This window comes from Microcoleus sp. S36b_A4, from assembly GCF_036700645.1.
GTDB lineage: Bacteria > Cyanobacteriota > Cyanobacteriia > Cyanobacteriales > Microcoleaceae > Microcoleus.
Genome location: NZ_JAUBPI010000008.1, coordinates 1 through 54618, shown reverse-complemented (window position 1 = coordinate 54618; position 54618 = coordinate 1). Strand labels below are relative to the sequence as shown.

37 protein-coding genes and 1 riboswitch are annotated in these 54618 nt (G+C 44.9%); of the genes, 23 read left to right on the top strand and 14 right to left on the bottom strand.

Features of this window, described 5'->3' with window-relative positions; translation table 11 throughout:
- The first annotated feature begins 121 nt into the window (after positions 1–121).
- The 12 genes from QUA03_RS04250 to QUA03_RS04195 all read left to right on the top strand — a co-directional run bounded on the left by QUA03_RS04250 (position 122) and on the right by QUA03_RS04195 (position 21486).
- A complete protein-coding gene (locus QUA03_RS04250; RefSeq protein ID WP_333209958.1) occupies positions 122–2860 on the top strand; it encodes an RNA helicase in 2739 nt (912 codons plus the stop codon).
- Positions 2861–3317: 457 nt separating this feature from the next.
- Positions 3318–6059 carry a family 10 glycosylhydrolase gene (locus QUA03_RS04245; RefSeq protein WP_333209956.1) on the top strand — a complete coding sequence of 914 codons (2742 nt, stop codon included), beginning with the start codon at positions 3318–3320 and terminating at the stop codon, positions 6057–6059.
- 450 nt (positions 6060–6509) lie between these two features.
- Positions 6510–10454, top strand: a complete 3945-nt coding sequence (locus tag QUA03_RS04240) for a PAS domain S-box protein (protein ID WP_445304834.1) — start codon at positions 6510–6512, stop codon at positions 10452–10454.
- 7 nt (positions 10455–10461) lie between these two features.
- Positions 10462–11886, top strand: coding sequence for a response regulator (locus QUA03_RS04235; protein WP_333209951.1), 1425 nt, complete (start codon positions 10462–10464; stop codon positions 11884–11886).
- Positions 11887–12096: 210 nt separating this feature from the next.
- Positions 12097–12489 carry a response regulator gene (locus tag QUA03_RS04230; protein ID WP_333209949.1) on the top strand — a complete coding sequence of 131 codons (393 nt, stop codon included), beginning with the start codon at positions 12097–12099 and terminating at the stop codon, positions 12487–12489.
- On the top strand, positions 12486–15044 hold the full coding sequence (locus QUA03_RS04225; protein WP_445304833.1) for a response regulator: 2559 nt from the start codon (positions 12486–12488) through the stop codon (positions 15042–15044). The genes QUA03_RS04230 and QUA03_RS04225 overlap by 4 nt, the downstream gene beginning before the upstream one ends.
- Positions 15019–16677 carry an adenylate/guanylate cyclase domain-containing protein gene (locus QUA03_RS04220; RefSeq protein WP_333209945.1) on the top strand — a complete coding sequence of 553 codons (1659 nt, stop codon included), beginning with the start codon at positions 15019–15021 and terminating at the stop codon, positions 16675–16677. The genes QUA03_RS04225 and QUA03_RS04220 overlap by 26 nt, the downstream gene beginning before the upstream one ends.
- 188 nt (positions 16678–16865) lie before the next feature.
- Positions 16866–17381 (top strand): DUF1499 domain-containing protein, encoded by a 516-nt coding sequence (locus tag QUA03_RS04215; protein ID WP_333209943.1) that lies wholly within the window; start codon positions 16866–16868, stop codon positions 17379–17381.
- 390 nt (positions 17382–17771) lie between these two features.
- Positions 17772–18635, top strand: a complete 864-nt coding sequence (locus tag QUA03_RS04210; protein ID WP_333209941.1) for a DUF2382 domain-containing protein — start codon at positions 17772–17774, stop codon at positions 18633–18635.
- Between the two features lie 223 nt (positions 18636–18858).
- Entirely contained in the window at positions 18859–19752 is an 894-nt protein-coding gene (locus QUA03_RS04205) for a DUF2382 domain-containing protein (RefSeq protein ID WP_333209939.1), read from the top strand.
- Between the two features lie 289 nt (positions 19753–20041).
- The gene (locus QUA03_RS04200; protein WP_333209937.1) at positions 20042–20527 is read left to right on the top strand and encodes a glutathione peroxidase; all 486 of its coding nucleotides are present in this window, start codon (positions 20042–20044) and stop codon (positions 20525–20527) included.
- A 497-nt stretch (positions 20528–21024) separates the two neighbouring features.
- Positions 21025–21486, top strand: coding sequence for a VOC family protein (locus QUA03_RS04195; protein ID WP_333209935.1), 462 nt, complete (start codon positions 21025–21027; stop codon positions 21484–21486).
- Positions 21487–21579: 93 nt separating this feature from the next.
- Here QUA03_RS04195 and QUA03_RS04190 read toward each other — a convergent pair whose 3' ends face one another.
- Positions 21580–24165 (bottom strand): PAS domain S-box protein, encoded by a 2586-nt coding sequence (locus QUA03_RS04190; protein WP_333209933.1) that lies wholly within the window; start codon positions 24163–24165, stop codon positions 21580–21582.
- 102 nt (positions 24166–24267) lie between these two features.
- Here QUA03_RS04190 and QUA03_RS04185 point away from each other — a divergent pair, with 102 nt between their 5' ends.
- Positions 24268–24525, top strand: coding sequence for a hypothetical protein (locus QUA03_RS04185; RefSeq protein ID WP_333209931.1), 258 nt, complete (start codon positions 24268–24270; stop codon positions 24523–24525).
- Positions 24526–25115: 590 nt separating this feature from the next.
- Here QUA03_RS04185 and QUA03_RS04180 read toward each other — a convergent pair.
- Both QUA03_RS04180 and QUA03_RS04175 read right to left on the bottom strand, forming a co-directional pair.
- Positions 25116–27254 carry an ATP-binding protein gene (locus QUA03_RS04180; RefSeq protein WP_333209929.1) on the bottom strand — a complete coding sequence of 713 codons (2139 nt, stop codon included), beginning with the start codon at positions 27252–27254 and terminating at the stop codon, positions 25116–25118.
- Between the two features lie 147 nt (positions 27255–27401).
- Positions 27402–27746 carry a slr1659 superfamily regulator gene (locus QUA03_RS04175; RefSeq protein ID WP_333209928.1) on the bottom strand — a complete coding sequence of 115 codons (345 nt, stop codon included), beginning with the start codon at positions 27744–27746 and terminating at the stop codon, positions 27402–27404.
- A gap of 539 nt (positions 27747–28285) precedes the next feature.
- Here QUA03_RS04175 and cynS point away from each other — a divergent pair.
- The 3 genes from cynS to QUA03_RS04160 all read left to right on the top strand — a co-directional run bounded on the left by cynS (position 28286) and on the right by QUA03_RS04160 (position 31000).
- On the top strand, positions 28286–28729 hold the full coding sequence (gene cynS / locus QUA03_RS04170; protein ID WP_333209926.1) for a cyanase: 444 nt from the start codon (positions 28286–28288) through the stop codon (positions 28727–28729).
- A 227-nt stretch (positions 28730–28956) separates the two neighbouring features.
- Positions 28957–30339 carry an ATP-dependent protease ATP-binding subunit ClpX gene (clpX, locus tag QUA03_RS04165; protein ID WP_333209924.1) on the top strand — a complete coding sequence of 461 codons (1383 nt, stop codon included), beginning with the start codon at positions 28957–28959 and terminating at the stop codon, positions 30337–30339.
- A 55-nt stretch (positions 30340–30394) separates the two neighbouring features.
- Entirely contained in the window at positions 30395–31000 is a 606-nt protein-coding gene (locus QUA03_RS04160; RefSeq protein ID WP_333209921.1) for a type IV pilin-like G/H family protein, read from the top strand.
- On the opposite strand, the gene QUA03_RS04155 is transcribed toward QUA03_RS04160, so the two are convergent.
- Both QUA03_RS04155 and QUA03_RS04150 read right to left on the bottom strand, forming a co-directional pair.
- Complete coding sequence (locus tag QUA03_RS04155) at positions 30992–32266, bottom strand: serine/threonine-protein kinase (protein WP_333209918.1); 1275 nt, start codon at positions 32264–32266, stop codon at positions 30992–30994. The genes QUA03_RS04160 and QUA03_RS04155 overlap by 9 nt on opposite strands.
- 83 nt (positions 32267–32349) lie before the next feature.
- Entirely contained in the window at positions 32350–34311 is a 1962-nt protein-coding gene (locus QUA03_RS04150; protein ID WP_333209915.1) for a serine/threonine-protein kinase, read from the bottom strand.
- 267 nt (positions 34312–34578) lie between these two features.
- Positions 34579–34725: riboswitch (cobalamin riboswitch) on the top strand.
- 22 nt (positions 34726–34747) lie between these two features.
- Between QUA03_RS04150 and QUA03_RS04145 the strand changes: the two genes are divergently transcribed.
- The 5 genes from QUA03_RS04145 (at position 34748) to QUA03_RS04125 (ending at position 39587) form a co-directional block, all read left to right on the top strand.
- Positions 34748–35158 (top strand): DUF1636 domain-containing protein, encoded by a 411-nt coding sequence (locus tag QUA03_RS04145; protein WP_333209911.1) that lies wholly within the window; start codon positions 34748–34750, stop codon positions 35156–35158.
- A gap of 368 nt (positions 35159–35526) precedes the next feature.
- Entirely contained in the window at positions 35527–36561 is a 1035-nt protein-coding gene (gene cobW / locus QUA03_RS04140) for a cobalamin biosynthesis protein CobW (RefSeq protein ID WP_333209909.1), read from the top strand.
- A gap of 182 nt (positions 36562–36743) precedes the next feature.
- Positions 36744–37715: a GTP-binding protein gene (locus QUA03_RS04135; protein WP_333209907.1), complete on the top strand. Its 972-nt coding sequence runs from the start codon at positions 36744–36746 to the stop codon at positions 37713–37715.
- A complete protein-coding gene (locus QUA03_RS04130) occupies positions 37703–38785 on the top strand; it encodes a WD40 repeat domain-containing protein (protein WP_333209906.1) in 1083 nt (360 codons plus the stop codon). Before QUA03_RS04135 ends, QUA03_RS04130 begins: the two co-directional genes overlap by 13 nt.
- A 121-nt stretch (positions 38786–38906) precedes the next feature.
- Positions 38907–39587 (top strand): CADD family putative folate metabolism protein, encoded by a 681-nt coding sequence (locus QUA03_RS04125; RefSeq protein WP_333209904.1) that lies wholly within the window; start codon positions 38907–38909, stop codon positions 39585–39587.
- Between the two features lie 287 nt (positions 39588–39874).
- Here the strand turns inward: QUA03_RS04125 and QUA03_RS04120 are convergent, their stop codons facing one another.
- Together QUA03_RS04120 and QUA03_RS04115 are read right to left on the bottom strand one after the other, a co-directional pair.
- Positions 39875–40714, bottom strand: coding sequence for a metal ABC transporter permease (locus QUA03_RS04120; protein ID WP_333209902.1), 840 nt, complete (start codon positions 40712–40714; stop codon positions 39875–39877).
- A gap of 96 nt (positions 40715–40810) precedes the next feature.
- Complete coding sequence (locus tag QUA03_RS04115) at positions 40811–41530, bottom strand: metal ABC transporter ATP-binding protein (RefSeq protein WP_333209900.1); 720 nt, start codon at positions 41528–41530, stop codon at positions 40811–40813.
- Between the two features lie 90 nt (positions 41531–41620).
- Here QUA03_RS04115 and QUA03_RS04110 point away from each other — a divergent pair, with 90 nt between their 5' ends.
- Positions 41621–42697: a metal ABC transporter solute-binding protein, Zn/Mn family gene (locus tag QUA03_RS04110; RefSeq protein WP_333209898.1), complete on the top strand. Its 1077-nt coding sequence runs from the start codon at positions 41621–41623 to the stop codon at positions 42695–42697.
- A gap of 117 nt (positions 42698–42814) precedes the next feature.
- On the opposite strand, the gene QUA03_RS04105 is transcribed toward QUA03_RS04110, so the two are convergent.
- Positions 42815–43075, bottom strand: a complete 261-nt coding sequence (locus QUA03_RS04105) for a DUF7219 family protein (RefSeq protein WP_006631574.1) — start codon at positions 43073–43075, stop codon at positions 42815–42817.
- A 289-nt stretch (positions 43076–43364) separates the two neighbouring features.
- The gene (locus QUA03_RS04100) at positions 43365–43532 is read right to left on the bottom strand and encodes a metallothionein (protein WP_333081421.1); all 168 of its coding nucleotides are present in this window, start codon (positions 43530–43532) and stop codon (positions 43365–43367) included.
- A gap of 146 nt (positions 43533–43678) precedes the next feature.
- Here QUA03_RS04100 and QUA03_RS04095 point away from each other — a divergent pair, with 146 nt between their 5' ends.
- Positions 43679–44089 (top strand): metalloregulator ArsR/SmtB family transcription factor, encoded by a 411-nt coding sequence (locus QUA03_RS04095; RefSeq protein ID WP_333210042.1) that lies wholly within the window; start codon positions 43679–43681, stop codon positions 44087–44089.
- A 114-nt stretch (positions 44090–44203) separates the two neighbouring features.
- Here the strand turns inward: QUA03_RS04095 and QUA03_RS04090 are convergent, their stop codons facing one another.
- The 5 genes from QUA03_RS04090 to QUA03_RS04070 all read right to left on the bottom strand — a co-directional run bounded on the left by QUA03_RS04090 (position 44204) and on the right by QUA03_RS04070 (position 53763).
- Entirely contained in the window at positions 44204–44401 is a 198-nt protein-coding gene (locus QUA03_RS04090; RefSeq protein WP_333209897.1) for a heavy-metal-associated domain-containing protein, read from the bottom strand.
- Between the two features lie 173 nt (positions 44402–44574).
- Positions 44575–45474 carry a 3-deoxy-7-phosphoheptulonate synthase gene (gene aroF / locus QUA03_RS04085; RefSeq protein ID WP_333209895.1) on the bottom strand — a complete coding sequence of 300 codons (900 nt, stop codon included), beginning with the start codon at positions 45472–45474 and terminating at the stop codon, positions 44575–44577.
- Between the two features lie 103 nt (positions 45475–45577).
- Complete coding sequence (locus QUA03_RS04080) at positions 45578–45937, bottom strand: hypothetical protein (protein ID WP_333209893.1); 360 nt, start codon at positions 45935–45937, stop codon at positions 45578–45580.
- Between the two features lie 67 nt (positions 45938–46004).
- Positions 46005–48137 carry a phosphodiester glycosidase family protein gene (locus tag QUA03_RS04075; protein WP_333209891.1) on the bottom strand — a complete coding sequence of 711 codons (2133 nt, stop codon included), beginning with the start codon at positions 48135–48137 and terminating at the stop codon, positions 46005–46007.
- Between the two features lie 133 nt (positions 48138–48270).
- On the bottom strand, positions 48271–53763 hold the full coding sequence (locus tag QUA03_RS04070) for an AAA family ATPase (RefSeq protein ID WP_333209888.1): 5493 nt from the start codon (positions 53761–53763) through the stop codon (positions 48271–48273).
- Between the last annotated feature and the right edge of the window lie 855 nt (positions 53764–54618).

Sequence of the window (54618 nt, the reverse complement as noted above, 5' to 3'; positions counted from 1 at the left end):
CAACAGACTTATTCCTTAATAGCCGATTTGCGGGCGTTGGTCTAAAATCAATACAGTCCTCTGCTGACTTGCTTTCAGCAAGATTTAAGCATACTTATCCTGCAACCTTATAATAATCCTTGTGCCAGACACTGCCCAGAACCGCCCAGAGCTGGATCTGAAGACCATATTTCCATTCGAGCTAGATAACTTTCAGAGAGAGGCGATCGCCGCCCTCGATGCAGGTAAATCCGTTGTCGTGTGTGCTCCCACAGGCTCTGGGAAAACGTTAATCGGGGAATACGCCATCCATCAAGCACTCTCCAGAGGGCGGCGCGTCTTCTACACCACACCCCTCAAAGCACTCTCTAACCAAAAGCTGCGCGACTTCCGCAGTCAATTTGGAGACGACAACGTAGGTTTGCTCACGGGCGACATCTCCGTCAATCGAGATGCGCCGATTTTGGTGATGACTACCGAAATATTTCGGAATATGCTCTACGGCACGCCGATCGGAGAAGTCGGTACTTCCCTCACCGGAGTCGAAACCGTGGTACTCGACGAGTGTCACTACATGAACGATCGCCAGCGTGGTACCGTCTGGGAAGAATCGATCATCTACTGTTCGAGCGAAATTCAACTGCTCGCCCTCTCAGCAACCGTTGCCAATAGCGACCAACTCACAGACTGGATTAACAAAGTCCACGGGCCCACAGAACTCGTCTACTCAGACTTTCGGCCAGTACCGCTGCAATTCCACTTCGCCAACCAAAAAGGGATATTTCCCCTACTAGACGAGACCGGCAAAAGAGCGAATGTCCGGTTAGTCCCCAAAAAGAAGCAGCAAAAAGTAGAAAGAGGCAGCATCCCCACTCCGAGTTTGACCGATGTTTTGGCTCGGTTGGACGATCGAGATATGTTACCAGCAATTTACTTCATCTTCAGCCGTCGCGGGTGCGACCAAGCAGTCGCAGAAGTCGGCAATTTCTCCCTAGTTAACGAAGCCGAAACAGCCGAACTCAAACGCATCATTGACGATTTTTTACAGCGAAACCCAGAAGCAGAACGCTTCGGTCAAAAAGAAGCACTTTTAAAAGGCATCGCCGCCCACCACGCAGGCATTTTGCCAGCCTGGAAAGGTTTAGTAGAAGAACTCTTTGGGAGAGGTTTGATCAAAGTCGTATTTGCCACCGAAACCCTAGCCGCCGGGATTAATATGCCCGCCCGCACCACAGTCATTTCCACCCTGTCCAAGCGCACGGACAAGGGACACCGACTGCTAAACGCTTCAGAATTCCTGCAAATGGCCGGTCGGGCGGGTCGGCGGGGCATGGACAAGCTGGGGCACGTGGTTGCAGTTCAGACGCGCTTTGAAGGCGCAAAAGAAGCCTCGTATTTGGCAACAGCCAAAGCCGACCCCCTCGCCAGTCAGTTTACTCCCAGCTACGGCATGGTGCTGAATTTGCTGCAAACACACACTCTCGACGAAGCTCAAGAGTTGGTAGAGCGGAGTTTCGGTCAATACCTTTCTACCTTGTACTTGCAGCCGCAGCAAGAAGAATTAGACGGATTGCAAGCAGAATTGGCGGTGCTTGAACAGTCCCTGGCAGCGGGAGGAAATGTCTCCACCCTGGAAAAAGAGCTCGCTCATTACGAAAAATTGCAGGGAAGACTCAAAGAAGACAAACGTTTGCTGAAAACTCTATTGCAGCAAGCTGAAGAAGCCAGATTTAAGGAGATGTCCGTAGCTGTGGCTTTTGCAGTGCTCGGAACGGTTCTGAGTCTCAAAGGTAAACACGTTCCGACAGCCAAACGATCGCACACAACTCCTGTACCCGCCGTATTGGTTGCCAAAATCGCAGGTTCTGGCCAAGCACCAAATTTGGTGTGCTTGGGGAAAGATAACCGTTGGTATGTCGTCGCCATTAGCGATGTCGCTACCTTGCACGCCGAATTACCTCGCTTGAGCGTTGCAGATACCTTGAACCCGCCGTCGGAAATGCCCCTGAGACTCGGCCAGTGCCGCTTGGCAAATGAAGAAACTGCTGCAATTGCTCAATCGATCCCACAATTGCCGACACCGGAACCGAGCCCAGAGGCGATCGAGCAACAGCAGAAAATCGCAGCCGTAGAAGCTAAGCTAGAAATTCACCCGGTTCTACAATGGGGGAATCCCGGTACTTTGCTCAAACGCCAGCGCCGCCGGGAAGAATTGAAAAAAGAAATCCGCAAAAGCGAACAAGAGTTAGAAAAGCAACGAGCTCGCTACTGGGAGCAATTTCTCAACTTAATCGATATCTTGCTGAATTTCGGCTGCTTGGAAAGAGTAGTTTCGGCACATGGGAACCGAGATGACTCCTCCGACAGGTTGGTACCCACAATCTTGGGCCAAGCTTGCGCCGCCATTCGCGGCGATAACGAACTGTGGCTGGGTTTGTCCCTGATGTCTGCGGAATTTGACGAACTCGACCCCCACCACCTCGCTGCTGCTTGCGCGGCCTTAGTTACAGAAGTTTCCAGGCCAGACAGTTGGACTCACTACTCGCTGTCGCCGGAAGTTTTGGCACCTTTGGACAATCTACAAAAAGGCTTGCGTCGCCGATTGTTTCAAGTGCAGTACCGTCATGAAGCTGCAATCCCGATTTGGCTGGAACGGGATTTAGTGACTTTGGTCGAACAGTGGGCTCTGGGCGTTGAATGGCTGGAACTGATAAGCCATACGAGTTTGGATGAAGGGGATGTGGTGCGGATTTTGCGCCGGACTTTGGATTTCTTGTCTCAGATTCCTCATGTTCCTCATGTTTCCGATTCTTTGCGGAGGAATGCTTGTCGGGCGATGCAGTTAATCGATAGATTCCCGGTGAATGAAGCTGCAACTTAGAAAATTGTTGACAGTTGACTGTTGACTGTTGACAGTTGGCTGTTGGCTGTTGACAGTTGACAGTTGACAGTTCGGACATTTGGACATTTGAACAATACCGATGCAACCGCAAACGATATTAGATTAAAATCTGCGTGCATTTGGATTGAAAAACCCAAAATACAATTTAGATGCCGGACAGCTTACAGTCAACAGTCAACAGTCAACAGTCAACTGTCAACTGTCAACTGTCAACTGTCATGAGGAATAGATCCAAAATCTAAAATCCAAAATCCAAAATCTAAAATCTAAAATCTAAAATCGATCGATCGCACTTTTTCCTGATTCAGGTTGCAGGGCAGGATAGAAAATTGTATGGTGCGGATCGATCGATCTTAATTGTTATTGAAATTTTCCGAAACGGTGCGCTGGGTAATTCTCTTATTTTATGATGCAACAAATCAAAAAGCCCGATCAAATGCCTGATGCCTGCTCCCAGGCTCAAAAAATTCGCTTTTTCACTTTCTTGCAAAAAGTCTTAATTGGAACTATAGCGAGTACATTACTCAATCTCTTCATCCTATTTCCCTCTCCGAGTTTCGCAGAAGTAGTTCTGGGCGTTGTTCGCAGTTCCGAGAATTCTCCCGACTGGGTAAAGATTACCACGCGCCTCTGGGAAAGCGGCATTGCTTACAAACCAATCAATCTCGAAGAAATCAAAAGTACGGCGGATTTAACAGGCGTTAACGTGCTGTTTTTGCCCAACATTGAAACTTTGACTCCGGCACAAATTAAAGTTTTAGAAGCTTGGGCCTCCCAGGGTGGCCGCTTGATTGCTTCGGGCCCCGTCGGCCGCAGTTCCCCGGCCTTGGTGCGCCAATCTTTGCGATCGCTCCTTGGGGCGTATTGGGCTTTTCCGTTAACCCAGCCAGCGACGCCACAACCACGCAGCCGCTGTCGGGATCTCGCCTGCACCGCTTCTAGCAATTGGATACCCGCTGTCCAACAAAATACCTCAGTCCAAGGCGGTGTCTTGATTCCGGCTGATGCGAACAGTCAAACTATTGCTACTTGGAAAGATAGTTCCGGTTCCTCAGCAGCAATCGCCACGGATCGCGCTACCTATCTCGGCTGGCGCTGGGGTAGCGACGGTTCGGCAAATGTAGATAAGGCTTGGCTGCAAGCCTCGATCGCCCGCTGGGGAGGCACAATCGCTTCTGGGCCTGTAGCGCCGCCCACTGCGGCCGCGACCCCACTGCCAACTCCCCCCTCCAGAGTCACTAGAAACAGCCCTAGTTTGCCACGTACTACCCCGCTGAGCCGACTTTCTCCCTCTGGCTCGCTTTCCGATCCAGTACCTGCAACTTTTACAGACCCTTCGGATCAGTCGGCACCGGCGGGTTTGGACGTGCAGCCAAATTCTAATAAGCCGATCGTCAGCATTGAAGCGTACTTGATGCGCCAAGAACTCACTAACCTCCTCGGCCGGTTTGAAAGCGCCCTGACAGCATCTAATTCAGCGAATACCGCCATCAATCTCAATGCTGCTACCTCCCCTCAACTGGTGGCTGCAGAACAGGGCGGAGGCGGCCCCACAACCAACCGCCCCCCTGTTCTGCAAGCGATCAGGGTGCGGGCGATCGCCCAAGCGCGGCAGGTTTTGCAAACTTTCGACCAACTCCTGCAACAGCAAAACTACGCGGAGGCGAGATCGCAGTGGGTGGAAGCGCGGCAGTTGCTGTGGGAAAATTACCCGAAGGAAGGACAGCGGGTTGGGGCGGAAATTCGGGCGGTTTGGCTCGATCGCGGGACGATCGTCGCAGCGCGTTCAGAACAGGGTTTGGCCGCAGTGTTCGATCGACTCGCCGCCGCCGGGATCAATACCGTTTTCTTTGAAACTTTGAATGCCGGATATACGATCTATCCCAGTCAAGTTGCACCGCAACAAAATCCCCTGACTGTTGGCTGGGATCCCCTGGCATCTGCGGTTAAATTAGCTCACGATCGAGGCATGGAACTGCACGCTTGGGTTTGGGTTTTTGCCACAGGAAATAAGCGCCACAATACTTTAATTGGCCAGCCTAGCTCTTATCCAGGCCCGGTACTTTCCGCCCATCCACAGTGGGCAAATATTGACAATAAAGGACGCACGCAAAATCCTAACGATGGTAAATTTTATCTCGACCCTGCGAACCCGGAAGCGCGGAATTATTTGCTACAAATAGTCAACGAAATTGCCAATAACTACAAAGTAGATGGGGTGCAATTAGACTATATTCGCTATCCTTTTCAAGATGACAATGCGAATTTTACTTACGGTTATGGTATTGCTGCGAGGCAGCAATTCAGGCAGTTGACTGGTGCAGATCCCGTGAATATTTCCCCCAGGAACGGCAGTTTGTGGCGGCAGTGGGTTGAGTTTAAAACTAATCAAATTAATAGTTTTGTAGCTGAAGTTTCTCAGCTTTTGCGGCAGAATTATCCGCGCACAATTCTGTCGGTGGCAGTATTTCCGCACCCAGAAAGTCAGCGGATTTACAAAATTCAGCAAAATTGGGAAGTTTGGGCTCGTCAGGGCATTGTAGATTTGATTGTGCCGATGACTTATGCTTTGGATACGAACCGACTTCAGCGCATCACCGAACCGCTGGTAAATGAACAAATTCTGGGTTCGGCTTTGATTTCTCCGTCGGTTAAGTTGTTGACTCTCCCGGAAGTTGTGGCGATCGACCAAATCCAAGCTTTGCGCGATTTGCCGACAGGGGGCTATGCTATTTTTGCGGTGGAAAGTATCAGCAGCGGGATGCAGGGGTTTTTTAACCGCACTCAAGGCACCCCAGTGCGCTCCACTTCTGCTGCGGAGCCGATTCCTTACCGACAGCCGTTTGCGGCGGCGGCTTCGCGGTATACTGCTCTCAAGCAGGAATGGAGTTTTTTATTGGCTAACAATCAGTTGCGGGTGTCAGAATCTGAACTGAAAGTTTTGCAAAGTCGAGCGGATGAATTGGCGCAATCTTTGAGCAAGTTGGCGGCAAATCCTTCTACCGAAAGTTTAGCAACTACTAAAAGATTGTTAAGGAGTTTTCAATCTCAATTTCAATCTTCGATGCGCTTGCATTCTGCGGAAAATAGCTATCAGGTGCAAACTTGGCAAAATCGTTTGGAGAGTTTGGATATGCTTTTACGCTACGGCGAAAGGATGGAGTTGAATCGCAGATAAATACAGATTTTTTGGGTGTGTGCTTGTTAGCTACTGTTTGTTCAAACTGAGATGTTGCACCATTCTCAATAACCCTTCCCTGGGCGGGCAGGATGCCCACGCCACAAGAAAATGTACTTGTTGTGGAACAGGGATCTTGCCTGTTCCACAATAAAATTCATCTCTTGTGGAACAGGCCGAAAAGCCTGTTCCTAAATAAGTAATTGAGAATGGTGCAATAGATCAGATGATTTCGACTTAGGTCGATCGCGCCCAATGATCTGTATCAATAGTTACGAAAAAACTCTGAGTAGAAATACGCTATTTTGATATGAATTGATCGACGGTACTGTCGTCAGTAAACTACAGCATAAGGAGAAAAGGAAGGGCAAAGGGAACATAATTTACACTTAAAACTCCCAACAATTACCAATGCCCAATTCCCAATGCCCAATTCCTCTGAGGATGAATATGTTTCCTAAGCCCCTCAATCGTTTGGCTACAAAAATTATCGGCAAAGTTCCATTACAAACGGTGCTTGTGGTTCCTTTTTTAGTGCAAATTGTCGGCACGGTAGGACTTGTAGGTTGGCTATCTTTCCAAAACGGTCAGCGAGCAGTCAACGATGTTGCCGCTCAGTTGCGGGGAGAAATTAGCGATCGCATCAAAGACCGCATGGAACATTATATGTCAATTCCCCACATTGTCAATCACCTGAACGTTCAAGGCATAAAACTGGGGCAGTTGAACCTAGAAGACAAGCAAAAACTAGAACATCATTTCCTCGAACAAATTCAATATTTTGATTCTATCAGCATCATTTACACAGGCAAAGAAAATGGAGAACACTCTGGAGCAATTCGCACTAAAGATGGGATTTTGATATCGGCTGCTGACAGCTCTACTGGCAATAAATTAGCTCGATATACTGCCGACTCTCAGGGAAATCGCGTTCAATTAGTGCAAATTTCACTCAATATTTACGATCCGCGAACTCGTCCTTGGTACCTAGCTGCCGCTGCCGCAAAAAAACCTATTTGGACTCCAATTTATACAGATTTTTTGACCAGGGAACTGGCAATTACTGCTGCTTTGCCTATCTACGACGATGCTGGCAAATTGTTAGGAGTAGCTGGCAGCGATTTGCTCTTTTCCAGAATCAAAGAATTTCTGGTTAGCCTAAAAATAGGAAAATCAGGACAAACTTTTGTCATGGAGCGATCGGGGATGTTAATTGCCACTTCAACGGCGAGTCCAGAATTCGTGGTGGAAGGTAAAGAAACCAGGCGCATTAAAGCTTCAGAAAGCGAGAATCGGGTAATTAGCCAAACTGCACAATATTTAGATAAATCCTACGATAGCTTAGCTAAAATCAATAATTCTCAACAACTTACTTTTGATGTTGATGGCAAGCGAAATTTTATTCAGGTAGCTCCTTTTAAAGACGATCGAGGGTTGGATTGGCTGATTGTAGTAGTTGTGCCAGAATCGGACTTTATGGAACAAATTAACGCCAATACGCGCACGACTTTTTTGCTGTCGGTTGCAGCTTTGATTGGGGCGACAATTCTGGGGATTCTTACTGCTAAATGGGTGGTGCGGCCGATTTTAAGATTGAATGCGGCGGCGAAAGCTTTGGCACGGAATGAATGGGAGACAAAGCTCACTCTCAATCGCCAAGACGAACTCGGAGAACTTGCCGCTTCTTTTAACAGCATGGCCGAGCAATTGCAGCATTCATTTACTTCTCTTTCGGAAAGTGAAAACCGAGTCAAACAATTTTTCAATGCAGTACCGCTAGGCATTTTTATTGCAGAGCCAAACGGTCAACCTCACTACATTAATCCTATAGGAGAGCAGCTTTTAGGTCAAGGAATTGTGGCAACAAATTCCGAAAATTTGCGCCAATCCTACGGAGCTTATTTAGCTGGCACTCAGGAAATTTATCCGGCGGAACGCGACCCAATGTTAAATGCTTTGCAGGGCAAAAGTGTCACTGTTGATGACATTGAAATCTCCTCGACGGACAAAACTATCCCCCTGCAAATTTCGGGAACTCCTATTTACGACGCCCAAGGAAATATTATCTATGGAATGTGTGCTTTTCAAGATATTACGGAACGCAAACTAGCGGAGAAAGTATTAAAGGAATACAACGACAATTTAGCAGTGCAAGTGGCCGAACGTACCGCCGATCTTGCCAAGGCAAAAGAAAAGTTTTCTAAAGCTTTTCGTTTAAGTCCTAATGCGATTACCCTGACGAGAATCAGCGATGGTCGCCACATAGAAGCCAATGAGAGCTTTTGTCGGATGATGGGGTACAGTCACGAAGAAATCATTGGCAAAACAGCGGTAGAACTCAATTTTTGGGCGAGTTTGGGAGAGCGAGATCGCATGATTCAAATGTTAAAAAACAAGACGGCTCTTCACAATTATGAGCTGAGATTTCGCAATAAAAATGGTACAGAAAGAACAGCACTGCTGTCGATAGAAACCATCGATATTGACGAAGAAGCTTGTTTTTTGTCGATTTCTAGCGATATTACCGAGCGCCAAAAAGCAGAAACTGCCCTCCGGGTAGCAGAAGAAAAGTACCGTAACATTTATGAAAATGCTTTGAATGGAATTTTTCAAACTGCTATCGACGGGAAATATATCAGCGCTAACCCCGCTTTAGCTAACATCTACGGTTACGACTCGCCTGCGGAATTAATAGCAGCACAGCCGAATTTCTATAACCAGCTTTACGTGAAACCGAACCGCCGCGACGAATTTGCAGCGCTGATGAACGAGTACGGGATACTATCAAACTTTGAATCGGAAATCTACCGCAAAGATGGCAGCATAATCTGGATTTCGGAAAATTGTCGAGCTGTCTGCGATGAAGCAGGAAATCTACTTTACTACGAAGGTTTTATTAAAGACATTACTGATAACAAACAAGCGGAAATCAAACTGCAGCAGGCGAAAGAAGCTGCCGAAGCAGCAAACAAAGCGAAGAGTACGTTTCTCGCCAATATGAGCCACGAATTGCGATCGCCCCTAAACGCGGTTATCGGCTTTGCTCAAGTCATGCTTCGCAGTAAAACGTTGTCTCAAGAAAATCAAGAAGATGTTGGAATTATCCTGCGGAGTGGTGAACATTTACTGGCTTTAATTAACCAAGTTTTAGACTTGTCAAAAATCGAAGCCGGACGCACGACGATTAATGAGAAACACTTCGATTTGTACCAACTAATCGACGATTTAGAAGATATGTTTGCTCTCAAAGCTGAGCAAAAAGGTTTGCAGTTAATCTTCGATAGAGACGCCGAAGTTCCCCATTACATTTGTACTGATGAAGTTAAATTGCGGCAAGTCTTAATTAATTTGCTAAATAATGCAATTAAATTTACTTCAGAAGGGGGAGTGTCGGTGCAAGTCAAAGGGGGAAAGCGGAATATACATAAAAAAAGCACTGACCAATTACCCGGCCGCTACTGGCTGCATTTTGAAGTTCAAGATACTGGTGCAGGCATTGCTGCTGAGGAAATCCATCAGTTGTTTGAAGCATTCGTGCAGACGAAAACAGGTAAAGATTCTCAGGAAGGAACGGGTTTAGGTTTAGCTATTAGCCGCCAGTTCGTGCAATTAATGGGAGGTGAAATTACTGTTAGCAGCGAGATCGGAAAGGGTGCAGTATTTCAGTTTGATATCCAAGTTCATCTGGTTGAAGCTGCTGATATTGAAAGCAAAAAAACTCCACGTCGAGTGGTTGCCCTCGAACCGAATCAGCCGAGTTATCGCTTGCTAATTGTGGACGACAAACCTTTGAACCGCCAACTGTTAGTAAAACTTCTGAGTCCACTTGGATTTGAGTTGAGAGAAGCGAATAACGGTAAAGAAGCGGTTGATATTTTTATGGAGTGGGAACCGCATCTGATTTGGATGGACATGAGAATGCCTGTGATGGATGGCTATGAGGCAACGAAACAGATTAAAACTACAACTGGCGGGCAAGCAACGGCGATTGTAGCCTTAACTGCTAGCGTTTTGGAGGAAGAACGGGCGGTGATTCTTTCGGCGGGTTGCGATGATTTTATGCGGAAACCATTCCGAGAGGAGGACATTTTTGTGGCAATGGGAAAACATTTAGGAGTACGCTATATTTATGAAGATCCAACCGCAGTAAGTGCCACAGGTGTAGAGGAGTCAAGTCAAGAGGTGCTGACACCGGAGGCTTTCGCCTCTCTTTCTCCAGACTGGATAGCCCAATTCAAGCAAAATATTTTGAGTGTGGACATGGAGGCGATCGCAACTTCGATCGCACAAACCGGCACTGTCAATCCCTCTCTTGCGGGCAAGCTTCAAGATTGCATTAATAATTTTGAATATGACAGAATTTTGAACATAATAGAACTCAGCGAGAAACAGTAAATACCCGATGACTTCAACTTCACCTAAAACCAATCGAGCTAATATTTTAGTTGTGGATGATACGCCAGAAAACCTGCGGTTGCTGGCAGGAATTTTGAGCGAAAAAGGCTATCAAGTTCGCCCGGTTCCCAATGGCAAACTAGCATTGTCTGCATCTCAAAAAATACCCCCGGATCTAGTGCTGCTGGATATTATGATGCCGGAAATGGACGGCTATCAAGTTTGCCAGCAACTCAAAGCTTCTGAAATAACTAAAGACATTCCTGTTATTTTTATTAGTGCGATCAATGACGTGCTGGATAAAGTTAAAGCTTTTGCAGTTGGCGGAGTTGACTTTATTACTAAACCGTTTCAGGTTGAAGAAGTTTTAGCCCGGATAGAAACTCATTTAAAAATTTGTTCACTGCAACAAACTTTGCAAGAAAAAAATCAAGATTTAGCAACGGCACTGCACCAACTGCAAGCCACTCAAGAGCATTTGATTCAATCGGAAAAAATGGCAGCCCTGGGACAACTGATTGCCGGCATTGCCCACGAAATCAATACACCCCTGGGCATTATAGGTTCCTCTATTAATAATATAGCTAATTTTTCCGAAGAGTTTTTAGAAAAATTTCCTGAAATTTATCAACAACTTTCGGAGGAAAGCAAAGCTTATTTTTTAGCTTTACTGTACAGAGCAACCCATCAAGAAGTTTTATTTACAAGCAGAGAGAAACGGAAATTTAAGCAGCAGTTGACGGGGAATTTGATTGCAGAATATGTTGACAACCCGGAGGAAATTGCGGATACTTTAGTAGACATGGGAATCTACGAAAACATAGAAGATATCTTGCCACTTTTTAAATCCCCGGATTGGGAAGTAGTTTTAAATAGTGCTTACCAGTTTGCGAGCTTTAAAAAAAGTATTAGCCTGATCCAAAGAGCGACAGCGAAGTCGGGGAAAGTAGTATTTGCCTTAAAAACCTACGCTCATTTTGATAGCCAACCAGAAAAAGTCCAGGCGAACTTGCACGATGGCATTGAAACGGTGTTAACTCTTTATCAAAATCAACTGAAACACGGTATAGAAGTAGTTAAAGATTATGGAGATTTACCAGACATTATGTGCTATCCCGATGACTTAAATCAAGTTTGGACGAATCTTGTTCATAATGCCTTGCAAGCAATGGATTATAAAGGTATTTTAACTATTGAAACTCGGCAGCAAGAGGCAACTATTTTCCTCAAGTTTACTGATAACGGCAAAGGTATTCCCTCAGAAGTTATTTCCAAAATTTTTCAGCCGTTTTTTACAACTAAATCTGCAGGCGAAGGTAGCGGTTTGGGATTGGATATTGTAAGAAAAATTGTGGAAAAACACCAAGGCACAATTGCTGTAGATTCTGTACCGGGGCAGACAACTTTTACAGTATCGCTGCCAATTTATTAAACAAAACTTACTTGCAGGGGGCTAATTCGCGGTGGCAGTCATCGCTGTCTCGCTGACAAACACAAGATTTATTACAAGAAACCGGGTTTATCTTCGGAAGTCCTATTAAAATAAGATAGGAGACAGATATCCTGCATACTTGGCGGAAATCCATAATGTAAAAGCAACTCATGTGGGTAAACCTACTAAAATTTAAGCAGAGAGGAAAAGATGAATAAGCCTATAATTCTTTGCGTTGATGATGAACCGGATATTTTGAATACTCTCAAGATTCAGCTCAAAAAAGAATTTAAAAATGATTACTTTTATGAATTAGCTGAAAGTGGTGATGAAGCTTTAGGTTTACTGGAGGACTTTCAAGAAAAAGCTCAGGTGATTGTGGTTGTTTCTGATTGGCTGATGCCGGGAATTAAAGGTGACGAACTTTTAATTAAAGTTCACCAAAAATATCCTAAAATTATTAAAGTGATGTTGACTGGACAAGCCGATGCAGCGGCTGTTCAGCGGGCAGTAGAAGAAGCAGATTTATACTGTTGTTTGTACAAACCCTGGCAAAGCAAAGACTTAATAGAGACTATAAAATCTGGCCTGGCTAAGTTATGAAAAAACCTGTGATTGTTTGTATTGATGATGAACCTGATGTTTTGAACAGTTTAAAAATTGAACTGAAAAAGGCGATCGGCGATCGGTGTATAATTGAAACCGCTGAAGGAGGGGCTGATGCTTTAGAGTTGCTGGCAGATTTGCAGGCAGATGAATACGAGATTGCTTTGGTGCTTTCCGATTATATCATGCCGGATATTAAAGGGGATGAACTGCTCAGAAGAATTCACGAAAGCTCGCCGGAGACGCTGACCATTATGCTAACGGGGCAAGCTGATTTGGAATCCCTGAGTAATGCTATTAAGTATGCTAAATTGTACCGTTATATTCCTAAACCTTGGCAAAATGAAGACTTAAAATTAACGGTAGTAGAAGCAGTTCACAGTTATTTGCAAGATCAAAAGTTAACAGATGAAATTCATAAGCGCCAAGAAGTAAACGAGGAGTTAAAGCTAGTAAATGAGGCGCTGTCTGCGAGTGAAAGCCGCCTGAGTCAATTTTTAGAAGCTTTACCAGTGGGGGTATCTGTTTATCATCCCGATGGTTCGATCGCCTATTTCAACCAGACAGCGAGGGATTTGCTGGGTGCAGACACTATCCCGGAAAGCACTGCGGAACAATTAGCTGCCACTTATCAACTTTATGTTGCCAATACTGATGAGTTGTACCCGCCGGATAATCTGCCAATTTTGCGTGCACTGAAAGGAGAATCTGTCAAGGTTGACGATGTAGAAATCCGTCAAGATGGCAAAAGAATTGCGATCGAGATCAATACCACGCCGATTTTTGACGCTACCGGAAATATTGTTTATGCGATCGCAGCTTTTCAAGATATTAGCGATCGCAAACAAGCCGAAAAAATACTAGCAGATTACCACCACACCTTAGAAGCCCAAATTGACGAACGCACAGAACAACTGCAACAAGCCGCATTAGCTGCTGAAGCAGCAAACAAAGCTAAAAGCACGTTTATTGCCAATATGAGCCACGAGTTACGCACCCCTCTCAATTCTATACTCGGCTTTGCACAAATCATGGAACCCAGCCCGGATCTTACTGTAGAAAACCGAGAAAATATGAGAATTATTCGCCGTAGTGGCGAACACTTGCTTACCTTGATCAATGAAGTCTTAGACTTGTCAAAAATCGAAGCGGGGCGGATGACACTCAACCCGAAAAACTTTGACCTCTACCGCTTGCTTGACGATTTGCAAGATATGTTTCAACTGCGAGTCCATAATGAAGAATTGCAGTTGCGTTTCCAGCGCGATGCTGACGTTCCTCAGTACGTGCGAACCGATGATATTAAACTGCGGCAAGTGCTGATTAATCTTCTGAGTAATGCGATTAAGTTTACCCAAACAGGCGAAATCATCTTAAGAGTTATAAAGTTAGATAAATCTGGATTTCTGGATTTATTGGATAGTCCCACAGCTTGCTTTGATACTACAAGAAGCATTCGGGATTTTTCGAGAACTAGCAGTGATTTTGCCAAGGTTGAATGCAGCGATGAGGCTGAGGATTCAACAGTGCCTAGTTTTTTCCTTCTCTTTGAAATTGAAGATACAGGATTTGGCATTGCTCCCGAAGAATTGGGCAATATTTTTAAGGCTTTTGTACAAACAGCTTCCGGTCAAAAAACTCAGAAAGGCACGGGTTTAGGATTGAAAATCAGCCGTCAATTTGTCCGCCTGATGGGAGGAGAAATTGTCGTAGAAAGTCAACTGGAACTTGGCACCACTTTTAAATTTGAAATTCCAGTCAGTGCAGTTGATGTTGGTGAGATTCCCGATCCGGAACTTAACCGCGAAGTTAGTGGGTTGGAACCCAATCAACCGTGCTACCGGGTTTTAATTGTGGACGATCGCGAAGACAACCGCCAACTTTTAGTCAAAATGCTTTCTCCTTTGGGTTTCGCGCTGGAACAAGCCACCAACGGTCAGGAAGCAATAGAAATGTGGGAAAATTGGCATCCGCATTTAATTTTGATGGATGTGCGAATGCCAGTGATGGACGGCTACGAAGCTACTAAACAAATTAAGGCGAGAATCAAGCAGAGAGAGCAAGAGGGGGAAATGAATATTTCCCATCCCGACTCCCCGATTCCGAAGATTATTGCTTTGACAGCTAGTACAATTGAAGGAAGGCAAGCGTTTGCTTTACTGGTCGGCTGCGACGATTTTATTAGCAAACCTTTCCGCAAAACAGATATATTTGATACCCTGACCAAACATTTGGGGGTTAAGTATCTGTACTCTAACTCAACGGACTTTATCTCAATAGGCGATCGAAATAATTTATCTGGCTCCCTCCCTAATGCTGCGCTTGCTTATTTACCTACACTTCCGGCACAATGGATAGACAACATAAAGCAGGTAATCCGCAGTGCTGATTTTGACTTAATTGTCAGGACAATCGACGAAATAAGGGAGCCTCATCCTGAATTAGCGGAAATCCTCCAGGGTCATCTCGATAATTTTGATTACCAGAAAATTCTCAATTTAATTGCCGAGGCGGAGGAATCAGATAATGCAGATCAAGGCGGAACAAACTGAAAACTATCAAGCAGATATTTTAGTAGTTGACGATACGCCAGATAATCTGCGTTTGTTGATTAGAATTTTGCAAAAAAATGGCTATAAAGTTCGACCCGTTACTAATGGTTTTTCGGCGTTAGATGCAATTCAATCTAGCCCCCCCGATTTGATTCTGCTCGATATTATGATGCCTGATATTGACGGCTACGAACTATGTAAAAAATTAAAAGCACAATCGCAATTTAGGGAAATTCCCATAATTTTTCTCAGCGCGCTAGAAGAAGGAATAAATAAAGCACAAGCTTTTGAAGTGGGCGGAGCCGATTATATCACCAAACCTTTTCAGGTGAAAGAAGTCTTGGCGCGAGTGAGCAATCAACTTACTGTGCGTTCATTGCAAATGCAATTGCAAGAAAAAAATCAAAAATTGACTGCTCAAAATATCCAGTTGCACCAGGAAATAGCTGAACGCCACCAGGTAGAAATGGAAACAAGATTGCTGCTGCAGGCAACTCAAGCTATTAGCAAATCTGAGGATTTTGAGTCGGCTATAGATGTGATTTTAGGTTTAATTTGCCAAACTATTGAATGGAATCTGGGCGAAGCTTGGATTCCTTGCAGTGAGGGCTTTTTAAAATGTGCTACAGGCAGGTACGTCAGCGACTCCAGTTTTGCCGAATTCCGACAAACAAGTTGGCAGTTGATTTTTGCTCCCGGTGTGGGACTCCCAGGTAGGATTTGGCAGTCGCAGCAGTCTGAATGGATCGATGATGTTTCTACTGCACCGGAACAAGTTTTTTTACGAGCGGAAATTGCGGTGAGTGTGGGATTGAAAGCGGCTTTTGGGGTGCCAATTTTGGCGGACAATCAAGTGTTAGCTATTTTGATTTTTTATCGCGAAAAAGTTCTGAAATGTCAGCCTCGCTTGTTGGAATTAGTGAGTGCGGTTGCTACGCAGCTAGGTTCACTGATTCAGCGGAAACAAGCTGAAGCAGCGCTGAAAGTGCAGCAAGAACAAACCGAGAAATTGCTTCTCAATATTTTACCGAAACCTATTGCAGATCGCTTACAAAAAGAGCAAAAGTTGATAGCGGATCATTTTGATGATGTGAGCGTCTTGTTTGCTGATTTGGTGGGTTTTACAGAGTTTTCGGCTCACAAAAGTCCGACGCAGTTGGTAGAAATTTTGAACGGGATTTTCTCGGAGTTCGATAGGTTGTCTGAATTGCACGGGTTGGAAAAGATTAAGACGATTGGGGATGCTTACATGGTGGTTGGGGGTTTGCCGACGCCGCGGGAGGATCACTCTGAGGCGATCGCACTTTTAGCTTTGGAGATGCAGGCAGCTTTGAGGAGATTTAATGCCAAAATGGGAGAAAATTTTCAATTGAGGCTCGGAATTCACAGCGGTTCGGTGGTGGCTGGAATTATTGGGATTAGTAAATTTAGCTATGATTTGTGGGGGGATACTGTTAATGTAGCTTCGCGGATGGAGTCGAACGGATTGCCGGGTAAAATTCAAGTGACGGCTGCGACTTATGAGCGTTTGAAAGAGCAGTTTGTTTTGGAAGAACGGGGTCATATCCCGGTTAAAGGTAAAGGAAGAATGCTGACTTACTGGTTAATTGAAGAACAAAAAAAATCTTTTTAAATTTTAGAGGTCAATTTCAATTAATATGAAAAGGAGACCAAATCTGGGTTTGCCATACCCTTTATGATTCGGCGGTTGAAACCGCTACTAGACAAACGAAGTCTGCCTTAGCAGACTAAGAAATAAAGGGGGTATTTAAGCCGGATTTGGTATTATATCCAACTTGCACTTTCTGGAGGGCTAATCCTTTGCAAACAGTTGAAACAAAATCGCCGACAGCGTTGAAAAGAGTCCTAGTTATTTTAATATCACTGCTAGCAGTAGCGGTACTGTCGATCGCTACTTTTATCGCTATACCCGGAGAAAAAACAATGTTTGCTGGAACAAGACCTGCCAATATCGGGATTCAGTCAGGAAAACTCGCAGCGTGCCCGAGTTCCCCCAACTGCGTCAGCAGCTTCAGTCAAGATGCCGAACACAAAATTGAGCCTTTGGCTTACACTTCGTCCCAGAGTGAAGCGATGGTAAAGCTAAAAGGGGTAATCGACTCCTATGGAAAAACTAAAATTATCACGGCAACTGATAATTACCTCTATGCGGAGTTCACCAGTGCTTTGATGGGGTTTGTTGATGACGTTGAATTTTTGGTAGATGATGCAGCAAAAGTCATCCATGTGCGATCGGCTTCCCGTCTGGGACAGTCGGATTTGGGAGTTAACCGCAGTCGGATAGAAGCTATCAGAACTCAATTCAATCAACTTTGAACTTAAAATTTCTAGCTTTCCTGAAGCCCCTCTCGTGCAAGATGAGGGGCTTTGATCTTTTGGTAATACTATGTAATGCTGATTTTTCACCACATAGTTAACAATTATTAACAGTAGGCACAATGCAAAGGAGTATCCTGCAAGGGTAGTAGGACCCAGCAAGGCAGTATCCTTACGGTTGGCTTTGAGTTTTAATACTTGTTATAAGATTGACGATTGTAGAGTTTTACAATCTTTAAAATAGCTGAGTGCGCTAGCATAGAAGCAGAGATGCCGTAGTATTCCTATAGTATTAAACAACCTAAATTATACACTTCTGACTTTAGGGAGAGGGAAGTTAGCGAATTAATTTCTACTATTAACTTAAGTAGAGCAAAGAGGAAAAAAAATATGGCACTTCAAAGATTAGCAGAATTTTATCCTAACTATCAGGAAGAGATATTTGCTGGAGACGACATCAAGGGATTTGATGTTTATGCTGGCGATTCTGATGAAAAAGTAGGCACGGTCTATGACGCTTTGGTTGATGACACTGGTCGTTTCCGCTATCTGGTAATTGACACCGGTATTTGGATTTTTGGCAAAAAAGTATTGTTGCCAATCGGCTCGGCTCGCTTCGACTATGGAGCCCGTCGCGTCCACGCCACAGGCCTTCGCAACAAAGCTCAAGCAGAACAATTGCCGGCTTACAATGAATTAGAAGCAGTAGATTACGATCGCGAAGAACAGGTAAGAGGCGTCTACCGCAATCAAGGAACTGCCGCCGCTGCAAGCACTGCAACTCCTGCTAGCTACGATCGCAGCAGCTACAACTACGATATCGACCGCCCCCTCTACGAAACCAACGAACAGCAGCACCAAAATCTCAAGCTTTATGAAGAACGCTTGATTGCCAACAAACACCGCGCAAAAACAGGCGAAGTAGCAGTTGGCAAGCGCGTGGAAACTGAAACAGCGCGAGCTTCAGTACCAATTGAAAAAGAACGAGTCGTAATTGATCGAGTAACCCCGGTAGAAGCAGGTCGAGTAGTTTCAGTCGGTGAGGCTGACTTCCAATCAGGGGAAGTTGCACGCATGGAAGTCTACGAAGAAACGGCCGACATTCACAAGGAAGCTTTCGTCCGGGAAGAAGTCAACGTCAGAAAAGAAGTTGTTCGCAGCACGGTTGAGGGCGAAGAAACCTTGCGTCGTGAAGAATTAGACGTTCAAACTGATGGAACTGCGGTTGTAGATAATAAAAATCCAAAGATCTAAACCAACCGCAACAGCTATTGCATAGGAATTGCGCCTTAATGACATAATTCTGTCACCGCGCAGGTTTGATTGGATTGGTAGCGATCGCGCAATTCCTATGTGAGCGGCGGGGGGGGGGTACAAAACTTGTCTAGTTTTGGCAACGTTTATCCACTTTCCCCGCCTTTACCAATTTCCCCTTACCAATTGATAATAAAAATCCCTAAGCAGGAAAGTTTAAAAAATGAACGGTCAAGCATCAGCAGAAAAGATAGCAACTGCCAAATCAATAACCCGTCTCAACCAGGTTCCTGAAAAAGTCAGAACGAAGCTAAAAAGTTTTACCGTCAAAGACAACCAAGGTCACTTGGTCGGCAAAGTTAAAGATGTCTATTTTGATGCTAACGGTCAGTTAAACTTTGTGGTGACCGGGCTAGGCAGCGAAAATACCCGCACTTTTTTATTAAGTATTAAGCTGCTCAAAAAAGTAGATTATCATCAAAAAGCGCTGTTTGTAACTATTAATTCGGATCAAGTCGATTTGCTGCCGTTCGTGTCGGCTAATGGCGAGCATCCGTATTTAGAAAATGCCTCTGGAACGCATAGTGAATTTAGCAACAGTGAGTTAACCAATCCCTCAACAGATATGTCAAATCTAACAGATGCCGAACTCACAGATCCAAATTTGGAGACAGATGAGGATGAGGAAAACTTCGATATTGTCGATCAAGAAGTAATTCGCCTGCTAGAAGAACGATTGGTGATCAATCGCAGCAAGCGCAAAGTCGGCGAAGTCATAGTGCGTAAAGAAATTGAAACTCGGATGGTACAAGTACCCATCCAGTGGGAAAAGCTGATTGTCGAACAAGTCGGCGACGATCCGAAGGTGTTGGCCGAAATAGATTTAGGCGAGGGAAACATCACCGGTATAGATTTGACGGAGGTTAAGAGCGATCGCCATGAACCGACAGTTAAGGCGGAATTTACCTCTGTGCAGAAAGCTAGCAAAATCTTAAATTCGATCGCCTCTCAACCTCGTCACGGTTGCGTCAAAGTTCGCCTAGAACTCGTTCTCGAAGACAAGCAACTTGAGGATACTTACCAAAAATGGATGACGGAACACCACTCAGAGAGTTAAAATATTCGTTCTTTTTGGTGTAGATTTTAGCTATTAGCGAGAAACTTAAATCTAATGGCTGACTTTGCCGATAGATGCTGTGGGAAAGTTCACCGCCGTCTACTAAGATCATGTTCGGTAAATTAATCGTGATTTTGGTAGAGGCGGGTTCACCAATATCTATAATATAAGCCTGATATCCGTCAACCCGCCCCGACCGGGCTATTTAAATTTTTAGCGATCGACCTCTCGACAAAATTGTAACGACTTGCGGTAAAATTGTGGTGGTCAAATTTAAAAGTATTTGAAAATGCCCAGCACAATCTCCGACATTAAAGTAAAAACGATCGCAGGCGAAGACAAGCAGCTAGGAGAGTACGCTGGCCAGGTACTCTTGATAGTTAATGTAGCTTCCAAATGTGGCTATACACCTCAATACAAAGGGCTCGAAGAATTGAGCAAGAAGTACAGCGCGGCTGGACTCCGTGTTTTAGGATTTCCCTGCAACGACTTCGGAGGTCAAGAACCCGGAAGTAATCCAGAAATCGTCAATTTCTGTACTACCAAGTACGGCGTAACCTTTGAATTATTTGACAAAGTACGCGCTAAAGGCACTCAGCAACACCCGCTGTACGCTAAGCTTACGAGTGCAGTCGATCCCAAGGGTGAGGTTTCCTGGAATTTTGAGAAATTCTTAGTTAGCAAACAGGGTGAAGTGGTTGCCAGATTCCGCAGCAGTGTTGGCCCCGATTCGCCAGAACTAATCGCTGCTATCGATCGAGAATTGGCGAAATAAGAAGTTCGGCAACTAAGCAGTGTACAGGATTTAACTGATTTAACGGATGGATGTTTAGGGAAGAGGGAAGGAATTAATAGGCTTTTTTTCCAATCAGTTGAAAGCTATTTTTTTCTTCTGCTCTTCCCCCTTGTGTGCAAGCACTAAACCATGAACAAATACCGATGATTGTATTTAATTGGAGAACTGTTTAATTTAATGGAAAATACATCGGGATTAGATTTAGTTGTAGGTGTACTTGCCTTCGCCATTCTGGCAGGTGGTCTGACCATGCTATTTGTAGGCATGGCATCGTTTCCCAAAGAAAAATAATACTAATGGATAGTATGTGCGATCGCACGACCCGAATAAAAGTGTTGGTAGTGAGGACTTCAGTCCTCATAGTAGAAATCGGAGGCTTCCACTCCTGACTACCCACTGAAAATGCTTATTTTACAGCAGACCATCTGAATAAATAAAACTGCTTTCAATTTGAACATTCGCAATTGATGACAATCATGCAAACTACCGAAAACAACGTCAAAATTGTCCTCGCGCCGGGGAATTTGCGCCGCGTTCACCATATCGCTTTAAACGTGCGCGACATGAAAGCTTCCCGCCACTTCTACGGTACAATTCTCGGCCTGCACAAACTAACAGGCACAGAAATTCCCGCAACTTTAACAGAAATGGTAGCCGCTGGTAAAGTCGCTAATTTCGTTACCCCAGACGGTACTGTTATTGACTTATTTTGGCAGCCAGACTTGGAACCGCCAAACCCAGACCCGGAGAAAGCTTTTACCCGCGCCAACCACTTAGCCTTCGACATCAATCCGGCTTTGTTCGATCGCGCTCTGGAAGTGCTAAAGTCTAATCAAATTGCGATCGATAGCGGCCCCGTCACTCGCGCTACAGGACGCGGCATTTACTTTTACGATCCTGATGGATTTATCATCGAAATCCGTTGTGATGCAGTTTAAACAGTCGCTATCGGGTTCTCTGTAGTCCGGGTACACCCTACATTTACTTTTTGGATTGCGGTAATCCGTAAACATCCTACCTTTAGAGTTGTTTTATTTTCCGTCTTGGCTAATAGGTTGCTTCGGCCAAGTAAACCGAAAAGTTGATCCCTCACCTTCGGCAGATTCTAGGGAAATAGTGCCCCCTTGACCTTCGACAATTTTTTTCACCAGCGACAAACCAATCCCAGTATTTTCAACTTTATCACGAGCTTCCAAGGTCTGAAAAATTACAAAAACTTTATCGTGATATTGAGGATCAATTCCCGGCCCGTCGTCCTCTACAGAAAATTCGTAAAAATCATCTAACTCTTTAACCGAGATTTTTACGTGACCCGATTCAGCTCGGTTGTGTTTAATTGCGTTGCTAATTAAATTAGAAAAAACCTGTTGCAACAGCAATATTTCTGTCACAAAAGTTGGCATTCCCGGTTCAACTTTCACCTCAAATCCAGAGGGTGGCGCCAACGAATCAATTATTTCGGCTAATAAATTCTCAACTTTTACCATTTCTGAAGGCACTTGAATTCGTCCGACGCGGGAATATTGCAGCAGTCCCTCAATCAAACCTTCCATCCTGTGAACTCTGCCACGCAGCAGGTTCATTTGGTGCAGAGTATCCTCTGTCATCGACTCGCTGAGGTCTTCTTCTATCCAACTGCTGAGATTGGCGATCGCCCTGAGTGGCGCTTTCAAATCGTGAGAAACTACATAAGCAAACTGGTCTAATTCTTGATTCCGCTTTCTTAAAACATTTGTCGTTTGAGCCAGATTTTGAGCTGTTAACCTCAATTCTTGAGCGCGCAACCGCAGCGATTCCTGCGCTTGTTTGCGATCCCTAATATCTTCAACCACACTCATCAGAAATTGAGTGCCATTTTGTTCTCGCAGCAGCGAAACCGTCAAGTTTGCCCACACCAACTCTCCGTCTTTGCGGATGTAGCGCTTTTCCAGAGAGAAATTTTCAATTTCTCCTGCTAACAATTGGCGCACAAGTTCCAGTTCACTTGCCAAATCTCCATGCCAAGTAATATCCTGAAATTTTTTCTCCAGCAATTCTGGGCGGCTGTAGCCCAAAATATCGCAAAGTTTTTGATTGACTAACAGAAATTTACCTTCCACACTCGCTTGCACCATGCCGACTGCCGCCTGCTCAAAAGTAGCGCGAAACCGCTGGGCGCTTTGGGCTAAAGCAATTTCTGAGCGTTTGCGATCGCTAATATCGTTGCTGATTTCCAAAATAGCAACCGGTTGATCTTGATCGTCGTACTGCAACGTCCATCGGCTTGCCACCGTTATTTTTGTCCCGTCTTTCTTAGTTCGCATCAGTTCTCCTTGCCAAGAACCCTTCTCGAAAAATACTTTTTGAATTACCTCAAAAGGTTGGGCCCATTCTGTTTGTAAAAGCTTGTGAATGTTTTTTCCTACTGCTTGCGACTTCCGCCAGCCGTAGAGCCACTTCGCCCCCAAATTCCAATAAGAAATCGCCCCATTCAAGTCTAGTACCGCGATCGTATCGTTGGCCAAATCCAGCATTTGCGCTTGCTTTCGCAGAGTTTCCTCGGCTTGTTTTCGTCCTCTGGCATCGCGGCATATCGCAATAAACAAATGTTGATTTGCCAGACGCATTTCGCTGATAGCTAACTCCATCGGAAACTTAGTTCCATCGTGGCGAATTCCAACTGTTTCTTGCTGGTAAGTCTTCAGCGGAGTATCTGGATGTAACACAAAATATTCGATCGAATAATCCCCCACGGTGCTGTAAGGCTGCGGTTGAGCTATCAGTCGCCGCAAGTTAGAGCCAATTATTCGATCGGCTTTCTCGCCAAAAATCTTTTCTGCTGCCTTATTAAAAGACTCAATATTTCCCCCTGCGTCCAAAGTGATAATCCCGTCAGCCGCATTGTCTACCACAGCTTGAATGCGACTTGTACTTTCTTCCAAGCCTGCTTCCCGCTTCCTCAACTCCTTCTCTAAAGCATCAAATAAATACCAGGAAGCCCCTGCGCCCAAACAGCCGAAAAGCAAACCAGCAACTTGCACAAAATTAGTGAAATCTATCAAACCCCGTCTTTGCTCATCTAGAGCTTTCTGGTAGGCTTCGCCGGCATTAGCAAACACATTAATTTTTGCACGCAGGTTATCCCTCCTCAATTTGCCTTGAGTGAACACCTCAATTATTTCCGGCGACTGCAGGCTTGTTGCCGAACTGTCGAGCTTATTCAAAGTGTTTTGCAAGAAATTTATATGCTGTTCGGTACTTTTTTTTATATCTTCAAATCGCTGAGCTTGCAGTTTGTTTTCTTGAACCATAACCTTGAGTTTAGCCAGCAGCGGAGGCAAACTCTTCTTGGCTTCTAAGTAGGGTGAGAGAAATGCGGGGCGCTTCGTCAAGCCGTAACCTCGAATGCCCGTTTCCGCATCCACCACAAGGGTTAACAAGCGGTTAGTTTCCTGAAGTATTGCCCTATTAGTATCTCCTCGCTCTCTTATCTGTATGGTAATGTCTCGGAGGGCTGCAATTGCCAGCAGGGAAGCAAACAGAAAAATAATGGGGATAGCAACGATGATTGTTCCCCGCTGGCGAATTGGTCGGTCTGTCCATACAAAGTGGAGGCAGCGATCGAGCAAATACTTCACGGATATTGCAGGAGAAAGTTTGCTGCCAGTATATCGCTTTTTGGCAGTTTAGGCTATAGATAAGTTTGTTTTGTTTGGTTTGACGATCGCCGGGGACTAACCGTGGAAACTAGATTAGACCCCTGCGATAGCTACCTGCTGACACTAACAGCAGATTTTTTGGCACGGTGTTTAAACGGAGGCAGGGAGAAAGAAAGGACTTTTTTCGACACCGAGACAGCAGGCGAAGCAGAAAGGATCGTTCCTGCTTTACCTTCGTTTTCGCCTTCGGCTTCTGCTTTGAAACTAGAGTCTGTTGCGCCAGTGTTTGGAACACTTGTAACTACAGTAGTCCACCTGCCTGTAGCCGGATCGCGATAACAGGTAAAAGGGTTTATTTTTAGCGGTTGACTGCAAGGTTTAATCATGTAGATGCACTCCTTTGATTCTGAGAAATTGTGCATTGCTTTCAGCAGCAGTGCTATCTCGCCCGTAGAAGCAGTATGAAGGCAAAAAGCAGAATTGTGTTTCTGCGTCCAGAGACTTTTGAAACTTCCTGATTTCCTGTTAAATTTTGCCTTCTACTGCTTCGCGACCATAGCATTACTTTTACCAAATTGCCTTTCTGGAAGCAACCCCCCACCGCCTTAATTAGGTTGAGGTGGGAATTGTGAATGCAGCGAGGCCCCCGATCGTGCCTGCAGGACAATCTTGGAATAATATAGGTATTCTAGGCTGAAAAAAAATGCTACTGTGTGATCGACAACAGAGGTCGATCGCGATCGGTGTCACAATTAAAAAGGGAATGGGTAATTGGTAATTGGTAATTGGTAATGGGAAAATTAGTAAGGGGAAATTCTTCCATCTTTTGCTATCCGTTAAAGCCGTTAAATCCGATCCACAATTTCTGGAAAATTCCCCACCCGTTAAATCCCTTAAATCTGCTACATTGCTAGTTACCCAACTTGCTTCTAATTAATATCAACTTTTGTCTTTAAATGAACAGTAAAAGTAGAGCCAACCTCCAACTCACTCTCAACAGTTATATCGCCGCCCATCATCTGGCAAAACAAGCGGCTAATGGCCAATCCTAAACCGGTGCCGCCGTACTTGCGAGTAGTCGAAGCGTCCCCTTGAATAAAAGGTTGAAACAAATTCTGTTGCTGTTCAGCCGACATTCCAATCCCCGTATCAGATACCTGCAAATACACCCAATCGCTATCGCCTGCTGGTTCGCGAGTCGCACTCAACAGCACCGTTCCACCTTCGGTAAACTTCAGGGCATTGGAGAGCAAATTGAACAGAATTTGCCGGACTTTAGTCAAATCTGCATACATCACTCCCAAATTTTCAGAGCAAGAAACTTGCAATTGATTGTGATTTTTTTCGACCAAAGGGTGCAAAGTTGCAACAACTTCTTCTATTAAATTACTGAGGTCAAATTTTTCTAAATAAAGCTCCATCCGACCTGCTTCTATCTTAGAAAGGTCTAGAATATCGTTAATTAAAGTCAGCAAGTGTTTGCCGGCGTTATAAATTTTTTGGGTATCGGGAATGAGCTCTTCGAGTCCCGATTCCCGTGCTTCTTCTTGTAGCATTTCGCTGTAACCGATAATCGCGTTGAGCGGCGTCCGCAGCTCGTGGCTCATATTGGCTAAAAAAGTGCTTTTAGCTCTCGAAGCTGCTTCAGCTTTGTGTAAGGCTTCTTGCAAGGCTATTTCGGCTCTTTTGCGTTCGGCAATTTCGATGCGGAGCAGTTTATTGGCGGTGGTGAGTTGAGTGGTGCGCTGATCGACGGTCATTTCTAGCTGCGCTTTGGCTTTGGAGAGTGCTTCCTGAGCCCGCTGGCGCTCAAATCCTTCGATCGCCAGTGCTACCAAATTTGCCAAAGAATCAGCGAAGGTGCGCTCCTCCAAAGCCCACTGGCGGGGCGCGCCGATATGTTCGAGAGAGAGGATGCCCACGATCTGGCCCCCGAGCCTAATTGCTACATTTAATATGGATGAATTCGGCTTGCTGGCATTTGGCAGCACACCGGAATGTTCGGCTAGGGAAGATGAGTGGGACAAATTTGTTGGTACAGAGTTTTGAGTCTTTGTCGGAGGTTCTAAACCATTGTCCAATCGCAAATTTTCGCCCGGTGCGTCGCCTTCAACATCTAAAATTGATAAATTTAAATCGCTTGCCGATATGCACTCCCGGCTCAAATGATTCTCTTGGGTGCGATCGTACACGTCGAGACAAACTAATTTGAGGTTGGGGATTTTAAACTTAGAATGATTAACCCCCTCGTTTGGATCAGGGGTAGCGGTCTCTGTATCTAATGGCTCTGTTTGGTTGTGGGCGAGCACTCTCTCCGTAAAATTTAGCTGCTGATCACTGGGGTAGCGATTTCCAAATCTTCCATGGTTGTAAAGCCAGACGCTGACTTTTTCCACATCCAAAGTCCGGGCAGCAGCCTCGGTAATTTCGCGAATTCCCACATTCAGCGCACCGCTGTTGAGAGTCCTCTGCCTACCTAGCTGCAACAAAGCCAAACTCTGGCGGCGGAGACGCTTTTCGCTTTCTTGGAGGGTTTGTTCTGCTTCCTTGCGCTGGGTGAGGTCGTACAAGACGCACAATGCCGTCTGCTGCCCGTTAAACACCAGCGACTGAACCGAGATCATCGCCCAGAAAGCGGTGCCGTCTGATTTTTTACAGTGGAGTTCGTAGTTTTGCAGGTATCCCTCTTTAGCAAGTGCCTCAAGTAGGTTTGGGCGATCTGTGGGGTTGAAGTAAAAGTCTGGAGTGCAGCAGCCGATCAATTTTTCTAGGGGTATGTTCAGGAGAGAAGCCAATTGAGCGTTCGCATACATAATTAAGCCGTCACAGAGGCGAGAAACTAATATCGGCACGGGAGTTGCCGAGGCGATCGCCCGAAACTGCTCTTCGCTGGAACGCAGCGCCAACTGAGCTTTGCTCAGCAAGTGAGCTTCCATCGTATCTGAATGTTCGGTGGTAGTCTCCAGCAAGATTTCTAGGTCAACCTTTTCGCGCTTCAAGTTTTCAAGTTCCGCACTCAGCCGCTGAACGTCGAAAAGTAGCTGTTCTGTCGATGGTTCTTCCTGCATAGCAATTGAAAATTGGTAATTTTTAGTCGGTTCTGAAGTTTTTTAGGGTTTTGTGCTAGTTTAACTATGACTTATTGCGATTAACTTCAGCCACCCTCATCTTGGTTCTCGGACTTAGCCGGGGATTCATGTTTACCTTTTTCGTTATTATTCCAATTCTAAGTGCAAGGAAGGCATCAGCCGCTGCAAGTTCTTCAGGGATTTTATCTGCCAGGGGATCTGTTTAGAACCTTTGATGGCGATTTGAATATTTTTTTGCTGGCGCACTTTGATCACAAATTTTGAGAAAATATTAATTCCAGAACTATTTAAAAATTCTAGCTTTCGCAAGTCTAGAGTAACGGTGTTTGGGCAGGAGTCAGCCACTTCGTTGAGCAGATCGACGATCGGTTCGTATTCTTCCGCCTGGCTGAGTCGGAACGAGCCGCTACAGGTGACTGTTTGCGTAGCGCGATCGTACTGGATCGTGTAATCTTTGGTCTGAATCTCCATACTTTTGTCAGTTGCCGGTTTTGAGTGGTAAAGGGGCTTTGGCGGAGGGAGCGAGGATTGATCTTCAGGCTAGCACGAGCAAAATTCAGCCGTTTGCCGAATGCCTTGGTTTGTGTAACTTTTATTACATATACTGCCAACTGTACCATTGCCACAGGGCAGCTATAGCGGTTCTCAGATAAATGAGGTATACAGAAACCCTGTATTGTCAAGCTTTCCAGGTCAAAATTCGTACCTCACCTTTTTGAGAAAGGCTATATGAGTTATTTTAGGATTTATCAGTTGTGTCAGTTGTGATACCAGTTGGCAAAAAGAATGCAAGTGTTGACTGGCTCCAAACCCTGATAGTCATCAGTCATTGCCAACCTAACATCTCAAATCTCAAATCTCAAATTGTATGAGTTGTGGGTTGACGAGAGCGGCTTTTGCTGATGATCCGAGCTATCAATTGGATTTTTTTCTCAACTTGGTATTGACAAAATCCCCAAAACATGAGAGATATTTCACATCTGACACTGGAGTGAAGGGGAGAATATTTAATGGCAATTTCAGGAATTACAGAAAAGCTTTTGGCTGCTAAAAAAGCTCAAGGAATTAGTTTTGCAGATTTGGAAAAAGTTTTGGGGCGCGACGAAGTTTGGATTGCGGCGGTTCTTTATCGTCAAGCTACCGCATCAGCAGATGAAGCCGAGAAAATTATCTCGGCTTTGGGGCTAGATAGCGAGACCGCTGCGGTTCTCTGTGAACCTGTCTTAAAAGGTTCTTTGGAGAACTCGGTTCCGGTTGACCCCCTGATTTATCGTTTTTATGAAATTATCCAGGTTTACGGGATGCCACTCAAAGCAGTGATTCACGAAAAATTTGGTGACGGGATTATGAGCGCGATCGACTTTACTTTGGATGTCGAGAAAGAAGCAGACCCAAAAGGCGATCGAGTGAAAATAATTATGTCAGGAAAATTTTTGGAATACAAAAAATGGTAAGCCCGTGCGGCTTTATTTTCAAGTGAAAATGAAAAATTTAAATTTGCTCGAATGACTTGTGACTAATGACTAAAGCCTCAAAAGTGTTAACTTAGAAATAGAGATCGCGAAGCTTGACTGGCTTGGGTGTCCGATCGGGAAACCCTTCTAGGGCAAAGCTAAGGTCGCTCCCGCGGCAACTTCCCCAGTCGAAACAAGCAACCGCAACCGTAAATTAAGAGGCAAATATGTCAAAATATGACTCCCATCTCAGATGCTCCTTTTGCGGCAAGTCGCAAGAGTACGTCCGCAAGTTAATAGCTGGGCCCGGCGTATACATTTGCGATGAATGCGTGGAACTGTGCAATGAAATTTTAGAGGAGGAGTTCTTTGACTCCAGTAAAACAATTGGTCAACAGATTCCCCAATCAGAGGTGCGAGAGTCTCAGGGACAAGGAACCAGGCGTCCGGGTCGATCGAATAAATCGAAAATTGTTTTAGCTCAAATTCCGAAACCAACAGAGATTAAGCAGCATTTAGACAACCACGTTATCGGCCAGCATTCAGCAAAAAAAGTCCTTTCTGTAGCAGTTTATAACCACTACAAGCGCTTGAGCGTTGACCAAGCTAAAGATAGCGAGAAGTCTTCCCCTGATAGCGATGTAGAACTGCAAAAATCCAACATCCTGCTAGTAGGACCCACAGGTTGTGGCAAAACTTTGTTAGCGCAAAGTTTGGCGCAAATGCTCGAAGTTCCGTTTGCGGTAGCGGATGCGACGACACTGACAGAAGCTGGATATGTCGGCGACGATGTAGAAAATATCTTGCTGCGGCTGTTGCAAATGTCCGATTTTGATGTGGAAGCGGCGCAACGGGGCATTATTTATATTGATGAAATTGACAAGATTGCTCGCAAAAGCGAAAACACTTCGATCACGAGGGATGTATCGGGAGAAGGAGTGCAGCAAGCGCTGCTAAAAATGTTGGAAGGAACAGTGGTTAATGTTCCCCCGCAAGGCGGCCGCAAACATCCTTACCAAGATTTTATTCAAGTTGACACTAGCAAAATTCTATTTATTTGTGGCGGTGCTTTTGTCGGTTTGGAAAAAATAGTTGAACAACGTTTGGGTAAAAAATCCTTGGGCTTTATTCAGCCAACGGAAAGCGACAGCAACTCGACTTTGCCGGCGAAAGACAAGCGGGCTGCTGATATTTTGCAGCAGGTACAGCCGGACGATTTAGTCAAGTTTGGTTTAATTCCTGAGTTTGTCGGGCGGATTCCGGTGGTAACGGTGATTTCGCCGCTGGATGAAGCAGCTTTGATGCAGATATTGACCGAGCCCCGGAATGCGCTGGTGAAGCAGTATCAAAAGCTGTTGAAGATGGACAGCGTGGAATTGGAATTCCAGCCGGAAGCGCTACGGGCGATCGCCCAGGAGGCCTATCGTCGCAAAACTGGCGCCAGAGCTCTCCGCAGCATTTTAGAAGAGTTAATGCTCGATGTCATGTACGAGTTGCCTTCTCGCAAGGATGTGGCTAATTGTATGATTACTCCTGAAATGGTCGAGAAGCGATCGACTGCTGAATTGCTGTGGCATCCCGCATGGCACAAACAGCACGAAACTGCATAATTTATAATCTGTAGGGTGCTTGTGGCGCACCCTACAAGCTTGGCAAATTTACTTTATGACAGTTAAAAAAATGTCAGTCAATGTAGCTAAAGCCAGTAAAAAATCGAGATTGCCAGTATCCAGTTTGCTGCCGAGGATTGCAATTTACAGCGCGGTTGTGGCTGGCATCATGGCGTCATGGTACAATTTCCCACTCAATACGATCGTCCCGCCCCCGTCCCCGTCAAGGGGTAAGAATTTTTTTGAAGCCATACAATATATTTCAAGCATCAATAGAGCGCAGCAAGCTTACTATGCAGAATACGGTCAATTTAGCGATTCCATTGGAAAATTGAGTATTGGAATTAAAGAACAGACCAATAACTATTATTACACTCTCGTCTCATCAATGGGCCCGGTTCAAACTAGGCACAATCACCGCAAACCAGCACAATTTGAAAGCGCGATCGCGATTGCCCAACCTAATGATATGAGGAGCATGGAGAAATCCTACACTGGCGCAGTATTTGCTTTTAAAGAAAAGGGTAGCAATATTATAACAACTATTGCTGCAATTTGCGAGAGCGATCGAATTAATGCAAGTTATGCAGAAACTTGGAATCCGCCAACTTTTGACGGCAAAGAAATTCACTGCCAGCCCGGAACAACTATCTTAAGGTAAGACCTTGAAACTATTTTGCGCCACTCTTTCACCCTCTAAGTAAAATTCAAACTTCCAATTTCCCGGCTTGTCATCCTTTTGAAAAGTGTACCAACACCAAGTATTTAATCCATCCCCCGTCGTTCTTAAATAAGATTGACTTTGGGCTGCCAATAGTCCTTGAGGGTTGACAACCTTACAATAACTTCTATATTCTCCTTCTGGCAAGTTAGCAGCACTTACAGCAAAATAGACTTTTTTGTTTTTCTTCAAAGACCAAACATTCCTAAGTTTCGTTGATTCTAATTCGTCAGTTAACATTACTTGAGTCTTAGGGTTGAAATTTTCTAAGTTGATTACTCGTTGGAGATATACTGCTGTTTGAGGTTCGGGAGATTTCCTAAAAAGCGGAATAAAAATAGCCGAAATTGCTGTTAATACTCCGACTGATATCAATACCGGTTTTAAGTTGTTACGCTGCTGAACTACTTGGAGGGGAATCAAAGCATTTAAGGCCGCATCTGCGGAAGGATAACGGTGTTTAAAATTAGGTTCCACCATTTTTTGCAACCAGTCAAGAAATTCTGGAGTTAGCTGCGGCAACCGAGGTTTAAAATTAATCCGCCCCGTATCGTCCATCAAGCTGCCAATTTCAGTAGAATGGATGCCGATTAGCAAGCAAATTAGCGTTGCGCCGAGACTATATAAATCCGATGCAACAGTTAGCTGCCGATTGAACATTTGTTCTGGTGGCATAAAGCCCAAAGTGCCTTTAACAACGCTGCTGGCGGCCACTTCTCCCCCGCCGATCCTAGCAAATCCAAAATCGACAAGGCTGACATTCAGGCGATCGTCCACCAAGATATTTTCCGGTTTTAAATCTCTGTGAATAACTGGAGGAACGCGGTTTTGCAAGTATTTGAGTATTTCTAAAACAGAGATAGCAATTTGCTTGGTTCGCTGCGGTGTTAGCTGGCACAAAATAGCGAGAGAATCGGAATTTTTGTATTCCTGAACCATGCAGAAACCCGATGCAGTTTGGAAGGAATCTAAATAGCGGGGAATATTGGGATGATCCAGTTCTCGCAAAATCTTAATTTCTTGTTCGCACGCTTGATATTGAGCCCAATTAGCGCCTGTTTGGGCAAATTGAAATTGTTTAACAGCGACGGAACGTTGGGTATTAATTTCGGTAGCGAGATAGGTAACTCTCCCGCCGGCGCGATTGTGTCCGAGTTGGCGAGTTACTTGATAACCGTAGTTAGAAAAGTCAGGAAAAGCGTCCATAAATTTGTCAGGTTTGTAGTAAGGACTTCAGTATTTAAAATTTTTGAAAAATCCAAACAAAAGTTATTAGTAGGAACGGTTGATTATGGTTTAATCAAATATGGCTTGGATTTGCGGTAGGCAGCAATCATTCTGTTTCTTTTAAGAACAATCAAGTAAAGTAATGGAATAGCGGTGACGAGGAGAGGGGCAGTCGCACTTGCTGCTAAAACTAAAACTTTTAAGGGTTCGATCGATCCCATCTCATTTGCCACGCTTAAGTAGCGTTGAAATACGGCTCCTAAACTGATGTAAAATCCAGCGGTGAGAAATGCGATTGCTACAGCATCTTTCTTAAAAAAGCCTCTTTTTATCTGTTCGTAACTCCTGGCTTTAGCTAAGGTATAAACTACCTTAAAACAACCCAAATTAGTAACAAAGAGCACAAATGTCACTACTATACTCGTCGGTAAATAAAAGACACTCAAAAGTCCACAAGCTAGAAATGCCAGGATTGTCAAACTCCTACTCTTCTCAACACAACCTGAAGCACCAACTATAGCTGCAATCACCAAACAAAAAAGTAAAGCGATTTCTTGACCCGTACTATTACCAAAACTACTACCAATAACTGATAAAAAAGTAGTCGATGCCAGAAATATTGTTGTAATCCCTAAAGTGGCTCCTAAGACAGATTGAAACCCATTTGCAGTTTTATTTACTTTTGTATAGAGCGTCTTTTCTTTTTCTGTATAGAGCATCTTTTCTGCTGCTGCAAAACCCGAAAGTAGCACAGCTATTAACGTGAAAAACATCCCTCGATCCATCGGGTTGTTTAGCAGCCAACCGAGGCAGATAAACACAAACATAAAACTCCCTCTATCTTTAAACAAATATGGCATTTGCTTTGGTTCGGGAAGAGGAGCAGTTTTAACTTGAATCTCAATTTCATGGGTATTTGGATCGGAATTAACGTGGAGTATCATCTGGCGATGATAAGTTTTACTTGCTAGCAATTTGCTCGTATCTACCGTTATTTTGCACCTAACCTCATTGCCCTCAAATTTCTGCGGTTCAAAGGAGATGTAAGGGTGGTCGTAAGGAGTATGTGGCGGATCGTTCGGGTGCGGTGCAACTTCCCATCGACCGGCTAAAATTGTATCCGGAATAGGGTTGCTAACGGTAACGATTTGTGTTACTTTCTCTCCATATTCTGTGGCGATGAATTGAATGCGATCGCGCTCAATTCTCACTTTCGGCAAGCTGCTGACATCCAAAGATTCTAGCGCAGTTAAAGCATCTGCCGCCGATGGATATCTGTCTTGCAATCTCGGCGCTACCATCCTCTCCAGCCAATTCATCCAACCCTGCTGCAATGGTGGCACTAAATGCCGGAAATGAATGCCATAATTGGCATCAACTAAATTACCGACATCCGCAGATTTCGTACCACTTAACAAGCAAATTAGCGTTATCCCCAAGCCGTAAAGATCGGAGGCTTTTGTTAATTTCCTGTTAAACATTTGCTCCGGCGGCATGAATCCCATCGTACCTTTGACAACGCTGCTAGCCGCGATATTTCCACCTCCTAGCCGAGCAAAACCGAAGTCTACTAAATAAACATTGAGTTCGTCATCTATTAACAAGTTTTCTGGTTTAATGTCGCGGTGAATTATCGGCGGGTTCTGAGCTTGCAGGTCAACTAAAATCTCTAAAGTTTCGATCGCAACTTCTTTTATATCCGGCGGCGAAAAACTCCGCGCTACAGCAGATTCGGCATTTTTGTATTCCTGCACCATGCAGAAACCGCTGTCAGTTTGAAAAGAATCCAAATAGCGGGGAATGCCCGGGAAATCCAGTTTTTGCAAAACTTTAATTTCTTGTTCGTAAGCTTCGTATTCTGTCCAGCTAGCACCTAATTGGGCAAATTGAAATTGCTTAATTACAACTAATTTTTGAGTATTCGTATTTTTCGCTAAGTATGTAACTCGGCCGCCGAGACTGTTGTGTCCGAGTTCTTTTTCAATCTGATAGCCGTGAGTGGAAAAATCGGGGAAGGCGTTCATATAGTTTGTAGTAATGTTCTTGTGGGATGGGCTTCTAGCCCGTCATTAACCAGCAAGATGCCTGTTCCACAAACAGTGAATTTTTTGGGCAGGGGTTTCTATCCTGTCAGCAACAGGCAAGATGCCTGTTCCACAAAGAGTTATTTTTTTTGATGGGCTTCTATCCTGTCAGCAACAGGCAAGATGCCTGTTCCACAAAGAGTTATTTTTTTTGATGGATCGACATGACCAACATAACTTTTTTCCAAAAAGGCGGCAAGTGCGGTATGATGTGATTTCGCGATCGGTTCTAGCGGGGAGCAGCCGTTAGAGGAAACGGGGAAAGTTCGGTGCAAGTCCGGCGCTGTCCCGCAACTGTAATGAAACCCTTGTGGTTTCTCAAGTCAGAATGCCCGCCGATATCTAACTCACTTTTGAACGCATCTGCGAGGTACGGATGATGGATGGAATTAACACGGCTGTACGCACAAAGCACAATCTATTTGTTTGCACTGCTTGCGCTAGTGTTTGGAAAAACGGCAAGCGCGAAGGTAAAAGCGGCGGTCAACAATTTATGGAAAATTTGTCGCAACTCGCTAAAGATTGGGAGTTTTATGATAAGTTTGAGATTCAAGAGGTTGAGTGCATGAGTGCTTGCAGTCACTCTTGTGCGGTGTCTTTTGCTGCTGTTGGAAAGTACACTTATCTGTTTGGCGATTTACCAGCAAATGAGTCGGAAAGCGTCGAGGCGGTACTCGAATGCGCGGGTCAATACTATGCTAAACCGGACGGTTTGTTGCCTTGGTCGGAGCGTCCTCAAGCTCTGAAAAAAGGCGTTTTAGCAAAGATTCCACCGCTGGCAAATTAGAGCCTTTCTCGTTACCATGCTCTGCCCATTGGTGACTACTTAACGTCAAACCGATCGTCTCTCTTGTTTTTATCGAAATCTAGATCCCCCCTAACCCCCCTTAATAAGGGGGGGACAAGAAATATTCTCAAAGTCCCCCTTCTTAAGGGGGATTTAGGGGGATCTAGACTTCGCTTAAAAGCGACTTTTATTGTAGATTTCAGTCTTAAGTTGTCACCTACGATCTCGGTCTGGTAACACATATGCAGAGGCTCTGCCTCGTATTAAAAGCGCTCCTTTATTCCAGCGAGGCAGAGCCTCTAGATCAGTATTCCCAGGCAGAGCTTGGTCACGAGATATCCTATCACCAAATAAGCACAAAATTATCAATGCACAAAATTCCTGTTACTGTCATCACTGGTTTTCTTGGTAGCGGCAAAACTACCTTAATTCGCCACTTATTGCAAAATAATCAAGGTCGCCGCATTGCTGTTCTGGTTAACGAATTTGGCGAAATCGGAATTGACGGAGAACTGCTGCGCGATTGCCAAGTTTGCGACGAAGAAGAAAATGTTAGCAGCAATATTGTTGAACTAACAAATGGTTGTCTTTGCTGCACTGTTCAAGAGGAATTCTTGCCGACTATGCAGGAATTGTTGAAGCGCAGAGAACAAATTGATTGTATTTTAATTGAGACTTCTGGCCTCGCACTTCCTAAACCTTTAATTCAAGCTTTTCGCTGGCCGGAAATTCGCACGGGTGCTACAGTAGACGGTGTTGTTGCTGTTGTCGATTGCGAAGCTGTTGCTAGCGGTACTTTTGTCGGTGATATCGATGCTTTGATGGCACAGCGCCAAGCTGATTCTAGTTTAGATCACGAAACTCCGATCGAGGAATTGTTTGAAGACCAGTTAGCCTGTGCCGATATGGTACTTTTAACGAAGGTCGATCGCGTAGATGCGGAAACTCACAAGAAAGTCCAAAGCTGGTTGCAGCAAGAGTTGCGTCCGAGTGTGAAAATTGTGCCCTGCAAAGGTGGCGAAATTAACCCTGATGTGCTAATGGGATTTAATGCGGCGGTTGAGGATGATTTGGAGTCTCGTCCGAGTCACCACGACACTGAGGAGGAACACGAGCACGATGATGATATTAACTCGACTTACTTTATTGCCGATCGCGAATTTGAACCTGAAGCTTTGGTGAAAAAACTGCAATCCTTGATGCAGCAGGAGGAAATTTATCGGATTAAAGGGTTTGTGGCGGTTCCCAAGAAACCGATGAGGATGGTGTTACAAGGTGTGGGCTCGCGGATAGAATATTTTTACGATCGCCCTTGGCAACCTTCCGAACTCCGCCAAACCAAATTAGTGCTGATCGGTCGAGAGTTAGATCGCGATCGAATTGCAACTATGATTAACAATTAAGTTTCATCTGAGAGGGGCGGGTTTATCGATATTTTGAATTGCAGCAAATATTATTGGTAAAACTCACTCCTCCAAGCTCTCACGAACAATTTATTAACATTATTTAATATTGTGGTCACTGCCAGCAAGTCTGGTATAGAATAGTGATAATGGTTATCATTGTACAATAATCGAGGTCAAGTATGGTGAGTGCTGGGGCGATCGAATCAGTTCCTGTTACTGTTCTCACAGGCTATCTGGGTGCAGGCAAAACTACGCTACTGAACCGCATTTTAACACAGGAACATGGCAAAAAAGTTGCAGTCATCGTCAACGAATTTGGCGAAGTAGGCATCGACAACCAACTGATAATTGATGCCGACGAAGAAATTTTTGAGATGAACAACGGCTGCATTTGCTGTACAGTCCGAGGTGATTTAATTCGGATTATCGGTAACTTAATGAAGCGCCGCGACAAATTCGATCACATAGTCATCGAAACCACAGGTTTAGCCGACCCCGCACCCGTAATTCAAACATTTTTTGTAGACGAAGATATGCGGGAAAAATTGCTGCTAGACGCAGTTGTCACCGTAGTGGATGCCAAGCACATCTGGCAGCACTGGGATGCAGACGAAGCTCAAGAACAAATTGCCTTCGCTGATGTAGTTTTACTCAACAAAACAGATTTAGTGACTGATGAAGAATTGGTTGAATTAGAAAAGCGAATTCGCGCCATGAATGCAATGGCAAAAATTCACCGAACCCGCAATGCTGAATTACAAATGGATGCTTTGTTGGGCGTTAAAGCATTTGATTTGAACCGCGCATTAGAAATCGAACCCGACTTTTTGGGCGAGCACACTCACGAACACGACGAAACAGTTACCTCCGTAGCAATAGTAGAATCCGGCGCTATTGACCGCAACAAATTCAGCGATTGGATGGAGGAATTGTTGCGGACTCAAGGGCCAAATATCTTTCGGACAAAAGGAATTTTGAATGTCGCCGGAGACAACCAGCGATTTGTTTTCCAAGGAGTACACATGGTGTTCGATGGCCGGCCGGATAGGCCTTGGAAAGCCACCGAAACTCCGAAAAATGAACTCGTGTTCATCGGCCGTAACTTAAACGAAAATCAATTGCGAGAGGATTTCCGTCGGTGTCTAGTTTAAAAAGTAGCGAACAAACCCTGGAATTTCACGCCAAAGCAATGCTGTCTGACTACGTAACTGCTGTTACTTGGTCGCCGGATGGTACAAGTTTAGCAGTCTGTTCTGCTGCGGGGGAAGTGATGCTGGCGGAAGTAGGGGAAGTTAATGAATTGTCCTTGCAAACACTACAAAGTGCCACGGGTAAGTCAGCCGATTGTTTGTCTTTTTCCCGCGACAGTCAGTTCCTAGCTGCTGGCGGACAAGATGGAAAAGTGCGAATTTGGCGCGTTAATTCTGGGGAATTAATTGCTGATTTGGATAACCAGCGTGTCTGGGTTGATAAGTTAGCTTGGAGTCCCAACTGCAACCAGTTAGCTTTCAGTATGGGCCGCTACGTTCAAGTCTGGAATGCTGAGGATAATGTTGTTGAAGTAACGCTGAATTTCGAGTCATCATCTATCCTCGATTTAGCATGGCATCCGATGGTTCAATATCTGGCAGTTAGCGGCTATCAAGGCGTCAAAGTTTGGCATGGCGAAGACTGGGACGAAGACCCGGAAATTTTATCAGTACCCTCTGCAACCGGTGCAATTGCTTGGTCGCCACAAGGAGAATATTTAGCTTGTGGCAATATGGACAATACTCTCATTGTTAATGAATGGGGAAATTTTGAACCGTGGGTAATGCAGGGTTTTCCGGGGAAAGTTCGGGAGTTAGCTTGGTCGGATAAAACTAATTCTTTGGGTGCACCTTTGTTAGCTGCTTCGAGCTCTCAAGGCATTTCCGTCTGGGAAAGAGACGCTGATGAAAGTGTCGGTTGGGATTCTTGGGCGTTAGAGGTGCATGAAAATGTGGTAAATGCGATCGCCTTTCAACCTAGCACATTTTTATTAGCTTCCGCCGCCGCAGATGGTCAAGTTTGTTTGTGGGGGGAAGCAGAACAATTGCTGCAAATTCTAGAAGGTGCAGAGGGCGGTTTTTCCTGTCTCGCATGGCATCCCGAAGGTCAGTTTCTCGCCGCTGGCGGATGCGGTGGCGAATTGCTGGTTTGGTCAAAGTCTATGCGCGGCAAAGGCTTCGGGCGGCGCTAAGTTGGCATAACGGGCGCACCAGTTTGACCAAAACATAAAAATTGAAAACTTGGTCTTGACAAAATGCTAGATTACAATACCATTTTAGTGGCTGAACTATCCTCCAAGGCGATCGACAATTATGACCCAACAGCAATTTCTCGAACAACTCAACACTATTCTCGACCAAAACCACTTGCTGAAACACCCGTTCTACCAAATGTGGAACGAAGGTAAACTCGACCTCGCAATGCTGCAAGAGTACGCCAAAGAATATTATCTGCAAGTCCACAACTTCCCCACCTACGTCAGCGCTACGCACGCCGCCTGTGACGACATCAAAATTCGTCAAATGCTCCTCGAAAACCTGATAGAAGAAGAGAGAGGCGCTGCTAATCACCCTGAACTGTGGCTGCGCTTTGCCGAAGGTTTGGGTTTAGACAGAAATGCTGTTATCGATCACGAACACTTAGAAAAAACCAGCGAATCCGTTCGCATTCTCAAAGACTTAGCGCGCAGCGAATCGCCTGTCACAGGTTTAGCAGCCCTTTACGCTTACGAAGCGCAAATCCCCGAAGTTTCTACAACCAAAATCGCTGGTTTGAAGGAATTTTACGGCATCGATTCCGAATCTGCTTTGTCTTTCTTTAAAGTCCACGAAAAAGCCGACGAGTTCCACTCGGAAGCTACCCGCGAAGCGCTGTTAGAACTTTGCCAAACTGAAGAAGCAAAACAGGAAGCGCTGTTAGCAACTGAGAAAGCAACTTTTGCTATCAACTTACTGCTTGACGGCGTTTATGAAACCTATTGTCAAGCTAAGTAATCAGGCGTAAAAAACGCATAATTTGTAGCGGCGGGTGAGTGCCCTTGCTGTCAACAAGCGCGTCAAACTTAGTACCAAGTCTAACGTCGTACCAAGTCTGCTGTTTGACTACTAGGCCCAGATCCCCCCCTAGCCCCCCTTCTTAAGGGGGGAACCGGAAAGGCTCTAAGTCCCCTTCGATTCGGGAAGAACCGCAAAGGATCAAAGTCCCCCTTGTTAAAGGGGATTTAGCGGGATAGAGACTCAGCTAAAAGCGATATTTATCAAGAGTTTTACACTTAATCGAATTATCCTGCTCTCTTTCTTGTCAAAATTCCTTGACTGGGACTGAATAGCAAAGCCCCTAAAAATAACCCAAAAATAACTAATACAATTGCCGCCCCAGACGGCATATTAAAATAATAGCTGAGATACATACCAGTCACGCTAGCTATAATCCCAATAATTGCTCCTAATCCCATCATTAAATGTAGCTCTTTTACCAACAAATACGCCGTAATTCCCGGTCCGATTAATAGCGAAATTACTAACAGCGCCCCCACAGTTTGCAAACTCGCAACAATCGTCAGCGTAATCGCCGAAATCATCCCCAAATAAATCCAGTTTACAGGTAAACCGGACGCTTGCGCCCCCAGAGGGTCAAAAGTATAGAATAGCAGTTCTTTGTAAAAGATTTTAACCGTCGCCAAAATTATCAAAGTTATCACCACAGTCTGCTGCACGTCCGTCGGTGCAACTGACAAGATATTCCCGAACAGAAACCCGTCTAAGTCTAATTTTGTTGTCCGCAATAAGCTAATCAAGGTGACGCTAATGGCTAAAAATGTAGATAAAATTAATGCCATGACTGCATCAATTTTTAGGCGCGATTGCGATTGAATCCACGCCATAATTACCGCGCTGATAATTCCCGATATAAAGGCGCCGATCGAAATATTGAAACCTAAAGAAAAAGCCACTGGCAATCCTGCTAATACTGAATGGGCTATCATGTCAACCATCATTCCCATTTGCTGTACAATTAAGTAGGAGCCGACAACGGCGCAGAGAATTCCTAGCAAAACGCCGACGGCGATCGCATTTCGCATGAACTCGAATTTTAGCGGCTCAATTAGTAGGTTTAACATTGAATTACGTCAATAATAGGATTTTTTCAACCACCTTCAATTGCACAGGCGTCCCGCCCGTGCCACTATCAATTTTAAAGATAAATCTTTTTTGGCTTACGCTGAAACTAAACTTAAATCGTATCCATAGGCTTTTTGAATATTGGCTGCGGTGAGCACTTCCCGGCACGTACCACTTGCAATTAACTGCTTATTTAGCAATAATAAATTGTCGTACTGTTTTAAAGTTTCGCCTAAATCGTGGCTGATTACTAGCAATGTTTTATTTTCGGCCTTGAGCTCTGCAAAAATATTGAAAATAATTTCTTCAGTTGCTTTGTCGATCGCGTTAAAAGGTTCGTCGAAGAAGAATAAATCGGCTTGTTGGGCGATCGACCTTGCTAAGAAAATCCGCTGTTGCTGTCCGCCAGACAGTTCGCCAATTTGCCGATCGCGCAAATCCCACATTCCTACCCGCAGCAAAGCAGCTTTCACCAATTCTTGCGACTGCTTCGAGGGGCTGCGAAACCAACCAGTCTGGACAGTTCGCGCCATCATTACCGCATTCCACACCGTAATCGGATAATCCCAGTCAATTTGCGATCGCTGCGGCACATAAGCCACCCGCGACAACTGTTCCTTCAGCAGCCGTCCCTGATATTTGACCAAACCCCGACAGGCCGGGATCAATCCCAGCATCGCTTTCACCATCGTGCTTTTTCCCGCACCGTTGGGGCCGAATACACCGGTTAATTGTCCCGATTGTAAATGGAAATTCACGCTGTTGAGCGCCGAAATTCCGCGATAATTGACAGCCAAGTCTTGTACTTCTAGCATAATTCGAGATTTTGAGAACGATTCTTGTTCGTAGCTACTAGAATAGGATAACTCGAAAAAGCAATAATGATTATCGTTCCAAAGGTGAAAATGTTAAAGAACTTGGCTGGAAAAACCCGCCGATTGTGGGGTACGGCTGTTTTGGCAATTGGTTGCGGAGTGGTTGCGTGCAGTGGAGCACAGAACGCAAGTAATAAAGTGCCAGAGAGTCCCGCCGCAACTCAAACTCCAGCCAGTCAGGCCGCTAACTTGCCCAAAGTCGTGGCCACGACTGGCGTTATCTGCAACCTAACTAAAGAAATCGCTCAAAGTTCGATCGACACTACCTGTCTAATCAAGCCGGGAGACGACCCCCACGCCTATCAAACCAAACCGGAAGACCGCAAAGCGATTGAAACAGCAAATCTGATTTTATACGGCGGCTACAACCACGAACCCAGCATCATTAAGTTAATTCAATCCAGCAGTAATTCCGCGCCCAAAATCGCCGTCCACGAACTCGCCGTTCCCAAACCGCTGATGGGCAAAGACGAGCACGAACACGGCGAAGAGAAAGGGGAAAACCAATCTCATGCAGAAGGCGAAAAAGTCCCTGATCCTCACGTTTGGCATAACCCTCAAAATGGCATCCGTATGGTAGAAACAATTCGCGATGAATTGATCAAAGTTTCCCCCAACAATGCTCAAATTTATACAAAAAATGCAGCCAGCTTAACAGATGAGTTGCAAAAAATAGATACTTGGATTAAAGCTCAAATTGCGACTATTCCAGCCCAAAAACGCAAGTTAGTAACAACTCACGATGCTCTGAGTTACTATGCCGATGCTTACGGTTTAGAGATGGCTGGAGCTTTGCAGGGTGTGACGACAGAGGAACAGCCCACCGCCGCAAGAATTGCCGAATTGTCCTCAGAAATTAAGACCGCAGGAGTGCCGACAATTTTTGCCGAAACTACAACTAATCCGAAGTTGATGGAGACTGTGGCGAGGGAGGCAAATGTCAAAATTTGGGACAAAGAACTTTACAGCGACGAGTTGGGCGGCCCGGGCACCGGTGCTGATACATATCAGGGAATGCTGAAAACTAATACTTGCGCGATTATTTCTGGCCTCGGCGGTAATTGTACTTCCTTTGCCGGAGAAACTGCACCAACTCCCAAACCATAGAATTTTCTAAAGTTCGCCTACTACCAAGCACCTTACATTTAATGGGTACGCAGCAAAATGCAGCGCTCGCAATCGCAGGGGTTTTCGATTGCCAACGCTGCGTTGGCTGCGATGACTTTAAGGTGAATTTTGCTCCTCGGTACTGGGGGGTTTTTGACCAATTCCCAATTGCTTCTTAGAGGATTTTAAGTCTTTCCAAAGCATCTTAATATCTTTATAGGCTTTCTCAGCACTAATTTTCCCCCCTGTTTCCAGCGAGCAAATATAAGTTATTTTTTGAGCAAACTCCTGCAAGTTGGCATTAAACGCCAAGTTTTCTGGCGTGAAATCACCGTAGTAGCGATTGCGAGGATGTAAAAAATCTTCCCGCTCTTTCATTGCCCCCTCCTAATTAAACTTTTGGTATTCAACTTGTGGTTCGGTCTCTGCTGTTAATAGCACTATTTGTGCTCAGTATCGCGGCGCTAACTTGCTTCTATTGTATTGCGTAAGTAGCAATTGTGCTTTTTCGCTCTGTATTTAGTCTATTAATACAGTCTTAACCTTAAGTTAGCTTTATTTTAACTTTTCTTTAACCTAAAAGCAAAAAAAATGGGAAATGCGCGGTTCGCATCTCCCTAAAGATAGATTTGGCAGTTGGTAATTAACCTTTTGTGAAGCCGAATATTTATTTGTGGCACTCGCAGCCGGTGTGGCCACAGCCTTGGCCGTTGGGGTGTCCGTCAGCGCAAGCACTGGAACAGTATGTTTTGCCGTCTTTTTCAATGGCTTCGCTGGGGCTGACAACGCACGAGCATGAAGGACAGGCACATTTTGTTTGGGTGGCAGTAGTCATTTTACATTCTCCTGGTGGGGTTGTTTGTCTATACTAATATATGAACACATATTCAGATATAAGTCAAGGGAGTGTAAAAGTTTTGTTACAAAAGCTTTGCCGATCGCACTAAAATGAAAATGAGAATTAAAATTAGCCGGGAAAAGATGTCACCCAACTCTGCTGTTAATGGAGCGATAAGTCAGCCTCACCAAGAAAACGATACACTAATGTGCGATCGACCGCACCTAGTTGACAGTGTACGGGCCGGGGACATCCAAACACAAGTTCTCAACACCGCAAAAGCGCAGCGGATGGCTGAGTTTTTCAGTCTTTTGGGAGATGCGAATCGCCTGCGGCTGCTGTCGGTTTTGGCAAAACAAGAACTGTGCGTGTGTGACTTAGCTGCAGCGTTGAGTATGAGTGAGTCAGCAGTATCGCATCAGTTGCGGGCATTGCGGGCGATGCGGTTGGTAAGTTACCGCAAGGTTGGGAGACAAGTTTTTTATAGTTTACTCGATCGCCACGTTTTTGAACTTTACCAAGCCGTCGCCGACCACTTAGACGAAGCAGATTAAGCTTTTGGGCATTGGGCATTGGTAATGGATTTAAAATTCTCTAGGGGCGGCTTTTACCAATTATTTTGGTTTAAGACCACTAATCTCGTAAATCCGCCCCCACCCAACTAGATATTAATCTTGGACGGTGTGGCCTGTAGCAACAACCGCCTGTTTAATTGACTCTTCCGAAGCTTGAGCTTCTACTGTAACAGTCTTAGCTGCGACATCCACATTGACAGTAGCATCGGATTCAACAGTTTTGATGGCTTTGGTAATTGTATCACCGCAGCCAGAGCAGACGATCGAGGGAACGTTAAGTAGTATTGCCATAATTAAGCAAATTTTCGTAGATGACAGTATTATTTTTTATTTTAATCTAAATTCGTGAAACACGCGCTTTCCCCGATTTCAGCAGGGGTTTAAACCCCTGCCTCAAAGCTCAATTCGGTTAAAACCGACTGTAGAGTTTGACGTTAAAAGTTATAGATTATTTCCCACTAATATCACTTCAAACTTAATACCTGTGAATGCACATTAATTTCGGGTATGCACCGGCCAACGGCGGCGGCTACAGGGCGCAAACTCGCAACTAAATCTACCATATCTGGTAAAGAAAGAGCTTGCCGCGCATCAGAAACCGATTTTTCCGGTTGCGGGTGACACTCGATAATTAATCCGTCTGCACCGCAAGCAACCGCTGCTTTGGCTAGTGGTGCGACTAATTCTCGCTTGCCGACGGCGTGAGAAGGGTCTACAATTACTGGCAAATGAGTTAACTGTTTCAGTGCTGCGACTGCACCCAAATCTAATACATTCCGGGTGTAATTGTCGAAGCTGCGGATGCCTCTTTCGCAGAGAACTACATGAGGATTTCCGTGACTGAGAATGTATTCGGCGGCCATCACAAATTCTTCGATTGTGGCTGACAAACCGCGTTTTAGCAGGACTGGTTTTCCGGCTTGACCGATCGCCTTTAGTAACTCGAAGTTTTGCATATTCCGACTGCCTAATTGCAGCATATCAGCATAGGTGACAACTGGCTCGATTTGGGCGATCGACATTACCTCTGTCACCACGGGCAAACCGTAACGCCGGCTGACATCGGCTAAAATTTCGAGTCCCTCAATTCCCATCCCTTGGAAAGCATAAGGAGAAGTACGGGGTTTGTAGACTCCGCCTCGCAAAGCTTGCACGGATGCGGCGGATAGTTGGCGGGCGACGGTTTCCATTTGTTGGGAACTTTCTACAGTACAGGGGCCGCCGATGATTAATAATTCTGTGCCCCCGACTGAGACAGTTTCTGAGAGTTTGACAATTGTTTGGTGTTCGGGATGAGATTTGGTTACGAGTTTGGCTTCTAACATGAGGGAATTTTCCTGGAAATTTAAGTGGGTGGTTGACAAAAAAAAACCCGGAACTTTTAAGAGTTCCGGGTTGGTGCGAAAAGACAGCGCGACAATTTACCCAGAACTCTTGTTGGGCCAAAAATAAAAGCTGTAGTACCAGTTACTGAATAATGTCATTGCTGTTTTCGCTTGTACTCGATTGGTTGTTGGGAAAAGAAGTAGGAAAAACAAAACCGCAGGTGTTAATCTGCGGTTCGCCCGGATGTTCACAGTGAATTATCAATTCACTCCGGGCGAACTTGGGTGTACCAAAAATAAAAATATCTGTTGGCTGTGAACATAGCTGAAGTGCTGGGATTTGTGGATTAAACACAATACTACTTGACAAGCTAGCACAGGGAGACTGGGATGTCAAGTTATTTTTTGCAAAACATTTGTAGATGCCCCGGCGGTTGGAAACCGTGGCTACACAGACGAAACCTGCCTCAGCAGGTTGGGAAATGTAAATTTCCCAGTCCACGTAGGTGGACTTTGTTTGTGTAGTAGCGGTTTCTAACCGCCGAAAATTAATGTCGAAAATTAACTACTTATGGTTGAATGAAAATACCGATCGCATTATGAACTCTCGCAGCAGTTGACGGAGGTCGATCGAGCAAACTACCTCCCAAATACAAACTCGTCGAACTTCCCCCATCCAAATTTAAAGCCTCCACAGCACCCATTTGCTGCAATATCTGCGCCAGTTCTGCGAAATTTGGCCCCGCCCCGCCCGCGCGATTGTGCACCGCTACAATCAGCAAATTCCCCGCAGCATTTCGCCCGATCGCACTTCTAATTGCTGTCTGTCTAACATAGGCATCGCTAAACCCTTCCGCCCTAGCATCCAGCACAACTTGACTGTTTTGTACCAACACCGGCCCGCCGCCGAGAATGTAAGGAAAACGGTTGAAATCAGCAGGAAAACTGTTAGTTTCCAAACGCAATAAAGTGCCGATAGAGAGTTCAGATGCAGGGAACAAATCGGCACGCAAAGCCAAAATATAACCGTTAGCTGGAATGGGAAAAGTTGTTGTTCCCACCGCACCTCCGGGGGATTGGCTGACAACTCTATCGTCCGCAACTGTCACAACTATTTCATTGCCAGACAACGGAGTATAAGTTGTTCCCCAATCAGAATTGTAGCGACCGATTCCCGGTTGTACGTAGGCACTATTGAGATGAGAAACAGGCAAAAATTGATTTGCCGGAGTAATCAAAATTTCTTGCAAAGTTAAACGATCGATCGCAAATTCTCCCCGATCGTTCCAGGCGATCGCCCCCCGGTTCAAAATCGGCCCGGAAAGCCATTTATTGTCCCGCCGAATTGCCCCTAAAGCTAAGCGATTAATTCGATTGAAAAAACCTGCATTAATTGCCGCAGCCGCACCCGACGCTTCTGCTGTTTGCAATAAAGGTGCAGTGCCTTGATCAGCAGGCGGATTGCTGAGAATTGGTCGAATTTTTACACCAGCTTGACGGGGATTAACTTCTAACCAAACTACCGGAAAACGAGCATTCCCTAAATTTTGATACTGCTGTCGCCACTGCACACCGGGCGCCCAAACAATGTTTTTTTCTAGTAACGAATCTGGCCGAATATCGATTACTAATCGATTGGGATTTCCCAGACTGAAAACTTGCGGCCGCCAACCTAAAGGAATCGTGACTTTGACTTTGGTTTGAACGCCGTCAGGTTCGACTTTTAGTGATAGCAATTGTTTGCTGGTTGAGAAAGTCTGCTGAATTATGGCGGGTGCGGCTTTGGCATCGATCGCGATCGACCATTCTTGACCGGCGATCGGCGCTGCGGGCGTTATTGGCAGCGGGAGAGCGGGTTTGGTCGGGTCGTCTGGTGTTTCGAGGTTTGGCGCTGTGCGGAGGTTTGGCAGTGGGATAGCGGGCTTTGTGGGGTCGTCCGGGGGGTTGGGTGTGGGTGTCGGCGACGGGATTGGTTTATTGACAAAGTTGATTTGCCAGGGGGCGGGTCGATCGAGATCTACTACAATGCGATCGCCCGATTCTATTTCTGCTTGCTGAATTCCGGTAACACTTGCACTTTGAGAAGTAATTTTTAGAATATTCCCATCAGCAGATATCTCCCAGCCCGCAAGTCTAGCAAAATCGGTAACATCTAAGTAACGATACGGGCCTGTTGCCCGCGCTGCTAAGCTTTGAGCGCCGGTTAAAGATACCGAAAACCACTGCACCGGTTGTTTGGCACTGTCGGCGCTGCTAAGCAAATCCACTCCCGCACTTTGCATCAATCCAACATCAGCAATCCAAGTTCGGAAATTCCCAGAAGTGCTGTTTGCCGGCTGCTGAGTCCAAGTTAGGGCGAGAATGCGGCCGTTTAGAGACACTTGGCTGCCTTGTTTGATTATCGAAGATGGCGGTACAGATTGAGCCAAAAACTTATAGTCCGACAGGGGTTTCCACCCCTGTCTCATAGCTGAAGTTCTCTCAAGAGAACTATCGGTGAATATTTCAGTCGGTTTTAACCGACTTTCGCTATCAGCCAGGGAATTCATTCCCTGGCGGGCTCTCGAAGCATAAATCAACCCAGCCCTCTCCCCCTCTTGTGCTCTGGCGGGTTGATTCCACACTAAAGACGGGACGATCGCCAGTACGGGTAAAATCGAGACTGACAATATTAGACGCCAATAGAAAAAATTACGTTTCACAGCTTACAACTCACAATTTCACTTCTAAACGCATGGGGATGTAGAAACCCGGAAAATCCGTATGTTTCTTCTTACTAAATCCGATATTTTTAGCCGATCGCACTAATTGCCCTCAAGCCCTACTACAAAAGGCTCACCCCGGAATAGAAATCACCAGCTCCGAACCCTCCCCCAAAGAAGAATTCACCAGTAACGTACCTCCATGTTTTTCTACAACAATTTGATGGGCGATCGACAATCCTAATCCAGTTCCTTGACCCACAGCCTTGGTTGTAAATAAGTGGTTAAAGATGTTTTCCTTGACTTCGGGCGACATCCCCACTCCATTATCTTTAATGCGAATCACAACCTGATTATTGTCTTCGCTCAGAGCTGTTTGAACCGTGATTTGATTAGGTAGGGTTTTAATTTCACTAAAACTCCGCCCCTTATTGGACTCCTCCAGATCGTCAATAGCATTAGCCAGCACATTCATAAATACCTGGTTTAACTGTCCCGGAAAGCATTTCACTAGGGGCAAGTTACCATACTCTCTCACAATTTCAATGGCAGGGCGAAACTCGCTGGCTTTTAAACGGTGCTTGAGAATTAGCACAGTGCTTTCAAGTCCATCGTGAATATTGAAAGCAACTGGTCGATCGCTATCTGCCCTGGAAAACGTTCTCAGACTCGTACTGATATTGCGGATGCGATCGACTCCTTCCTGCATCGAACCAATCAATTTGGGCAAATCTTCTCGCAAATACTCCAAGTCCATATCCTCTATTTCTGCTTCAATTTCCACTCCCGGATTGGGAAATTTTTCTTGATACAAATCAATCAAATTGAATAAATCCCCCACGTATTCTTGAGCGGGTTGCAAATTGCCTGCTATAAAGCCTACGGGATTGTTAATTTCGTGGGCTACACCTGCGACTAAATTTCCCAGAGCAGACATTTTTTCACCCTGCACCAATTGCAGTTGCATCTGTTTGAGATCCTGGATAGACTGCTCCAGTTTTTGAGCATAATCCTGAGATTGTTGATAAAGCTGTTGAGATTGCTGATACAAGCGGGCGTTCTCCAGCGAGATGGCAGCTTGGGAGCAGAGGATGTTGAGGAGGGCCACGCGATCGTGAGTGAATGCCCCTGTCGTCAGATTATTTTCCAAATACAGAATTGCCATCATTTTGCCTTGATGGATAATCGGACTACAGAGGATGCTCTTAGGTTGCTGCTGCTGTATATACGGGTCAGAAGTAAATATTAATTCAGTTTTGACATCATCGAAAACTAGGGTTTTCTTGGTGCGTTTGACGTAATTAATCACAGTCTGGGGAATAGATTCGCTCTTCTCGATCCCAATAGTTTCTTGCAGAAGACAGCCTTGGCGATCGCTACAGTGGACGGCGATTGTCCAGTTGTCCTCTTCTTTCAAAATTAATACTCCTGTTTGAGCGCCTGCATTCTGAATCGCTACTTCCATAAGGGTAGTGAGCAATTGTTCCAGCTTAATTTCGCTAGACAGAGCTTGATAAGCTTTGATAACAGTTGGTAAATCTATTACTGCGGTGCTCGTACTTCCAGCAATTGTTTGGCGATGACTAGAAATCAATGAAGTCTCATGGGAGGTAGTAGCTTCCTCGAATGAACGAGCATTTTCCTGTTTGAAGATAGGAGCGAGAAGTTCGGGATAGCGTTGCTCTAGATCGTCGATTTTTGCTTTCGCTCCCCAACGAGCATAAGCATAGTAAGCATCTATTAGATATACCTGACCAACTTTTTCTTTCCCCCATGCCAGGTAGAATTTAGCAGCCAATTCATGCGCCAGAGCCTCTTCGTTGAGATAATCGTTTTCTTTAGCAAGAAAAATGGCGCGATCGTAACTCTCCATCGCCTGCACATATTCACCCAGCACTCGGAACCGTTCGGCTTCCACTAGATAACATTTGTGCGAGAAATTCATGGGAGCGTGATGTGCCCATTTATGAAGGGTTTCCTGGTTGCTTCTCACTTTTTGCAGATGTTCTTCTTTCTCTTCCGATGAACCCCCATCCCTACACACTCCCAGCCGTGCTAGAGAGTCATAAAAGTAGAACATCGGCACATTGAGCATACCCGTCACCGCGTCTAAATACTGTTCGGCTTGCCGAGCATTTTCTAAAGCTTGCTCGGTTTCTCCAAACAGGTAACACACAAGCAGTTTATGGAAATAAAAATAGTGGAGTCCGTTGCGATCGTTTGCTTGGATGTGAAATGGGAGCATTGTTTGTTCATTGTAGGCATCTCCCACAAATTGACAGGGATTTTCCGATCGCCCCAGCAGATTTAATAAAGCCTGATGAACGATTTGAGTATAATTTAACGCTGCTTCTTGTTTAAATTGAACCAGCGCATTGCAGTAGGTCCCTACCTCCTCTTCGAGCCCCGCAATGTCCCGACCGATTAAATATGAATATTGAGAAATTTCTTTGGCTGAATATCCTAATTCTAGCTCTCCTGTTTCCAGTCCTCTGGCGTAACCCTCTTTTAAAAGAGGGATGGTTTCTTTAACATGATGTTTACCATGTATGATGTGAACGCCGACTGTATAATAGACTTTGGTTTTGAGGTAATTAGCATTAAATAAATCAACAATATTTAACGCCAATTGCCCAAATTCAAACCCAGTTTCAATGTCTTGAAGTACACCGCTTAATACCAATCCATACAAGCCGTAAGCAAAAGCAGATAAGGGAGCATTCCCATAACTAACCGACAACTGAACCATTTCGACAATAACCAGTGGCAGGAGAAGTGGAGCAGTGATGTAGGCTGGAGAAACTATAGCTGATAAAATTCGCAAGGCTGCTTGCTTTTGGAGATTTTCCATTTCTGGCAAATCTATAAAGTCTGCAATTTTTTTCCCAGCAAAAAGTGATGCGGTTTGTTCTAGTCCCTGCTGGATATCTGCCGGTGTTGGATTTTCTGGAAAGCAGATTCCCAAGAGTTTGAGAACTGCTAACCCCATTTCAACTGCTTGTTGAGGTTTGACTTGCGCCGTACAAGCAGATAGCTCGATTTCATAAACTTTCACCTTATCCAGCAGCGTTCTGGCATTGTGTAGGACTAAAGCTGCTAATTCCTCCATGTCCTGAAAATCATAGCTCAGGTATGCGGTTTCTGCCCCTAATACGTGCAGTTCGAGAACTGTTTCATAGTGAGTGTGCCAGCTATCGGGAGCTAGAATTTGCCTGCCAAAACTTAAATATTTGCGGGCTGCAGCATAAGCAGTAGAATTCTTCGCCTTGCGTCCAGCGATTAAATTCAACTCAGCCAGTTGGTAACGCTCGGTTGACTCGGTAATTAAATCAACACCATAATTCAACTGGTTGACTATATTAAAAATTTTCTCTTCCCTTTCTGTTGTGGGAGTATTAATCAACAAAAGTTGACCAATATTGAGGTGAGTGGATTGTTTCTGGGATTCGGGAATCAAAACGTAAGCTGCTTGCTGTACGCGATCGTGCAGAAATTTGTAATAACAGGATTCTGGATTCTGGAACCACGAGTCAGAAGTATCGCTTTCTTCTTCTGAATTCTGATTTGTGAATTCCAACTCCTCTGAAGTGAAAAACTTATAAACTTCAGTTAGTGGGAGAATCAACCCTGCTTGCAAAGCTGGCCACAAGTTGGCTGCCGTATCTGAAGAAGATTTTTCACACACTACCGCCAGCGTTTCTATATCAAATTCGTTGCCAATACAGGCAGCTAACTTTAAAACTTCTTGAGTCTGGGATGGCAACTTTTGCAGTTGAATCGCCATGAACTCGACAACATCATCAGTCAGGGCTAAGGTTCGCACAGTCGCGATATCGCACTGCCAATACCGCTCATCAAAATTAAAGGTAATTAGCCCATCTTCATGCAATGATTTGAGGAATTGTGTGCTGAAAAATGGATTGCCTTGGGTTTTTTGATCGACCAGTTCTGTTAAGGGCATAGCCAACGCTCTAGAACAAACTAAAGTATCGGCAATCAAACAATTCAAATTGACGCAATCCAGCGGCGTGAGGGTAATGGTGTTGACTGTAGCTCCCGTCTGTTGAATTTCGGATAATGTCAGTAATAAAGGGTGTACGGGACTGACTTCGTTATCTCGATACGCTCCAATTAATAAGAGATAGTGCCGATCGCGATCGCTCATCAGAAGTTGAATCAACTTCAATGAGGCTGAGTCGGCCCATTGCAAGTCGTCTAAGAAGATGACGAGGGGATGTTCTTGGGTGGCGAAGAGTTGAATGAAGTTCTCTAATAACCGATTGAAGCGATTTTGGGCAGCACTGCCCGAAAGTTCTGGTGCGGGTGGTTGCTCTCCGATAATCCGCTCTAGTTCGGGAATTACCTCAACAATTACCTGAGCATTCTCGCCCAATGCTTCCAGGATTTGAATCTTCCACTGTTCAACTTTAGCATCTGTTTCGCTCAGCAATTGGTTCATTAAATCGCGAAAAGCTTGTACAAAAGCTGAGAAGGGTTGGCTGCGCCCAAATTGGTCGAATTTGCCTTTGATGAAGTAACCTCTAGCTGCGACAATCGGTTTGTGAACTTCGTTGACAACAGCGGTTTTACCAATGCCTGAGAAGCCAGCCACCAGCATCATTTCCGCGCTTCCTGCACTCACGCGAGCGAAGGCTGCTAGTAGGGAGAATACTTCGTTCTCTCTACCGTATAATTTTTCGGGAATGATGAAGCGATCGCACAAATCTCGCGTTCCCAATTTAAAGGAAGTAATTTGACCTGTATCTTCCCATTCGTACAAACAAGTTTCCAAATCAAACTTGAGTCCGATCGCACTTTGATACCTATCTTCAGCATTCTTCGCCATCAGTTTGCTAACAATTTCAGACAGCACCAATGGAACGTTATTGTTGAGGTGATGAACTGGGATAGGCTGCTTGGCAAGGTGACAGTGTACTAACTCGATCGGATCTTCGCTTTGGAAAGGCAACTGTCGCGTCAGCAGTTCGTAGAATGTGACTCCCAGAGAGTAGAAATCCGTGCGGTAGTCAATGCCTCGGTTCATTCGCCCAGTTTGTTCGGGAGATATGTAAGGTAAAGTGCCTTCGAGGAGGTTGGGATTTTGAATTTCTTGGGTTTGGCGCGGCAACAGGGAAGCGATGCTGAAGTCAATCAGCTTAACTTGTTTGCTGACAGGGTTAATTAGAATGTTGGCAGGTTTGAGGTCTTTATGGATGATGTGGTGGCGATAAAGTCCGTCAAGCGAGTTGGAAATTTGAATTGCAATGGGAAGAAACTCGTTAATGGGCAAGCCTTCCAGAGGTTCCTTGCTGGCGAATACCAGACTAGCGAGGTAACTACTTAAGGAAATTCCCCCAAAGTCTTCCATCACCAGACCATAGTGGTTATGGTAAGTCTCCAGGCTGTATGCCTTGACAGTGCCGGGGATCTCTAAGTTTTTAGTAATGACAAACTGATTGCGGAAGTGAACCAGTTCGTTGAAGCGGGGAAAGTCATTTCGCAGCAGTTTGATCACGACGGGCTGCTGATCTGAAGACCGACGGCCACGATAAACTAGAGTTCGATTGCCTGCGTATATTTGCTCGTTGATTTGATATCCTCGAAAAATATTTGTTATGCTAGCCATACCTACCTACCTACTCCTACTGCTTCTGTCAAGCCTGAAGCTTTTTAGAGTTACTATCTACTATTTTCGCTCTATCGGCCGTGCTATTGATTAACTATATTTAGTTTAATCTACTTTGTCGCTCAAATTATGAAAGCGCTTTTTTAAAGCCAGACTTAATATTTTGGTTGTTTTTGGTTGTATACTTTTTTTGAGATAGCGTTGACCTAAAATTACTTTAGCTTTTGGCTGATTTTCTGAGTCATTAACACGCATTGATACAAGTGTGCGGGGTTAATTTAAGCCAACCTCTTCCTTACGAAAAAAGCGTGAATTCTCAAGCGCTCTGCTATTTTAATCAGTGTCAAGTTATTTTAATTATTTCTCTCATATAATAGGATTACCATGATTTATATCACTGGGCTTCGGTCTACCTGTATGCAGAATTGAGCGTAATCACCATCTGCACATTTTACCAGTCTTACGATTTCCCCTAACTAACCTTTCTTTTATAAAAGATAGGCATGAAATATTCCCCATGCCAATCAAATCTGTAAAAAAGCTCACGGTTGAGCTAAACAAAATTACCAAGGACAATCTTGTGAGCGTTAGTCGAGTTGAGTTTGAGATTTGAGATTTACTTCAATGAATCTGGCAGCTTGGACAGTGGTCTAAAATTTTTGCCTCTCCCCGAATCTTGTCAGCAAGCAAGTATCCATTTGGGCGCGTGTTCCAAAAGGCGGCGCAGACTCTACCAGATGCTCCTAATGTGTTAGAAATCCTTGAAATATCCTGCATTAGACATCTCCAAAAACAATTAAAGCCTTTGTGTAACTAGGCTGTATGACGTAAATGCAATCATCCTAAATTAGCGAC

Coding starts and splice junctions, on each gene's coding strand:
- cobW (WP_333209909.1), top strand. CDS start 35,527: ATGCACAAAATTCCTGTTACTGTCATCACTGGTTTTCTTGGTAGCGGC.
- QUA03_RS04200 (WP_333209937.1), top strand. CDS start 20,042: ATGCCCAGCACAATCTCCGACATTAAAGTAAAAACGATCGCAGGCGAA.
- QUA03_RS04115 (WP_333209900.1), bottom strand. CDS start 41,530: ATGCTAGAAGTACAAGACTTGGCTGTCAATTATCGCGGAATTTCGGCG.
- QUA03_RS04210 (WP_333209941.1), top strand. CDS start 17,772: ATGGCACTTCAAAGATTAGCAGAATTTTATCCTAACTATCAGGAAGAG.
- QUA03_RS04095 (WP_333210042.1), top strand. CDS start 43,679: ATGTCACCCAACTCTGCTGTTAATGGAGCGATAAGTCAGCCTCACCAA.
- QUA03_RS04175 (WP_333209928.1), bottom strand. CDS start 27,746: ATGGAGATTCAGACCAAAGATTACACGATCCAGTACGATCGCGCTACG.
- QUA03_RS04090 (WP_333209897.1), bottom strand. CDS start 44,401: ATGGCAATACTACTTAACGTTCCCTCGATCGTCTGCTCTGGCTGCGGT.
- QUA03_RS04100 (WP_333081421.1), bottom strand. CDS start 43,532: ATGACTACTGCCACCCAAACAAAATGTGCCTGTCCTTCATGCTCGTGC.
- QUA03_RS04225 (WP_445304833.1), top strand. CDS start 12,486: ATGAAAAAACCTGTGATTGTTTGTATTGATGATGAACCTGATGTTTTG.
- QUA03_RS04150 (WP_333209915.1), bottom strand. CDS start 34,311: ATGAACGCCTTCCCCGATTTTTCCACTCACGGCTATCAGATTGAAAAA.
- QUA03_RS04220 (WP_333209945.1), top strand. CDS start 15,019: ATGCAGATCAAGGCGGAACAAACTGAAAACTATCAAGCAGATATTTTA.
- QUA03_RS04145 (WP_333209911.1), top strand. CDS start 34,748: ATGATGGATGGAATTAACACGGCTGTACGCACAAAGCACAATCTATTT.
- QUA03_RS04180 (WP_333209929.1), bottom strand. CDS start 27,254: ATGCAGGAAGAACCATCGACAGAACAGCTACTTTTCGACGTTCAGCGG.
- QUA03_RS04235 (WP_333209951.1), top strand. CDS start 10,462: ATGACTTCAACTTCACCTAAAACCAATCGAGCTAATATTTTAGTTGTG.
- QUA03_RS04160 (WP_333209921.1), top strand. CDS start 30,395: ATGACAGTTAAAAAAATGTCAGTCAATGTAGCTAAAGCCAGTAAAAAA.
- QUA03_RS04240 (WP_445304834.1), top strand. CDS start 6,510: ATGTTTCCTAAGCCCCTCAATCGTTTGGCTACAAAAATTATCGGCAAA.
- QUA03_RS04155 (WP_333209918.1), bottom strand. CDS start 32,266: ATGGACGCTTTTCCTGACTTTTCTAACTACGGTTATCAAGTAACTCGC.
- QUA03_RS04070 (WP_333209888.1), bottom strand. CDS start 53,763: ATGGCTAGCATAACAAATATTTTTCGAGGATATCAAATCAACGAGCAA.
- QUA03_RS04205 (WP_333209939.1), top strand. CDS start 18,859: ATGAACGGTCAAGCATCAGCAGAAAAGATAGCAACTGCCAAATCAATA.
- cynS (WP_333209926.1), top strand. CDS start 28,286: ATGGCAATTTCAGGAATTACAGAAAAGCTTTTGGCTGCTAAAAAAGCT.
- clpX (WP_333209924.1), top strand. CDS start 28,957: ATGTCAAAATATGACTCCCATCTCAGATGCTCCTTTTGCGGCAAGTCG.
- QUA03_RS04110 (WP_333209898.1), top strand. CDS start 41,621: ATGTTAAAGAACTTGGCTGGAAAAACCCGCCGATTGTGGGGTACGGCT.
- QUA03_RS04125 (WP_333209904.1), top strand. CDS start 38,907: ATGACCCAACAGCAATTTCTCGAACAACTCAACACTATTCTCGACCAA.
- QUA03_RS04230 (WP_333209949.1), top strand. CDS start 12,097: ATGAATAAGCCTATAATTCTTTGCGTTGATGATGAACCGGATATTTTG.
- QUA03_RS04245 (WP_333209956.1), top strand. CDS start 3,318: ATGCCTGATGCCTGCTCCCAGGCTCAAAAAATTCGCTTTTTCACTTTC.
- QUA03_RS04135 (WP_333209907.1), top strand. CDS start 36,744: ATGGTGAGTGCTGGGGCGATCGAATCAGTTCCTGTTACTGTTCTCACA.
- QUA03_RS04120 (WP_333209902.1), bottom strand. CDS start 40,714: ATGTTAAACCTACTAATTGAGCCGCTAAAATTCGAGTTCATGCGAAAT.
- QUA03_RS04195 (WP_333209935.1), top strand. CDS start 21,025: ATGCAAACTACCGAAAACAACGTCAAAATTGTCCTCGCGCCGGGGAAT.
- QUA03_RS04105 (WP_006631574.1), bottom strand. CDS start 43,075: ATGAAAGAGCGGGAAGATTTTTTACATCCTCGCAATCGCTACTACGGT.